The sequence below is a fragment of the Acuticoccus sediminis genome (assembly GCF_003258595.1).
Classification (GTDB): Bacteria; Pseudomonadota; Alphaproteobacteria; order Rhizobiales; family Amorphaceae; genus Acuticoccus; species Acuticoccus sediminis.
The window spans coordinates 448,087-503,919 of sequence record NZ_QHHQ01000005.1 but is presented as its reverse complement, the minus strand read 5'-3'; the positions used below and the strand labels follow the sequence as shown (position 1 = coordinate 503,919).

The window sequence follows — 55,833 nt, the reverse complement described above, 5'->3', positions numbered from 1 at the left end:
CGCGCGGAGGGGCCGGTCTATGATTGGGAGTTCGAGATCGACGGCTCCGAAGTCGTCAAGAAGCTGACCGGGCCCTTCATCCTCAACGATCCCGGCCTCGTTCTTCGGGCGGCGCGCGAAGGCCACGGGATCGGTTTTCTCCTTTTGCCCGAGGTGAAGGCGGATCTCGAGAGCGGGCGGCTGAAGCGCGCGCTGGCCGACTTCTGCCCGCCCTTCGATGGCTATCACGTGTGCTACATGGGCCGGCGGAATCTCAGCTCGGCCCTGCGGCTGCTGGTCGATCGGCTGCGCGCCCGCAAAGCATGATCTCCGTTCATGGAGGCAATGCAGGCTCCGCCTCTGATCACACGGTCCCACCTCGGCTACCTGTCCGGACACGCCTGCAAGGCATTCCGAAATTCAGTCGCCCCCGGTGCGCCGACGCGGGCGCAAAGCCGCGAGGGACTTCGTGACGTCCAAACCCGCTCCCGGAACGAACGATGGCGCGGCCGCAGCCTGGGGCGCGGTCTTTGCGCTGTCGCTTGGCGCCTTCGCCCTTGTCGCCTCCGAATTCATGCCGGTCAGCCTGCTCACTCCGATCGCGTCCGACCTTGCCATTACCGAAGGGCAGGCAGGACAGTCGCTTGCCATATCCGGCGCATTCGCCGTTGTGACCAGCCTCACCCTGACTTCGGTGACCAGACGGATCGATCGCAGGCACGTGCTGCTTGCCCTGATGGCACTGATGGTGGCGTCCGGGACCGCGGCGGCACTGGCTGTGAGCTTTCCAGTGTTTCTCGTCGGCCGCGCTCTGATCGGCGTGGCCATCGGCGGCTTCTGGTCGCTCTCGGCAGCGGTCGCCATGCGTCTCGTCCCCGACAGCAAGGTGCCGCGGGCCCTCGCCATCTTCAACGGCGGCAACGCTCTGGCGACGGTTATCGCGGCACCGATGGGCAGCCTGCTGGGCGGCCTCTTCGGCTGGCGTGCGGCGTTCCTGTGCCTGATCCCGGTCGCCGCCGCCGCCCTGGTCTGGCTCTGGTTCAGCCTGCCAGCCCTGACCCCGCAGGCCCGCCGAGCCCCGGGCAACATTTTCGCGCTGCTCAAGAGCCCCGCGGTTGCGCTCGGCATGGCGGCGACCGCGCTGTTCTTCATGGGTCAGTTCACCCTGTTCACCTACCTGCGGCCCTTTCTGGAAACCGTGACCAACGTCGGCGTCTCGACCCTGACGGTGATGCTGCTGATGCTCGGGTTCGCCGGGTTTGTCGGGACATCGCTCATCAACCGGCCGCTGGAGAGATCGCTCTATCCCACGCTCGTCGCCCTTCCGGTACTGCTGGCGCTGACCGGTCTCGGCCTCGTGCTTTTCGGCTCCAGCAGTATCGGCACCGGCTCCCTAATGATCGCGTGGGGGTTCATCGCGACCTCCGCCCCCGTCGGGTACTGGACATGGCTCGCCCGAACCCTGCCGAACGATGCGGAGGCGGGTGGCGGGCTCATGGTCGCCATCATCCAGCTTTCCATCACACTGGGCGCCACGCTCGGCGGACTGCTATTCGATGCCGGCGGCTACGTGCCGACCTTCCTGTCCAGCGCCATGCTGCTCCTCGCTTCGGGGGCGCTGGCAGTCCTGACGGCAATGCGTCTGCGCCGAGAGGCACACGGAGGAGGGTTCGGCGCATCACCGCAGCGCGCCACGTCCATCTGAGCAACTCGGCGCCGGGATCGACTGAACGGCGGCTCGGGTTCAGAATGCGTCACCCTTCTCCGCCGCGTGCGCGATCCGCTGGAGAAGCTCGTGCAGAGCGAGCGCGTCGGAGAAGGTGGGCGCCGTCGCCGTCCCATTGCGGATGTCATCTGCGAGTCGCTTGTAGATGCCGGCAACGTTGCGGGCACCCGCGAACTCCGGACGGCCCGAATAGAGCGAGGGATCCGGCATCCGGTCGACCATCTCGGTCTCGTCGCCGCGCGCGCCCTTGACGGTGAGCTGCATCATCTGCGCGTGCCCGAGTGGAGCCGTAACCTGGATGTCGCCCTCAGTGCCGTTGATCTCCCAGAGGAAGTTCGTGCCGCGGTTCTTGCCGCCTTTGTAGTGGAGCGAGAAAGCGGCACCGCTCGCCATCTGACCCTGCACCATCACCTGGTCGGCCGCGCTCTTGGGCTTTGTCTCACCGGTATCGGTCAAGGTTACGGTTTCGAAATTGGACAGTTTCACCGCCTTCAGGGGGCCGATATCGCCCAGCACGTCCTTCACCGCCGCCAGGGTGTGCGCCATCGGAATATCTTCCATCGTGGCACCGTTCGCTTTGTCGAAGAGGTAGGCGAGCGCCGAAGACGTCGTATCCGCCCAGTTGCCCCCTGTCCCGATGATCGAGGTCGCCAGCACATCGCCGACGAACCCGTCCGAGACGAGTTGCTTCAGGTACTCGACCTCGAGCGCGGCGCGTGCCTGCGTTCCCGCCACGGCGACGACACCCTTCTCCCTCGCGAGCGCCGTCAGCTTGCGAGCTTCCTCGAGGCCGTTCCCCAGCGGCCATTCGCAGTAGACGTGCTTCCCCGCGTCGAGCGCCAGTGAAATCAGCTCGAAGTGATACGGCACTTTCACGGTCACGGTGACGAGGTCGATGTCCTCCGAGGCGGCGAGGTCGGCGGGCGTCGCAAATGCGCGCGGTATTCCGAGCGCTTCGGCAGTTCGTGCCCCACTCTCCGGGCTGGAGTTGGCAACGCCCGCGACCTCGAAAGTGTCGCCAAGCGATTTCAGAGCCGGAATGTGGGCGTTGAATGCCCAATTGCTGTCGGGGTTGAGGCCGATGAAGCCGACCTTGATCGGATCCGCCATGGTCCGTGTCTCCTGTCGTGCCCGGGGCGAGGACGAGTGCCTCCATGATCCCGGACGGGTCCTGAATGTGCGACTTTCGTGACGTCGACCGTCCGTCACTGCAGGCTCCTCGTGCCTGATCTCGACAAGGTCGCGCCATGCATGGCTCGCGTAACCGAACCGCTCCCCCTTCAGCCGAAGGATGGAACGCGCTCAAAGCCACGTTTCAGATGAGAGATTTAGGCTTGCCGCTTCGAATGGCGTTGCGCTATTCGCGCTAAGACTTGCCTAATCGGATCAATGTTGCGGGCGGTGCCTGTCCCCGCCCATTCCGTGTGAGAACCCATGACCGACGACCTATCCGACCTCGCGGCGCGCGCGGTTGCGCTGGCTACGCCGGGAGCCAATGTGCCGCTGCTCGATGGCGTCGCGCTGTTCTCGGCAACTTCGACCGACAGTTCACTGGCGATGTTCTACGAACCCATGGCGTGCATCGTCCTGCAGGGCGAGATGGAGGTGACTATCGGCGCGGCAGTGCTCGACTACGCGCCCGGCACCTGTTTCGTGGGTTCCATCGACCTGCCGGTCACGGGGCGGATCACCCGCGCCAGCGTCACGCATCCCTATCTCGCGCTCAGCGTGACCTTGGGACGGGACGCGCTCGCAGATCTGATGGCCGAGTCACCCCGCGTCTCCGTGGAACGGGGCAAGTGCTACGCGTTCGGACCCGTGCCGTCCGGGGTGCTCGACGCATGCGGGCGGCTCCTGTCCCTGCAGGGTTCTCCCGACGATGTCGCCGTGATCGGCCCGATGATCCGGCGCGAAATGATGTACCGCCTGCTCCGCGGCCCCCAAGCGGCCGCCCTGCACCAGATCATTGCGTCCGATCCGAAGCTGGCGCAGGTGCGGCGCGCGTTGACGTGGATCCGCGAGCACATCGACGAGAGTGTCCCGATCCACGCCATGGCCACGTGCGCTGGGATGAGCGACGCGTCCTTTCATCGGCATTTTCGAGCCGCGACCGGGATGAGCCCGCTCCAATACCAGAAGTCCCTGCGTCTTCAGGCGGCGCGGCGGGCCATCCTCGCCGGCGCCGAAGTCGCGCACGCAGCCTTCGACGTAGGCTACCAGAGCGCGTCACAGTTCAGCCGGGAATATTCGCGCATGTTCGGCCTCGCGCCGTCGCGCGATGTAAAGCGCTTGTTGGACGCAGGTGGGACCGAACCGGCCGGAATGGCTCCGACATAACCCGAAAGGGTGTCGCCGCCTGAAGCCAATGCGCATCCGACTCGGGGAGACGGGGTTGCAGCGGGCCCGGTGGATGCCGTGCCCGCCATGCCCAAAGCCGTGTAGGGAGCCGGCAGCGACGACGCTGGCCCCTATTGGCTCACCACACGCCGCGCTCGAAGCACCGCGTATCCGTTCAGCACGAGGAACGCCATCGTCGCCAATGGCATGAGCGCGTGCGTGTGCTCCTGGTGGATGACGAGCGTCGTGACGGCCGCCGCCATCACCAGGATCCCGAGGGCCGTTCCGGCGAGGCGTGTCCGCGGAAAGACGACGAGCGCAGCCGTCGCGAGTTCCAGCGTCCCCGTCACGTAGTGGAAGCCATCCGGATAGCCCCAGTGCGAATACTCAGCCTGGATCGCGGATGTCGCGAAAATATTGGTGAGCCCGCCGAAGGCGAAGAACGCCGTCAGAAGCCATACCAACATCGCTCGCCATAGATGGGTCGTCATACTTGGAGTCCTTGTCTGCCGGCACGGTCTCCGCGGCTGTCTGGCCGGGACACCGCGCGTTGCACTCTGCCTTCAGGAAATCGGGGATGGCGTAGCCGCCGGTCCGGACGGGGCCGCTTCCGTCTCCGACGGTGACGCGTTCTTGAACGCGTCGGCCGCGGGGCCGGGGCGCTTCGTCCGGAAGAGCGCCAGAACGAAGACGAAGAAGACCGGCACGAAGAAGATCGCCAGCAACGTCGCCGAGATCATCCCGCCCAAAACCCCGGTGCCGATCGCGTTCTGACTGGCCGAGCTGGGCCCGTTGGCGATGGCGAGCGGCACCACGCCGAGAGTGAAGGCCAGCGAGGTCATGATGATCGGCCGGAACCGGATCCGCGCCGCCGCGACCGCCGACTCGAGCAGGCCCTTGCCCTCGGCATAATAGTCCTTGGCGAACTCGACGATCAGGATCGCGTTCTTGGCCGACAGGCCGATGATCGCGATCAGTCCGACCTTGAAGTAGACGTCGTTCGGGAGGTCCCGAACCATCACGGCGAGCACACACCCGATCACGCCGAGCGGCACCACCAGGATGACCGAAAACGGGATCGCCCAGCTCTCGTAAAGTGCGGCCAACAGCAGGAAAACGAACAGGATGCTGAGCGCCAGCAGGATCGGTGCCTGCGTGCCCGACTTGATCTCTTCAAGTGACTGGCCGGTCCACTCGTAGCCGAAGCCTTGCGGCAGCGCCTCGACGAGCCGCTCCATCTCCTCGATCGCCTCGCCCGAGGAGTGACCCGGCGCGGGCGAGCCGGCGAGCCGCACAGCCGGATACCCGTTGTAGCCGATGACCTGCGCTGGTCCCGTCTGCCAGTCGAGACTTGCGACGGCGGACAGCGGAACCATTCCGCCCCCGGAGTTGCGCACATTGAGCTTGAGGATGTCCTCAGCCTGCATCCGGCTGCCCTCTCGGGCCTGGACGACGACCCGCTGCATGCGCCCGCGGTTGGGAAAGTCGTTGATATAGGCCGACCCGAGATTGGCGGTGATGGTGTCGTTGATTTCCGCAAAGGTCACACCGAAGGCGTTGGCCTTCTTGCGGTCGATGCTCAGCATGAGCTGCGCGGCGAACGGCAAGCCCTCCGGGCGGATACCGACGATCTTGCCGCCGCCGCCGGCCGCACCCATCAGCTGGCCCGCCGCCCCCTGCAGCGCCGCTTGGCCCAGAAGACCGCGGTCCTGCAGGCGGAAGCTGAACCCCGCGGAGGTGCCCAGCCCCTCGATCGGTGGCGGCGACAGGGCGAAAGAGCGCGCATCCTTGAGGCTAAAGAGTTTCATGTTCGCGCGGCCGGCAATATCCTGCGCCGTATTTCCTTCGCCGCGCTCCTCCCAGTCCTTCAGCGTAACGAACATGATGCCGGCGTTTGGACCGTTGCCCGAGAAGCTGAAACCCTGGATGGCCACAGTGTGCGCGACACCCGGTTCGTCCGCAAAGAATCCCTCGATCTGCTCGATGGTCGACAGCGTGCGATTGCGACTCGCTTCAGGCGGCCCCAGGATGTCGACGATGATGTAGCCTTGGTCCTCCTCCGGCACGAAGGCGCTGGGAAGGTTGACGAAGAGGTAGCCGAGCCCCACAGCAAGCGCGAGGTAGACCGCCATCACTCGGCCCGCACGGCGGGCGAGCGCCCCCGCAACGCCGGCATATCCGTGCGATAGCCTGTCGAAACCGCGGTTGAACCAGGCGCCCGGACCGCGTCCGCCGTGGTGACCGTGCTTGATCGGCTTCAGGAAGGTGGCACACAGCGCCGGGGTCAGGGACAGCGCCAGGAAGGCGGAGAAGAGGATCGACACCACCATGGTGATCGAGAATTGGCGATAGATAACGCCCACCGAGCCCGGGAAGAAGGCCATCGGGATGAAGACACAGGCCAGCACCAGAGTAATACCGATGATGGCGCCGGAGATCTGGCCCATCGCCTTCACGGTCGCCGCGCGCGGCGGCAGACCCTCCTCGACCATGATCCGCTCGACATTCTCGACCACGACGATGGCGTCGTCGACGAGGATGCCGATAGCCAGCACCATCGCGAACATCGTCAGGATGTTGATGGAGAAGCCGGTGACGAACATCACCGCGCAAGTTCCCAGAAGCGCGATCGGGACGACGATGGTCGGGATCAGCGTGTAACGCACATTCTGCAAGAACACGAACATCACGACGAAGACGAGCACTACCGCCTCGGCGAGCGTGTGCAGCACCGTCTCGATGGAGGCGGCCACGAAGGGGCTGGTGTCGTAGGGGATCGAGTAGTCGATCCCCTCGGGGAAGTATTCAGCCAGTTCCTCCATCTTCTCGCGCACCGCGGCGGCGGTCGCCACAGCGTTGCCAGTGGGCGAGAGCTGGATGCCGATGCTGGCCGCCCACTGACCGTCGAGCCGGGTCGTGAGGTTGTAGTCCTCGCCGCCGACCTCGATGCGCGCCACGTCCTTGAGGAGGATGTTGGAGCCGTCCGGGTTGGCGCGCAGCACGATCTCGCCGAACTCGTCCGGATCGTTGAGCTGGCCCTCGACGAGCACTGTCGCGGTGAGGTCCTGCGCATCGGGCTGCGGGGCGGCGCCGATATGGCCGGCAGCGACCTGCGCATTCTGCGCGCGGATCGCCGTTTCGATGTCGCCAGCCGAGATGTTCAGCCCGACCATCCGGTCCGGATCGACCCAGATCCGCATCGCCCGCTGCGCCGCGAAGAGCTGGGCCTTGCCGACACCGGGAAGGCGTCGCAGCTCACCGAGCAGGTTGCGCGTGGCGTAGTCGCCCAAGGCGATCTGGTCGCGCGCGCCGTCGGTGGAGGTGAGCGTCAGGAACAGGAGATAGCCGGCGCTCGCCTCCTCCACAGTGACACCCTGCTGGATCACCGGCGCCGGCAGCCGCGCCTCGACCCGCGCGATCGCATTCTGGACGTCAACGGTCGCGAGTTTCGTGTCGGTGCCGGGCTCGAACGTCGTGGTGATCGTCACGGAGCCGGACGAGTCGGACGTCGATTCGAAATATTGCAGTCCGTCGACGGTGTTGAGCTCGTCTTCGATCAGGCGGGTGACGCCCTGGTAGATGTCCTGCGGCGAGGCCCCCGGATACACGGTGCCGATCGTCAGCTGCGGCGGCGCGACCTTGGGATATTGGGAGATCGGCAGCGACGGCAGCGCGATCACGCCTGCGATCGCGATAAAGATGGCAATAACCCACGCCATCGTGGGTCGCGCGATGAAGAAGCTAGCCATGGGTCAGCGGATCTCCGCCGTGTCGGTGCCCACCGCATCGGCTGCGGCCTCGGAGCCGGCCCCCGTGCCATCAGCCAATGCGACCGGCTGCCACGGCTGCGGCGAGACCTTGCCGCCGGGCTGAACCTTCATGGTGCCGTTGACGACGACGACATCTCCGCTCTGCAAGCCGCTCTCGACGACCCAGTCAGACCCTGTCGCCTCACCCAGACTCACGGCACGCAGCTCGGCGACCTCATCCTTGATGATGTAGACCTGCGCCGCTCCCTCCGCCGAGCGCACGACGGCGCGTTGCGGCACGACGATGGCCTCATTACGGACCGCCTGCACGATCCGAACGCGGATGTAGAGCCCCGGTAACAGATCGCGTTTGGGGTTCGGAAACTCCGCGCGCAACGTGACCTGCCCCGTAGTCGGGTCAACGCTGGCGCTTGAGAACAGCAACTTGCCGGGGTGAGGGTAGAGCGCGCCGTCATCCAGAACGAGCTGCACGCGTGCCTGTCCGGGTGCTGGGCTCTGCAACTTTCCCTGCTCAACGGCTCGCTTGAGGGCAAACAGCTCGGCCGAGGATTGCGTGAAGTCCGCGTAGACCGGATCGATTTGCTGGATCAGCGCCATGTTCTGCGGCCCGTTGGCCGTCACGAGGGCACCCTCCGTCACCAAGGCGCCGCCGATGATCCCCGTGATGGGAGCCATGACCTCGGTATAGCCTAGGTTGATCCTCGCCTCGTCGAGCTGAGCCTCGGCAGCGGCGACGTCCGCCTCGGCCTCGGCCATTGCGACGGAAGCTCTTTCGAATTGGGCGATGCTGTTGACCTTGCGGTCACGCAGCGACTCCTGACGCTTCAGCTCCAATGCCGCGTTCTTATGTGTTGCCTCAGCGCGCTGCAATGCGGCTTGGGCACTCGCAACACGGACTTCGAAAAGTGCCGGGTCGATGCGAAACAACGTCTCGCCCTTCTGAACGAGCGTGCCCTGCTCGAATATGCGCTCCTGCAATATGCCCGATACCCGAGCCCGGACCTCGGACACACGCGTCGCGGCGATCCGGCCGGGAAGTTCATTGACTACAGGGACGGACTGTCCCTGTAGCGTCACGACGTCCACGGCGGGCGGCGGTGCATTCCCCCACTGGGCCAAGGCCGAACCGGTGGCCGCCATGAAGATCGTGGACGCCAGCAGGCATGAGACAGGAACAGCTCGTGGACTCAAGGTCTTCATTGCGGGACCCGGATTGTTGGGAATGCGATGGCTGCCGAAGGCGGCAGCATGTGTCCCCACCCGGCCAGGGCGACCGTCGCGGGGTTCGGGATGCGGAAGTGGTCGTCAGCGCGCGACCAGAAGCGGGAACGGCGCGCTCTTGAAGAGGTCATGCGTCACGCCACCGAAGATCCGCTCGACCATTCGGCTGTGACTGTAGGCCCCCAGAACGATGAGATCGGCAGCGACCGCGGTGGCCGTATCAAGGATGACGCTATGCACGGGGACTGCCGCGGACTCGCACTGCATCACTGTCACCTTGACGCCGTGGCGGCTGAGATAAAGGGCTATATCGGCGCCTGGCTCCTCGCCACGGCGCGCGTTGTCGGGCCCATCGACGACGAGGATCCAAACCTCATCGACCTGCTTGAGCAGCGGCAATGATGCGGTGATTGCCCTTCGCGCTTCGCCGCTAGCGTTCCAGCCGACGAGAACACGTTCGGGCGGCCCATCGCCATGCGTCTCGAACCACTCGTCTGGCACGACGACGAACGGAACGCCCGCGGCGAACAGCTCGGTTTCCGGCCAGATCGCGGTCTGACGCTCGTGATAGAGCGGCCCGGTGACAACGATGTCGACGTGCAGAAGGTTGAGCTGGATGTGTCTAGCGGCCTCGAACTCTCGCACGACGCGAAACTCCTGGCTGCCACGCTCGCCCATATTCCGCGAGAAGGCCTGTCGTGCCGCCTCGATCGCGTCCAGTTGCCCAACCGTATCGACGGTGATGACATCGTGGATCGCGTCATCACCGCGCGCATACATGCTCGACGGCTTGGTTTCCCAAGTGGTCGGAACGACGCAGATCGCGATGATGTGGGCTTCGTGCTGCCGCGCTAGCCCGACGGCATATAGGATCGGATCGGCGCACGCCGGCGCCGGGTCGACAAACACAGCGATAGTGCGGAATGCCATCTTCTAACGCACCCTTCGACCATGCATGTTCACCGAATCGGTCAGGACTCGAGGGGGCCTCAATGGCGGCACGATAGTGGTCATGATTCCATTCCACCCCAACCCGCACTGGCGCCGGTGAGGGTGTTGGCGGTATCTCCGTCTAGGTGCCGATAGCTTCGGTTGTGCCAAAGGAGTGGTGCACGTTCGGTGGTCGTATTCGCATCCGCGACGGCCCCGACGAAGAGCACATGCGTGGTGGTCGTCATCGTTCCGATCAACTCGCAATCGAGGACGGTCACGGCCCCCTTCAGACGTGGGTGACCGGATCCCCACTGCTCCCAGCGCCCGAGCTCGAACCGCCTGTTCGACGAGAGGCCGCCGGCGAAGGCGTCGCCCAGACGTTCCTGATCGGAGGCGAGGACGGCGTAGGAGAATCCGTCAGCGCGAATGATGAACTCGGCGAGGCGGCTGGTCACGTCGATGGAAACCAGGATTGCCGGCGGTTGCACCGAAAGCGAGATCGCTGACGTCACGGTCCGGCCGACACGCTCCGCGTCGACTGCGGCCGTGACGATACCCACGGTGGAGGCCATCGACGACATAGCCGACCGGAACGCGGTGTCAGCGGCCGGCCGCCGGCTTGGCGGCTTCAATCTGATGGAATGATGCGAGTTGAGGCTGGCGGGAGCAGCTCGAGAGGCGCTGACGCTCATGGTTGATGACTCCGCACCCGCAGGCCGCAAGGCTATGGCCCAGCCCTATGCAAGGTGCTTTCGCATGGCACGAAGGGCTAGCCGAGGTTCGCTTCAGCAAACTCGTAGTTGGCAAGCTGATCGAGGAAGTTGGTGACGTAGTCGGGCCGCCGATTGCGGAAATCGAGGTAGTAGCTGTGCTCCCACACATCGAGGCCCAGGAGCGGTATCCCGTCCCCGGTGGCGATGGGGTTCGAGCCGTTCGGTGTCTTCGTCACCTTGAGGCGACCATCGCTGGCGAGGATGAGCCACGCCCAGCCCGATCCGAACTGGGTGGTCGCCGCCGTCTTGAAGTCATCCTTGAAGATAGCAACCGAACCGAAGTCCGCGATCATCTTGGTTTCAAGCCTGCCGGGGATCCGTCCTCCGCTCGGTGACAGCGCCTTCCAGAAGTGAAGGTGATTCCAGTGCTGTCCGGCGTTGTTGAAGACGCCGGCGAGCTCGGGCTGTGCGGCCGAATACAGTATGATCTCCTCAAGCGACTTGCCCTGAAGATCGGAATTCGTCTCCACGAACCCGTTGAGTGCCGTGACGTACGATTGATGGTGTTTGCCATGATGCAGCTCGAGCGTATCCTGGCCCATGCCGCGTTCGGCCAGATCGCACGGTGCGTACGGCAGCGTCGGTAGTTCGAATGCCATCTCGGATTCCCTGGTCAGCGGAGGCGGGCGGTTGTCCTGCGACGCCCGAGTCGCTATTTTCAAAGCGAACCCTTTGAAAACCGCACAGCGGAATATGTCAAGCAATAACTTGGAAAATTCTTCACGCACCCCCCGCAGCTCCTCCGAGCGCATCCTCATGGCGTTGAAAATGCACGGATCTTTGACGTCGTCTGCGCTGGGAAAAACGCTCGGCACGACGGGAGAAGCGGCACGTCAACAGCTGGTCCGGCTTGCGGACGAAGGCCTCGTCGAAGCCACGAGCGAGGCAAAGGGGGTCGGCCGCCCTCGCCAGCTCTGGGAACTGACCGCGAAGGCGCAGGCCCGGTTTCCCGATACGCATGCTGCGCTGACGGTGCAGCTTCTCGATCTCGTCCGCACGCATGTCGGCAATACCGCCCTCGATGCGATCATCAACGCGCGGGAGGCCGACACGCGGGCGATCTACGAGCGCGAGCTGTCCCGGAAGTCCGAGCTTCCGGACAAGCTTGAGGCACTGGCAAGGTTGCGTTCGGAAGAAGGCTACATGGCGCAGTGGAGCGAGGAGAGGGACGGATCGTTCCTGTTCATCGAAAACCATTGCCCGATCTGCGCTGCAGCATCGGCGTGCCAGGGTTTCTGCCGCGCGGAGCTGGATGTGTTTCGTGCGGTCCTCGGCCCCACGGTCTCCGTCGCACGAACCGAACACATCGTCGGAGGGGGGCGCCGTTGCACTTACGTCGTGCAGCGCAATCCGGAAGATTATGCTGGCAAGCGGCAAAATCCTGACGCCAAGGTTGTCAACGCCGATCCAAATCTGACCCCCTTTCAGGGGCCGCGCCGATCGTAATCTGACCCACCCTCGTGTTCAGGCTGCCTCCCTCTCGGAGGCCGTCGCCGGTATGAGGCTGATCCTGCCCCGTTCGAGTGGACACCGATGATAGGCCTTCAAGCCAAAGTCGGAGTGTTCCAAGATGAGCGAGAGACGACGTTGTTGTCGCGCAGGCACATCCGCCGGGGTCGGCTCGTCCCGCTTGCCACGACGAGATCACGTCAATTAACCTCACGGTCATACTTTTAGCATGGCGTCGGAGGCCGATTTTGAGAGCAATACTGCGTTTTATCGCTTGTCTCGTGATAACCCTCTTCGCGGCCACGCCGGCGATGGCCACCTTCACCTTTATCGAGATCTGCAACCCCCACCGTGAGCCGGTCTACGCCGCCATTTACGAATGGGGCGGTGCCTTCTCGGCCGACCGCGTGCTCGGCTGGGCAGTTCTTTCCCGCTCGGAGCCGTGCCTCACGGAAACCATCGGTGCATATGATCGGCGTGCCTTCGCCTTCGCGGTGCCGGATGGCGACGGACTTATGGTCCCGCTACGCTTCCGGTTTTCCCAGCGCGGCGGGGGCTTTCCAGGCATGCTCGATGCTCTCTGCGTTCCCGTGCAGAAGAGATTCCCGGCGCGGTTCGAACGCCGCGGCAACCCCTCTTCACCATGCGCTGACGGATATGTGCCGTTGGCCGTGTCGATCAACGTTCAGGGCGGCAACATGGACGAGCGCTTCACATGGGAAGTCTACCGCCCCTCACGACTGCCGCCCACTGATCCGGCCTATGCCCGAGAGTGGCGGAAGCGTTTTGCACCGCCCAAGCCCACGGTCGATGCGACGCCAACCGCTCCATCACGAAAGGCCTGGTCGAACATCCTGGAGCGGGACCTTCCATGCCATGCCCGGCCGGGCAACGACAGTTCGCCCCATGATCCCTCTGCGACTGTCGTTTCGAAGCAGAAGGCAGAGATCCAGCGCCTGTGGGAGCGGCATTGCCGCGGCAAGGGCAACGACTGCCAGAAATACGTGCAGTCACGCATCATGGAACCGCTCGCCGAGGCGTTCGTCACCGCCTGCGAGAGAAGCGACGCGCCGCCCAAGCCATGCGTTTGCGAATCTCGGCGCAAAGATCTTGCTCTTTATCGACGCAATCGTTCCGAGACAGCCAACTATCCAAAAGGACACCTGACGATGTTCGAGCGGATATTCGAGCGCACCGGTGACCTCGAGCGACACGTCGCCGCCGCCGCGCGAAGCATGCCCGTGGATGATCGCCCGCGCCTGCCGCCTGCCGCTGGCCTCAAGACGGCAATACCACCACGGAACGAAGCCGCCAGACCGGCGGTAGGGTTCACGACGCAGTAACGCAGTCTTGGATCGAGAAGCAGCCGCGAGTGCCCCCGCCGGTCAAACCTCTATCTTTGACACGGGGGCTGACCGCTTCCGCAGCCTCACCCCAGCGCCGCCCCCGTTCTCGGGGATGAACTCCACGCCTGCGTCTTCGAGGGCACGTTGTAGAGCCTGAAGCGTCGATTGCTTCGCATCGCTGCCTTTCTCGATACGGGTAACGGTGTTTGCAGTGACACCGGCAGCGGCGGCAAGGTCGCGCACCCCCCAACCAACCGCCGCCCTCGCCATCCTCATTTGCACCGGCGTCATTTGTACCCTGTCCCTATTCGGGTTGACAAAACGAACATTTATCCGCATCAATAGGGACACTGTACAAACAGCTCGCTACAGGAGCAATGAGACAATGCCGAACACCACAGTTCCGGCGGACGGGGAAGCCATGCCCGACGCCAAGACCATTGCAGCGAATAGGACCGTCGCCGAAGCCGAAAGGACGCCCACGCTCTCCAACCTGATCGACGACTGGGACTCGCTGGAGGCGCGCATCAGGTTCTACGCAGCAGGCGCGGAGTCCATTGCCGGGGATGGGGTCCGCCACTCGTGCGGAGACGCGATGCTTCGCGCCAGCGACGACCTGATCGAGTCGTCGACCAGTTCGAAGAGATGCTCAACGCTTTCGCCGATGCGCATCGGGCGGAGGTGGCGCGATGACCGCGGCGCCGAACAACACCGCCGATGCAGCAGTGTTTCGAGAAATCTACGACGCGTTCGCAGCGCTTGAGGATCGCATCGCCTTCTATTGCGGCGGAGCGGAGCACTTCGTTCTCGAGCTATCCGGCGGGACATGCGCCCCGCTCTTGCGTGCCAGCGACGATCTCGAAGACGGAGTTGCTGAGTTCAAGGCGTTGCTCGACTCCTACCCTCATCACCTCTCGACGAGTGCAGGGGCCGAGGCATGACGATCGAACTGAAAGACACATACGACATCGACGATGTCAGGTCCGGAATTACCACCAGCCTGGACGCCCTTGAGAGCATCCGGCAGCGCGTTCGCCTCATCAGGTTAGCGGTGACGAGCGACCTTTTGGGGGACTACGGATCAGACCCGATCGCCCAAGGTCTCGATGATCTTCACGTCGATATCGAGCACCATCTGGTCGACCTGCGAGGCGTCCAGATCATGGTCCGTCGTTTCGCTCAGGAACCGTGACGCCGGATTTCACGGATTGGAAAACATGAGGGCGGGTCCGAGATCGGAGCCCGCCCTTTATTCATGCAGAGGTGGGAGCAGAGGGTCTAGGTGGTGCTTGAACGAATGCGCGCGTAGGGCGCTGACGTCTCGTCATTCAGCGCCCCGAAGATCGCATGCGCGGTCTCTTTCGATCCACCGACAGTGAATGCACCCTTGGGAGTGAACTTGCCGGCGATGCCCTCCCATTGGCGCCCGCGCGCCCAGTCGACGGCTTCCAGCTTCGCGAGTTGAGCGTTGAGACCCCGGCGGCGTTGGTCCGGCCCGTCCGCTGCGAGGAGCGGGTGGCCCATCGCGCCGAGCGCTGACAGGACGGCCGGCGCGGATGCGACCGTGTCGTCTCGATTCTCAAGGGCGTCGCCAATGAGACCGGTCACGCCCCGCCACCACTCCACCGCGGCTTCGAGGACAGCGGCCTCCCGACCTGCCGGCAGCGGCACCGGCCTTGCGCCGTATTTCGTCCCGCCGATCCCATGCACGAAGGTAACGCATGCGCCCCGCAAGGCGGAGATCGTGGTCACCTCAGGATCTGACGCCCTCAACTGACGCCTGGTGCGACTGATGCGTCCTTCGAAGAAGGGAACGCGTGCCTCAAGGTCGCTGGTGAGGCGCGTAAGCGGGTCTCTCGCATCCATGCCGATGCTGACGGCCGCGTTGGGCCGCACGCCGAGCACGTTGAGATCGTGGAAGGCCTGCCGCGCCCATGCATTTCCCAGCCCCTTGCAAATGTAGACCGCGACGGCGCTGTCCTTTGTCTCAGGCATCCGGTTGGCAGCCTCATAGCGCGCGGCGAGCTGGGTCTCACCATCGATCGCCACCAGCTTCACCCCGTAAGGGATCAGCACCGTCCCGACGCTCATCTGAGGATCGAGGGCAGTCTCCAGCGGCGCCTCGCTGTAGAGGATGATCGTCGGGGTGATGCCGGGCTGGCCGTTGTGCAGGCTGATCACATAGTCGGCTTGCGCACCGACGTTCTTGGCTTTCGCGCCCTCGAAGAGCCGCTGCACCTTGAGGCGGATCTCTCGCAGGTCCTGCGCATCCTTCGATGCGGCGAGCTTGCGCTTGTCCTCCGTGTCACGCGGGTCCGGAGCGATCTGGAAGAGCTGCGGCGACTTCACCCGCGCGAGAAAGCGGTGCTCGTCGATCTGCACGCCAGCGAGGATGTGGCCCTCGGTCGGGTTGAGCCGTGCTGTTGAGTCAGCGAACATCGGCCACCTCATAAATTCGGGTGCCGCGCTGACACTGTGCTGACACAGCGGAAAGTGGGAACGAGGCCCACTCTCTTAACAGATTGAAAACATTGGTCGGAGCGGCGGGATTCGAACCCACGACCCCTTGACCCCCAGTCAAGTGCGCTACCAGGCTGCGCTACGCTCCGTCGTCGGATGGACCTATAGGGTTTGATCGGCCGGCGCAAGCGGTGCCGTACGCTTTGACGGAGCCCCGGTCCAAACCGCGCCCCCAGCCCCGACACAGCCCGATGCGCCATGCCGGACCGGACGTCCGACCGCCCGGGAGATGCACCATGCGCCGACTGATCGCGCTCGCGGCCATGAGCCTCGCCGGTGTCCTGACCGGGCCGCCGATCGCGGCGACGGTCGTCGAGATCGAGGTCCGGCTCGACCGCCCGGTCGGTCCCCACCGTATCGAGGCCGCGAGGCGGCAGGGGATCGCCGGCGCGCTCGCCACCATGCCGCCCGCCGACATCGCCGCGCTGCGCCCGCTCCGGCCGGGCGCCGCGGTCGCCGGCGAGAGCGCCGAGGACAGGGCGATGCGGTCCGTCGTCGTCGTGCAGGACGCGCCCGACCGCCTGCGGATCGAAGTCTCCTCGGGTCAGATGCTGGCGGCGCACGCCATCGCGAGGAGCGTGCGCGACCGCCTCGACGCCGGCGGCCCGTCGCGCTTCCGCCTCGCTCACCGCACGGAGGGGCAGTGGGGGCTCGGCATCGCCTACATGACCTTGGCGGGAAGTCTCGCGGCACTGCTGCTCCGGGCCATCGCCGCGATCCGCCAGCGCCTCGGGCGGCGCACGTCACGCTGACCCGGGGAACTGCGCCTCAGCCGCGCTCCATCCACTTGATGAGAAGGCCGACCGGGATCACCCAGAGGAGGCCCGCCACGACATAGTAGGCGAGTTGGGTGACGCCGTTGGTGCCAGGGAGCAGGCGCGCCGCCAGCACCATCGCCATCAGCACGTAGATAAACAGGAAGGTGACGGTCACCAGCGTACCGATCAGCTTCCTCACCCGGATGTTCACGTCGTCCCTCCCAGTCCCGTCGGCCCTCTTTCGATGGTCCCGGTCAATTTGTCCAATCCGGAGATGGTCGCGGCGTCGTCGCAGCGGCCATAAAGCCTTTGGCTTGGTCCCCCGTCGCGGCTAGATCAGAGCCCATGCAGGAAGAGCCCACGCAAGTGCCCGTGCGATCGCACGCTTCAATCGTCTGGTGGCTGCGCATCGTCGCCGCCTTCGTCATCGCGACGCTCGTGGTCGGCGGAGGGACGCGTCTCACCGACTCCGGGCTGTCGATCACGCTGTGGCAGCCCATCGTCGGCGTCATCCCGCCGCTCACCGACTCGGCCTGGAACGAGGCGTTCGCGCTCTACCAGAAGATCCCGGAATACGCGCTCGTCAACCACGGCATGACGCTCGCCGAGTTCAAGGAGATCTTCTTCTGGGAGTGGGCGCACCGGCTGGTCGCGCGCTCCATCGGCCTCGTCTTCGCGATCCCGCTCGCCTTCTTCTGGATCCGCGGGATGCTGCCGGGCTGGTTCAAGCCGTGGGCGATCGGCCTGCTGGCGCTGGGGGGACTGCAGGGCGCGGTCGGCTGGTGGATGGTCACGTCCGGCCTCACCGAGCGCGTCGACGTCAGCCAGTACCGTCTCGCGATCCACATGACGCTGGCGTGCGTGATCCTTTCCCTGGCGGTGTGGCTCTCGGTCCGCCTCGGCGGGAAGGCGCGGCGGACCGTGGTGCCGGGCGGCGTCGCGGCGGTCTCGAAGGTGCTGCCGTTCCTCGTCCTGGCGCAGATCTTCCTCGGCGCGCTGGTCGCCGGGCTCGACGCCGGGCTCGCCTCCGACGAGTGGCCGACGATGGCGGGCGCTCTCATCCCCGACGGGCTCGGCCTGATGCACCCCTGGTGGATCAACGCGTTCGAGAACCCTCTGACGGTGCAGTTCGACCACCGCGTCGCCGGCTACATCCTCTGGATCGTGACCCTCGGCCTCGCGCTGGCGGCGCGGCGCACGGGGGCGGCGGCGCGCACGACGGCGCTCGCGGCGATCGTCACCGTCCAGGCGGCGATCGGGATCACGGTGGTGCTGCTGCATGTGCCGGTGCATCTGGCGCTGACGCACCAGTTCGTCGCGGCGATCCTGCTCTGGGTGGCCGTCGACAACGCGGCCCGCGTGGCGGCCGCCGCGGCGCCGGCCCTGTCGGAGGAGCCGGTCCGGGCCTGAGGGGCGCCGGACGCGCGGCAGGCGATGGATGGCGGCCGCCCGGGAGCGGCCGCCGGAGGGCGTTACTTGCCGAGCGCCTGGTCGAGATCGGCGATGATGTCCTCGGCATTCTCGATGCCGACCGACACGCGCACCACGTCCGGGCCCGCACCGGCGGCGATCTTCGCCTCGGTGGAGAGCTGGCGGTGCGTCGTCGACGCCGGGTGGATCACCAGCGAGCGCGTGTCGCCGATGTTCGCCAGGTGCGAGAATAGCTCGAGGTTCGAGACCAGCGAGACGCCCGCGTCGTACCCGCCCGCGAGACCGAACGTGAACACCGCGCCGGCCCCGTTCGGGCAGTACTTCTTGGCGAGCTCGTGGTACTTGTCGCCCGGCAGGCCCGGGTAGCTGACCCACGACACCTTCGGGTGCGTCGACAGGAATTCGGCCACCTTCTGCGCGTTCTCGCAGTGCCGCTGCATGCGCAGCGCCAGCGTCTCGATGCCGGTCAGCACCAGGAACGCGTTCATCGGCGACAGCGCCGCGCCGAGGTCGCGAAGCCCCAGCACACGCGCCGCGATCGCGAAGGCGAAGTTGCCGAAGGTCTCTGCCAGCACCATCCCGTCATATTCCGGGCGCGGCTCGGACAGCATCGGGTAGCGCTTGTCGCCGACCCAGTTGAACGTGCCGCCGTCGACGATCACGCCGGCGATGGAGTTGCCGTGGCCACCGAGGAACTTCGTCGCCGAGTGGACGACGATGTCCGCGCCGTGCTCGAACGGGCGGATCAGGTACGGCGTCGCCATCGTCGAGTCGACGATGAGCGGCACGTTCGCGTCCTTCGCGACCTTGGCGATCGCGTCGAGGTCCATGATCACGCCGCCGGGGTTGGCGATGGACTCGCAGAAGATCGCCTTCGTCTTGTCGGTGATCTGCGCGGCGAAGGACGACGGATCGTCCGCGTCCGCCCACTTCACGTTCCAGCCGAAGTTCTTGAACGAGTGGGTGAACTGGTTGATCGAGCCGCCATAGAGCTTGTTGGAGGCGACGAGCTCGTCACCCGGCTGCATCAGCGTATGGAGGACGTTGACCTGTGCGGCATGGCCCGACGCCACCGCGAGCGCGGCGGTCCCGCCTTCCAGCGCCGCGACACGCGCCTCGAGGACGGCGTTCGTCGGGTTGGTGATGCGGGTGTAGATGTTGCCGAACGCCTGCAGCCCGAAGAGCGAGGCCGCGTGATCCACGTCGTCGAAGACGTAGGACGTGGTCTGGTAGATCGGCGTGGCGCGCGCGCCGGTCGTCGGATCGGGCTGCGCGCCGGCGTGGATGGAGAGTGTGTTGAAGCCGGGAGACTTCTCGGCCATGACGGTTCCTCCGTGGTTTCGCCCACTTCTGGGTCAACGCCACGGATGCGTCAAACAGTACTGTGAAGTTCCCGTCGCCGCGCGAGAGTTCCCCGGCCGGCGGCGACGCTAGCGTGAGAGCGCGGGCGGGTGCGCGCGGCCGGCGAAGGCGGCGTCAGTCGGGCGGCTGGACCTGGACGCCTTCGCCCGGACCGGGGGCCGACGCCCGCTCCTTGCGCGCGCGGACGGACTGGAGCGCGGCGCTCGCCGCCTTCATCGCCGCCTTGGCCTCGATTTTCCGTGCCAGCGGACGGGTGCGCCGCAGCACCGTCGACATCGGCCGCGCGGCCCGGGTCTCGACGAACGCGAAACCGCGGTCCACCGGGCCGGAATACGCCCTGAGGCGCCGCACGTAGACGCGCGCCGTCGCCGAGATCGTCACCAGCAGGACGATCCCGATGGCGAGGAGGGGGACGCCGGTCGGGAGAGGAGTCGGCGCGGTGATCGCGCCGATGACGAGACACGCGATCCCGACGACGATCAGAGCAGTCTTACGCAACCCATTCGGCAAACGCTTCATGTCAGCCTCGCCCCATATGCGGGCGTTCCGGGAGAAACCAACCACACCGGACTCTATAAGCGGCGAAACACTCCTCAGCGTTGCGGCTTCTGGAAGACCTGCACCTTGGAGAGGAACGCTGGCCAGCCGGCCATGAGCTCGAGCCCTGCATCAGCGAATAATGCAACGATGTCCTCAGTCAAGTAGGAGCGATAGTAAGGCTCGTGAAAGAGCTGCGGGAACAACTCCAGAAGCCCATCAAGCTCAGCGGTATCACCTGTCTGCAAACTATCGATGACAATGACGCGGCCGCCCGGTGCGACGACGCGCGCCATCTCCGCCGCCACCTGCCGGCGCACCTTCGGCGGCAGTTCATGAAAGAGGTAGATCGTCGAGACGATGTCGAAGCCGCCGGTCGCAAACGGCAGGCTCTCGGCCGCCGCGACCACCGCGCCGCTGCCGGAACGCGAGCCCACCTTGCTGCGGGCGAGGCCGACATAGGGCTCGGAGAGGTCGCTCGCGACGATCGGCAGGCGGGGGAAGGCCTGGCGCACGTCCCGCAGGAACGAGCCGGATCCCGACGCGACGTCCAGCATGGCGAGCGTGCGCTGGTCGCGCTCGCGCACCATTTCGGCGATCGGGACGAGACCCTGCCGCCGCATCGCCGCCGCGGCGCCGAGGAACAGCGTCTCGACCTGGGTGTCGTAGAGCCTGGCGGAGTCCTCCGTCATCCAGCCGTCGGTCTGGAAGTGGAAGTTCTGCATGTAGTAGCGCGGGCGCTTGCCGCCGCTGCGGTCGACCTCCTGGTGGGACCGCGTCGCCCGGCGGCGCACGATGTTGGGAATGTCCTTCAGGTACATCCCCCGCCGCTCGATGAGGCCGCGCAGGCCGTCCGGCTCGTCCACCGGCATCGGATAGAGGCCGGCCTCGACGTTGGCGAGGTCGCGAACGAGGAGCTTGCGCACGTGCTTCAGCAGTTCGGCGCGGTTCGGGATTCCGGCCGGCGCCTCGATCACCGGCTTGGGCGGGGGCGGAAGGTCGCGGCCCGCCTCCCGGCCGACCCGGACGCCGGCCGCGTTCTGCGACGCGTACCAGCCGACGCGCGCGGCCTGGGCCAGCCCGAAGCGGGCGCGCATGGCGAAGCGTTCCACCGGCGTCATCGCGTACCCTCCAGAGTGGCGACCACCTCGATATGGTCCGTGCCCACGAACTGGTCGACCGGAACCACCTGCGTGATTGTGTAGCCGCCCTCGACGAGGATCGCGAGGTCGCGCGCCAGCGTCCTCGGCTCGCACGAGACGGCGACGATGCGCGGCACACTCGAGCGGGCGAGGGAGGTCGCGACCGCTTCGGCCCCGGCGCGCGGCGGGTCGAACACCACCGCGTCGACGTTGAGCTCCTTCGGCGACAGCGGATGCTGCATCAGGTTGCGGCGGATCGCGGTGAGGCCGCGCCGCCCGCTGGTGTGCGCCATCCCCGCCTCCAGCGCGTCGAGGGCGGGGCCGTCGATCTCCACTGCCGTGACCTTCGCGGTGCGGGTGAGGGGGACGGCGAACGTGCCGAGGCCGCAGAAGAGGTCCGCGACCGTCGCCGCGTCGCCCACCGCGGCGGTGACGAGGTCCACCATCAGCGTCTCGCTGGCGCGGCTCGCCTGCAGGAAGGCCGCTGGCGGGAACGGGACGGAGACGCCGTCGAAGACGACCGCCGGCACCTCGCGCATGATGGCGATCTCGCCGTCGACCGTGACCCGCAGGATGCCGGGTGCATCCACCATCAGCGGCCGGCGGCGGGGAGCCTTGCCGCGCCGCTTGCCGCCCTTCGGCGGCTTCGGTGCCTCGCGGGTGACGGCGAGGTCGATGCCGTTGCTGCAGAGCGTCGCGGTGAGGCGCGCCTTGCCGGCCTCGGCGGCCGCCTTGCCGATCGCCCGGATCTCCGGGAGCGCCGCCGCGAGCGCCGGGTCGAGCGCCGGACAGGCGGCGACGTCCACCACCTCGTGCGAGCGGGCCGCCTGATAGCCGACGCGGACTCCCGCCTTGTCGGCGACGGCGGTAAAGGTCGCGCGGCGGCGGCTCGCGAAGGGGAGGCGGCGAAGCGGCTCGACCGGGACAGTGATGCCGCGGGCGGCGAGCACCGCCACGACCGCCGCGCGCTTTGCCTCGGCATAGTCGTCCGCCGGCCGGTCCAGCGCGCTGCACCCGCCGCAGCGGCCGAAGAGCGGACAGGACCCGACCGCCGCCGGCACGGCGCCGCCGGGCGCGGTATCGACGGCCTCAGGCACGGCGCTCACAGCCGCTCCGCCGCGAGCAGCCACTCGCGGTTGCCGTCTCCGCCCTCGATCGGCGAGGGGATCGCATCCGAGACCGAATAGCCGCAGGCGGCGATCGCGGCGCTGACGTCGGCGACCGCCCGGAGCGCCGCCGGCTCGTCCTTGACGATGCCGCCCTTGCCGATGTGCGCCGGCCCCACTTCGAACTGCGGCTTCACCAGCGCCACGAGGCGCGCGCCGGGCGCGGCGAGCCCGAGTGCCGGCGGCAGCGCCAGCCGCAGCGAGATGAAGCTGACGTCGGACACGATGAGGTCCGGCGCATAGGCAAGGTCCGCGCCGCTCAGATGCCGCGCGTTGACACCTTCCATCACGGTCACCCGCGGGTCGCCCCGCAGCGATGCGGCGAGCTGGCCGTGGCCGACGTCGAGCGCCACCACATGCGCCGCGCCGCGTGACAGAAGCACCTCGGTGAAGCCCCCCGTCGAGGCCCCGACGTCGAGCGCGCGCGCGCCCGCCGGGTCGATCCCGAACGCGTCGAGCGCCGCGATCAGCTTGTGCGCGGCCCGGCTGACCCACGACTCGCCGACGGTCTCCAGCAGCGTCCCGCCGCCGACCCGGTGCGCCGCACGCGTGACGACCTGCCCGTCCACCCGGACCGCCCCGCGAAGGATCGCCTCCCGCGCCTGGCTCCGCGTCCGGCTGAGCCCGCGCTCCACCAGCGCCTGATCGAGCCGCATCACCTCGCGCCCCATGTCGGCGGGACGGAGAAGTGGCGGGATCGGGGGAATGCGGAGCGAACGGACATGCCGGACGTTCTAGCGCGTTCGCCGTCCGGCTGGAACGGTTCCAGGGCCGGCGATCCCCTTCCTCTCGGCGGGTGGGCGGCCCGGGGGGAGGCGCCGAAGGGGCTCTGGCCTCACCAGAAAACAGGGCGGGGCGCCTGTCCCCCGGAGCCGGCCATCGCTTCAGAAGCCCTGAGCCATGGAGGGAGGCCGCGCAAGGCACACTTCGTTCTTCGGCCTTGCGCGGCCTCCCGCCATGGCTCCGACCGGGCTTCAGCGACGGCCGGCTCCGGGAAACAGGCGCAGGGCCGTGCCCGTGGCGCCGCCAGCGGGACCGCCTCGCGGGGAAGGAAGGGAAGGGAAGTGGAGAGGAGACGAGAGAGGACGGTTTGTATGGGGTGGGTGGCTTCTTGGGCTGAGGGGCGTGGGGGCGTGGGGGCGTCAGCCGCAGATGAGCTGGCCGAACTCGGCCAGCACGGCGAAGATCGTGGCGCCCATCGTCGCCCACATCGTCACCCCCAGCGCGAGCAGGAAGATCGCCGCCGTGATGGAAATCGCCGCCGTGGTGCTCACCCGCTCACCCCATCGTCGCGGCCGGCGCTCAGCCGCCGACCAGACCCCTCAACTGCTCGACCGCCTTGTCCGTCGCCTGCGCGGTCTGCGCCTCGTTCTGCCGCACCGCGAACGACGTGAACGGGATGAACCCCGCATACTTGCCCTCGGCGTCGAACAGCAGCGTGTCGGCCGTGTGGCTCATCGTGTAGTCGCCCTCGCCGAGCGGCACCTTGTTGTAGACGATGCCGTACTCCTCGGCCATCTTCGCGAGCGCGTCGAGGTCCGGCGGCACGAGGCCGACGATCCGCTCGTCGAAGGCGCCGATGTACTGGCCGAGAACCTCCGGCGTGTCGCGCTCCGGGTCGACCGTCACGAAGACGACGTTGAGGTCGTCCGCCTTGTCACCCAGCGCGTCGAGCCACTGCTGCGCCTCCAGCATCGCCGTCGGGCAGACGTCCGGGCAATGGGTGAAGCCGAAGAACATCGCCCGCGGCTTGCCCTCGAGGTCCTCCTCGGTGACCGTCTCGCCCCTGGTGTTGATCGCCGTGAAGGGGCCGCCCGCCTGCTCGTACTTCGCGCGCTGCTGCGCCGCGCCGAGCGGGGTGTTGGACACCATCGGCGTGTCCGTCAGCAGGCGCCCGACTGTCACGCCGGCAACCACCGCGCCGACGGCGAGAACGAGGCCCCAAAGGACGATACGGACCGCTTTCATGATAACCCTTTACGTCGCTCCGGGCTCGATATCGCGTTTCGCGTCCTCGGATGGAAGAGGCTCTTCCGTCGCAAGGGCGGGTTCCAGGACGTCGCTCGCCTCCGGCGGCGCCTCGATGGTGTCGCCGCTGTGGACGTCGTCGTCCTCGATGCCGGCCTCCATCCAGCTGAAGCCGGTGGGAAGCTCCAGCGACGGGTCGTCCTCGGCGATCGGCTCCGGCGTGATCGCGCCGCCGACGACGGCGGTCGAGGCGTAGTCGAAGTCCGAGCGCATCTCCTCCTTCGGGCGGCTGCGCATGGTGATGCGGGCCGACACGAAGATCGCGAGCGACACGGCGCTGACCGCGATGGTGAGGAAGAGGCCGCCCGGGCCGATGATCGCCATCATCGTCGAGGCGATGAGCGGGCCCACGATGGAGCCGACGCCGAACACCACGAGGAGCGCGGCGGACGTCGCGACGATGTCCTCCGACGGGGTCCAGTCGTACGCGTGCGCCGCGGCGACCGAGTAGACCGGCAGCATCGTCAGGCCGACGACGAAGCCGAAGCACAGGATCATCACGTCCGGCAGGAAGTCGGCGAAGGCGAGCAGGAAGGCGATGGTCGCCGTCGCGCTCGCCGCCCCCAGCAGCACGAGGCGCCGGTCGACGAAGTCGGAGATGCGGCCGAGCGGATACTGGCCGATCGCCCCGCCCATCACCGAGGCGGACACGAAGATCGCCGCCTCGTCGGTGCGGAAGCCGGAATCGATGGCGAAGATCGAGCCGAGGCCGTTGAACGAGCCCGCCATCACGCCCGACAGGAACGAGCCGACGAACGCCGCCGGCGCGGTCGACCACAGCATGCCGGGATTGAACTTCACCACCGGGATCGGCGCCGGCTGGCTCGCCTTGGTGAGCGCCACCGGGACCGCCGCGATCGACAGCATGATCGAGCACAGCGCGAACAGCGTGAACGAGGAGATCGGCTGCACCGCGACACCGAGCTGGCCGATGCTGATCGTCGCGTAGGTGATGACGATGTACGTGCTCATCACCGTGCCGCGGGTGGCGTTCGTCGCCTTCTCGTTCAGCCAGCTCTCGATGACGACGAGGAGGCCGGAGATGCAGAAGCCGGTCCCGAAGCGGAACAGCATCCACGAGATCTCGTCGGTCACCAGCGGGAACGAGAGCGCGGCCGCGGAGACGAGCGAGACCATCGCCGCGAAGGCGCGGATGTGGCCGGCTCGCAGGATAAGGTACGGCGCGAAGACGCAGCCGGCGACGAAGCCCGCATAGTAGGTCGAGCTGAGGAGGCCGATGGCGACGCGCGAGAAGCCCTCGAAGTCCGCGCGCAGCGGGATCAGCGTCGCCTGCAGTCCGTAGCCCAGGTAGAGGAGCGCCGTGCCGAGGAGGAGGGCGGCGACCGGCGCAAGTGCGCTGCGCACGCTGACCGGCTCCTGGGTCTCGCTGATGGTCCCACTCGACATACTCGCCGCCCATGTCACTCGCGTCGGGGTAAGACCGCGGATATCGCGCAGTCGAACGCCGTGTCGAGGGGGAAAATGCCCGCGCCGCGTGACCCGGGCATGTCGGATCGTGGTCGATCGGGCCCGAAGGAAATCAACGGGCCCTCAGGAGGGTCAGAACGGGATGTCGTCGTCGACCGGGGCCGGCGCCGAAGCGGGCGCCGACGGGCGCTCGCTTTTGTCCAGCGGCTCGGTCCCCGAGGGCTCGCCGCTCGCCTTCAGGCGCACCTTCTCGACGCGCATTTCGGCATTCTTGAGGAGGGCGTCGCAGCGGGTCTTCAGAGCCTCGCCGCGCTCGTAGTAGGCGATCGACTCCTCGAGCGGGACGTTGCCCTTCTCCAGCTTGTCGACAATCGCCTCGAGTTCGCCCATCGCGGCCTCGAAGGTCATCGTCGCGACGTCGGGGCGGTTGGCTTCGCTCATGAGAACTCTCCTTACGCGGACATCAGCTCGGAGACGTGGCCGGCGACGCAGCGCCCGAGCGCGGCCAGGTCATAGCCGCCTTCGAGCGAAGATACGATGCGTCCGCCGCAACACCGATCTGCAAGGTCCATCATTCGCCGCGTGATCCACACGAAATCCTCGTCGGTGAGGCGGATGCCGCCGAGGGGGTCGTCCTGGTGCGCGTCGAAGCCGGCCGACAGGATGAGGAGCTCCGGTTCGAAGGCGTTCAGCGCCGGCATCACCGCGCCGTCGAACAGCGTGCGGTAGAGCGAGCTCGCCGTCCCCGGCGGCAGCGGCACGTTGAGGATGTTGCCGATGCCCCGCTCGTTGGCCTCGCCGGTGCCCGGATAGAGCGGGATCTGATGCGTCGACGCGTAGAAGACGCTGGGGTCGTCCCAGAAGATGTCCTGCGTGCCGTTGCCGTGGTGGACGTCGAAGTCGACGATGGCGACGCGGCCGATTCCATGCGCCTTCTGGGCGTGGCGGGCGGCGATGGCGACGTGGTTGAGGAAGCAGAAGCCCATCGCGCGGGACTTCTCCGCGTGGTGGCCGGGCGGGCGGCCGAGGATGAACGCGTTCTTCGCCTCGCCTGCCATCACCGCGTCGGTCGCGGCGATCGCCGCGCCGCTCGCGGTGCGCGCGGCCTTCATGGTGTTGGGGCCCATGGCGGTGTCGGCGTCGACGGCGACGAGACCCTCCGCCGGTACCAGCGCGTCGAGCCTGGCGATATAGGCCTCCGGGTGGACGGCGGTGATCGCCGCATCGCTGGCGGGGGCGGCGGTGCGGCGCGGCAGCGGCTCGAACTTCGGGTGGGCGAGCGCCCGCTCGACCGCGGCGAACCGCTCGGCGCACTCGGGGTGCCCCGGTGGCGTCTTGTGCCGGCCGAAGATGGGGTCGGAATAGAGAAGGGTCATCTTGAGCCGTCGCCTTATCGTTCTTGAGTTGGTTGGGTCGGGTCCGGATGGGGCGGGCAGGCCGCCGCGTCGTTGTCGTGGAGGCCCCGGGCGTCGTCGCCGGGGCGCGGCGCGGCGGCGCGCCGCAGCCGGTCGCGGATCGCAAGGCCGATGCCCTCGGCCGGGATCGGCGAGACGGCGATCGTGGCGGCGCCCGTCGCGTCGAGGTGACGCAGTCCGTCGTAGAGCCGTCGCGCGGCTTCATCGAGGTCGCAGGTCTCGGAGAGGCGCACGGTGAACGCCTCGCCGGCGGCCGACGGCTCGGGGCCCAGCGCGAGCCACGCTTCGCCCTCGCGCACCTCCGCCGCCGGGACGTCGAGGCGTACGCGGGCGCGCGGCGCGTAGTGGGACGAGAGGAGGCCCGGCGACCGCAGCGGGCCGGAGGCGGCCGCCTCCCCGCCGAGAGCGACGGGGCCGAGCCGCGCCTCGAGCTCGGCGAGGGCGATCCCGCCGGGGCGCAGGAGCCGCGGCGGGCCGGTGAGGTCGACGACGGCCGACTCGAGGCCGACGCGGCAGGGGCCGGCGTCGACGATCAGGTCGATCCGGTCGGCCAGCTCCTCGGCGACGGCGTCGGCGCTCGTCGGGGAGATGCGGCCCGAGCGGTTGGCGCTGGGCGCGACGATCGGGCCGACCGCCTCCGCCACCGCGCGGAAGAAAGGCGAGGCGGGGATGCGGACCGCGACGGTGCTGCCGCCGGCGAGCGCCGCGGCGGCGATCGCGGACGGGTCGGTGAGGGCGAGGACCGCCGTCAGCGGGCCGGGCCAGAGGTCCGCGACGGCCGCAGCGGGCGCCGTGTCGGCGAAGCGCGCGGCCTGCTCGAGCGACGCGACGTGGACGATCAGCGGGTTGGTCGACGGGCGGCCTTTTGCGGCGTAGAGACGCGCCACGGCCGCATCCGATGCGGCCCGTGCGGCAAGGCCGTACACCGTTTCCGTCGGCAGCGCCGCGAGGTCGTCGGCGGCAAGCACCGCAATGGCGCGGGCGAGCGCAGGCCCTTGAGGCTCCGCCGAAATTCTTTCGGCCCTGGAGCCGGTGCCACGTGCCGTTTCAGCGCTTATTGTCATAGTCGGGTTATACGGGGGGAAAGCACATGACGTATACCGCTGCAGTCGATGAGATGGTGTTCGCGCTCGAGAAAGTCGCGGGCCTCGCCGAAGCGCGCGAAGCGGGCGCCGTCGAGCTCGGCGAGGATGACGTCCTGGCGATCCTGACCGAGGCGGGCCGCTTCGCCGAGGAGGAGCTGGCGCCGCTGAACGAGGTGGGCGACCGCGAGCACTCGCGTCGCGACGGGGCCACGGTGACGACGCCGAAGGGCTGGGACAAGGCCTATCGCGCGTGGGTCGAAGGGGGCTGGGGCTCGCTGACCGGCGAGGAGGAGTACGGCGGCCAGGGCCTGCCGATGTCGCTCCAGATCGTCCTCACCGACATTGTCAACCAGGCCAACGCGGGCTTCTCCCTCAACCCGCTGCTGACCGTCGGCGCCGTCGAGGCGCTGCAGGCCCACGCCTCGGACGCGCTGAAGGCGACCTACCTCCCCAGGATGATCGCCGGCGAGTGGACCGGCACCATGAACCTCACCGAGCCGCAGGCCGGCTCCGACCTCGGCACACTCAAGGCGAAGGCCGTGCCGGAGGGCGACCACTACCGCGTCTTCGGGCAGAAGATCTTCATTTCCTACGGCGAGCACGACCTCACCGACAACATCATCCACCTCGTCCTCGCCCGCCTGCCGGACGCGGCGGAGGGGACCCGCGGCATCTCGCTCTTCCTGGTGCCGAAGTTCCTGGTGAACGATGACGGCTCGCTGGGCGAGCGCAACGACGTCGAGTGCGTCGGCGTCGAGGACAAGCTCGGCATCCACGCCTCGCCGACCTGCACCATGGCCTACGGCACGAAGGGCGAGGGGGCGATCGGCTACCTCGTCGGCGAACCGGGTCGCGGCCTCAACGCGATGTTCACGATGATGAACCAGGCGCGCGTGTCGGTCGGCATGCAGGGCGCGGCGGTGGCCGAGCGGGCGACGCAGCGGGCCGTCGCCTTCGCCATGGAGCGCCGGCAGGGCGCGGCGGCGACCTGGGCCGAGGGCGGCCCGGCCCCCATCGCCTACCACCCGGACGTGAAGCGCATGCTGCTGACGATGCGCGGCATGACACGAGCGGCGCGGGCGATCTGCTATGCCTGCGCCGTCGCCATCGACCGGGGTCGTCCGGGCCGGCCGGACGCCGACTTCTGGAAGGCGCGGGCCGATCTCTTGACGCCGATCGCCAAGGCGTTCGCCTCCGACATCGGCGTCGAGGTGTCCTCGCTGGGCATCCAGGTGCATGGCGGGATGGGCTACGTGGAGGAGACGGGCGCCGCCCAGCACTTCCGCGACGCGCGCATCTTCACGATCTACGAGGGGACCAACGGCATCCAGGCCATCGACCTGGTCCGCCGCAAGATCACCATGGCCGACGGCGAGGTGCTCGCCGCCTACCTGAAGGAGCTGCACGGCATCGCGGAGGCGGCGCGCGGCGCGAACGACCTCGCCCTCGGCGGCGCCGCCAGGCGGCTGGAGACGGCGATCGACGCGGTCGCCGAGGCCGCGACGGCGCTTCGCGCCTCGCTCGGCGCGGGCGAGCTCGACAAGGCGCTCGCCGGAGCGACGCCGTTCCTGCGCGCCATGGGCCTGACCGCGGGCGGCGCGTACCTCATGAAAGCGGCGCTCCATGCGGAAAATGGTGCCGCGGCGGGGCGGGCCGGTCTTGCGCGCTTCTTCTGCGAGGCTTACGTGGCGTCGGTTCCGTCGCTGGCGGAGAACGCCGTCGCGGGCTCGGACGACATCCTTGCCGCGACGCCGGACATCCTGGCGGCGTGACCTGCCGGACGCGGCGGGGGCGCATCGGCGCCGTCCGCCGCTTCCGTTCCCGGTCGGCGGCAGGCGGCGCAGTGCGGCGCGCGTGTGGTCGGCAGGCGGCGGGACGGCAGCGGGAGCATGAGCGCGGCGCCGCCCATAAGGGTCGCTGATGGGCGGGCGCGGCGATCAGGATCCCGAGATCATGACCGGGGGGAGGCGAAGGCGGCGATGGCGGGGTGAAAGCCGCGCGATCTTCGGGGGAGCTAGTCAGCTCCATGCCAGCCGGCTTGACAACCCTCCACAGATTGGGGGCTTTGCGGGTTCAAGACGCATTTGTAGTCTTGAAAACATCATGGACAAAAACCTATCTTTCCCGCATGGCCGCTCGATTCGAAGGCCTATTTAGGCGACGTTCTAGGAAAGGAACCCGCGCACACATGGCATTGACGTCAAATGGGGCGATCTCGTCTCATAGTGAGGACGCCGGCGATATCGCCGTGCCCCTCGCCGTCGTCCTCGAGAGCCTTGAAGATTCCAAGGCCGAGGACATCGTCGCCATCGATGTGACCGGCAAGACACCGATCGCCGACCACATGGTGGTCGCATCGGGCCGATCCCACCGACACGTCGGCGCTGTTGCCGACCGTCTCCTTCGCGATCTGAAGGACAACGGTGCCAAGGCCGTGAAGGTGGAAGGCCTCAATAGCTGCGATTGGGTCCTGATCGATACCGGTGATGTCGTTATCCACGTGTTTCGTCCCGAGGTGAGAAGCTTCTACAACCTCGAGAAGATGTGGCAGATGGACTCGGCGGCGCAGGTGGAGCTCGTCGTCTGAATCTACTGATCCTTGCCGTCGGCAAGGCCGGGCAGAGCCCCGAAGCCGAGCTGTGCGGCCGATACATGGAGCGTGCCGAGCGCATCGGCCGTTCGTTGGGGCTGTCCTCCGTCACGGTCCGGGAATTTTCGGAAGCCGTGGGCCCCACGAAGGCGGCGCTCGAGGCCGAGAAGATCATCGGGGCCCGCAAGCCGGGACCGCTGGTGGTGCTGGACGAGACCGGCACCCCGTGGTCCAGTGCGGACCTCGCGCACCGCATCCAGGGCTGGCTGGACTCCGGTCACGCAAACGTGACCTTCGCCATCGGCGGCGCCGACGGGCACGGTAAGGCCGTGCTTAACGCCGCCGACCATATCGTCTCGCTCGGACCGATGACGCTGCCGCACCTGCTGGCGCGCGCGATCCTGCTGGAACAACTCTATCGGGCGGTGACGATCCGCCTCGGGCATCCCTATCACCGCGCATGATCCGATCGCTCGTCTTCGCCGCCCTCCTGATCGCCGGACTCGGACCGGCGGTCGCCCAGGACGGCGAGGGGGGCGTGTCGCGTGAGCGCCAGCAGCTGATGCAGCGCCTGGAACGCCTGCGCGAGAGCACCGCCGCCGCCGAGGCGCGGGCCAGCGAGCTGGGTGACGAGCTGATCGACCTCGCGAGCGACGAGGCGCGCCTGCGCGAGCAGGCGGAGGACGCGGCCGACAAGGTCGCCGCCCTCGAGTCGCGCATCGCCGAGCGGGAGGAGGCGCTGGAGCGCCTGACCGACGACCAGGCCGGGATCCGCAAGGACCTCGCCGACAAGCGCGGCGAGCTCGCGGCCGTCCTGATGGCGCTGCAGCGGATCGGCCGGCGCCCGCCGCCGGCCCTCTTCGGCGACACCGGCGACCCGACGAGGACCGTGCGCGGCGCGATCCTCCTGAACGCCGTGCTCCCGGAGCTCGACAGCAACGCCCGGACGCTGACCGACACCCTGGCGCGCGCGGCGCGCCTCGAGGCGGACGAGCGGGCGAGCTGGGCGGCGCTGCGCGAGGACCTTTCGCAGCTCAACGCCGAGCGGCGGCAGATGGACGAGGCGAGTGCCGAGCTGCAGCGGCGCCGCGCCCTCTCGCTCTACGAGAAGGAGCGCGCGTCGGCGGACCTTGCCCGCCTCGCGGAGGAGGAGCGGACCGTCTCGGGCCTGATCGACCGACTGACGCGCAGCGGCGTGGTGGACGCCGCGCCGGCGTCGCTGAACTTCGAGACGCGCAAGGGGTCGCTCGCCGAGCCGGTGGCGGGGAGGGTCGTCTCAACGTTCGGCGAGGCGACGGGTTCCGGAGACGTGTCGAGTGGCCGCACCATCGCGGCCTTGCCGGAGGCGACCGTCTTTGCCCCTATGGCCGCCACCGTGCTGTTTTCGGCACCATTTAGTGACTACGGCCAAGTCTTGATCCTGGACGCTGGCGATGGTTACCATATGGTCCTGGCCGGGTTAGAATCGACGTCGGTCGTGATCGGTGACAGGGTCGAGCCGGGTGCTCCGTTGGGACGGATGGGACAGTCCGCCCGTCGCTCTGCCGCCGTCTCCACCAGCGTCAAAGGGTCCGACCTTCTTGGCTCAAGGCCAGCCCTTTACATTGAGCTCCGAAAGGATCGCGTCGCGATCGACAGTCATGGCTGGTGGCGCGAGGCCACGGCCGATGCAGGAAGGACAAGTGGATGATCCGTCGAATCGGTTTGTTGATGACGGGTGCGGCGCTGGGCGCGGCGGGTGCCGTCGCGCTCGCAGATCCTGGGGCGATCCTGGCGCGTGCGAATGCGGCCTCAGCTGACACATACCGCCAGCTCAACCTGTTCGGCGACGTGTTCGAGCGTGTTCGCGCCCAGTACGTCGAGGCGCCGGACGAGAAGCAGCTCATCGCTGCCGCCATCAACGGCATGCTGACCTCCCTCGACCCGCACTCCAGCTACATGCCGCCGGACGACTTCGCCGACATGCAGGTCCAGACCTCCGGCGAGTTCGGCGGCCTCGGCATCGAGGTCACGATGGAGGGCGACTACATCAAGGTCGTCTCGCCCATCGACGACACGCCGGCGTTCAAGGCCGGCGTCCAGGCCGGCGACCTGATCACCCACCTCGACGGCGAGGAGGTCATGGGCCTCTCGCTCGCCGAAGCGGTGGACAAGATGCGCGGCCCCGTCGACACCGAGATCACCATCACCGTGCGCCGTGAAGGCGTCACCGACCCGATCGACATCGCGATCACCCGCGCCAAGATCCAGATCCAGTCGGTCAAGTGGGAGATCATGGAGGGCGACATCGGCTACGTGCGCATCTCCTCCTTCAACGAGCGCACCACCAGCGGCGTTCGCGAAGGCGTGAAGGCACTGACCGAGGAAGCCGGCGACAAGGGCCTCAAGGGCTTCGTCCTCGACCTGCGCAACAACCCGGGCGGCCTCCTCAACGAGGCTGTGGACGTTTCCGACTCCTTCCTCAACGAAGGCGAGATCGTCTCCACCCGCGGCCGCGAAGAGGACAAGGCCCAGCGCTACACCGCCGAGCTCGGCGACCTGATCGACGGCAAGCCGCTGATCGTGCTGATCAACGGCGGCTCGGCCTCGGCATCCGAGATCGTCGCCGGCGCGCTGCAGGACCAGAAGCGGGCGACCATCGTCGGCACCCAGTCCTTCGGCAAGGGCTCGGTGCAGACCATCGTCCCGCTCGGCGCCAACGGTGCCATCCGCCTGACGACGGCGCGCTACTACACCCCGTCCGGCCGCTCCATCCAGGCGCGCGGCATCGACCCGGACATCGAGGTGATCCAGCCGCTGCCGGACGAGCTGAAGGGCAAGGTCGAGGCGCGCGGCGAATCCTCCCTGCGTGGCCACCTCAATGTCGAGGACGGCCAGGGCGAGGAGCGCTCCGGCTCGCTGACCTACGTGCCGACCGATCGCGCTGACGACGTCCAGCTCAAGTACGGCATCAGTCTGCTGCATGGCGACGAGATGTCCGACGCCTTCCCGCCGAACCCGCAGGACGGCGTGCCGAACTGATCGGCCTAGGCCGGACACACGAAAGGCGGGCCTCGGCCCGCCTTTTTTTATGCGCCGCGCATCGGAGCCGGTCGCGCCGCGCCGGGGCCCGGGCCTCGCGGCCGGGCGGCGGCGCGGCGTCCCGGGCGGGTTACTCCGCCGGGTGGTTGGGGTCGGTCCAGCGCACCGGCTCGGGCGACTCCACCGGATCGATGTCGAGGTTCACGACCACCGGCTCCTGGTCCGAGCGCACGAGGACGCATTCCAGCGTCTCGTCGGTCATCGCGTTGATCTCCTGATGCGGGACGTAGGGCGGCACGAAGATGAAGTCGCCCGGCTCGGCCTCGGCCACATATTGCAGCTTGTCGCCCCAGCGCATGCGCGCCCGCCCGCGAACCACGTAGATCACCGACTCCAAGTGGCCGTGGTGATGCGCGCCGGTCTTGGCGTCCGGATGGATCGAAACCGTTCCGGCCCACAGCTTCTGCGCGCCCGCCTTCGCGAAGTTGATCGCGGCGGCGCGGTCCATGCCCGGCGTCGTGGCCGTGTTGGGATCCAGCTCGTTGGCCTTGACGATCCGCACGCCGTTGAGGCGCCAATCGGTCTCGCTCATCTTCTTGTCCATTTTGTTCAGTCAAGTGCTCCGCAGCACAGTTTCGCGGCGGGTCGTCGCCAACTTCGCATTTACAAGACGCGGCGTCGAACCCTCCGCGCCACCTTGAGACAAAAATGCTTGAACATGCGGCCGAGCCCGCAAAGGGATGACACCCTATGAACCATAAGCTTCCGCAGATGACACAGCCGTTTCTGCAGTACACGGGCAACGAAACGGACATTATTTTCAACAAGGGCATCGAGCTGCCCGGTTTCGCCGCCTATCCGCTGATGGAGACGGCAGACGGCGCTGCGCTCCTCGCCTCGTACTACGACGCCCTCGTCGAGACGGCGCGCGAGGTGGGCGCGGGGGTGATCCTCGACACCTTCACCTGGACCGCGAACGCCGACCGCAGCGCGCCCATCGGCTACGCCGGCGAGCGGCTCGACACCGTCAACCGCAAGGCGGTCGAATTCGCCGCCGCGGCGCAGGCCCGCGCGGGCGCCGTGCCGACGATCGTGTCCGGCATGGTCGGCCCGCGCGCCGACGGGTACGCGCCCGAGATGGTGATGTCGGCGGAGCGCGCCGAGGCCTATCACTGCCGGCAGATCGCCATCTTCGCCGGCGGCGGCGTCGAGATGGTGAACGCGTTCACCATCGGCTACGCGGAGGAGGCGATCGGCATCGTCTGGGCGGCCGGCAAGCTGGGACTGCCGGTGGCGATCTCCTTCACCGTGGAGACCGACGGGCGCCTGCCGACCGGCGGGACGCTGAGAGAGGCGGTCGAGGCGGTGGATGCCGCGACCGATTCCGCCGCCGCCTACTTCCTGGTGAACTGCGCCCACCCCGACCATGCCGCGAAGAGCTGGGGCGAGGGGGCCTGGATGGAGCGCGTGAAGGGGTTCGTCGCCAATGCCTCGCGCTGCAGCCACGCCGAGCTCGACAACGCCACCGAGCTCGACGACGGCGACCCGCGCGAGCTGGGCGGGCAGATGGCCGAGCTCGCCCGCCGCTTCCCGCACTTCACCGTCTTCGGCGGCTGCTGCGGCACGGACCTTCGCCATATCGCGGCGATCGCGCGGCAGCTCCCGGTCGCGGCCTGAGCGCCGCCGGACATGAAGGAGCCGGCCTCAACCGAGGCCGGCTCCGTCCGCCCGGGGCGCCCGACACGCCCGCTCAGACGGCAAGGTATTCTTCGCGCAGCGCCTTGTCGGCGAGGACGTCCTTCGCCGTGCCGGTATAGACGATCTCGCCCATGTCCATGATGATCGCGCGGTCGGCGAGATGGAGCGCGGCGATGGCGTTCTGCTCGACCATGATGGTGGTGATGCCGGCTTCCTTGATCTCCGCGACGATCCTCTCGATCTCCTGCACGATCACCGGGGCGAGACCCTCGTAGGGCTCGTCGAGAAGCAGGAGCTTCAGCTCGCGGCAGAGGGCGCGGGCGACCGCCAGCATCTGCTGCTCGCCGCCCGACATCGTCACCGCCTCCTGGCGCCGCCGCTCGGCGAGGCGGGGGAAGCGTTCGTAGACCCGTTCGATCTCCCAGCCCTTCGGCTCGGCGATCTGCGCGAGCTTCAGGTTCTCCTCCACCGTGAGGCCGGGGATGATGCGCCGGTCCTCGGGGACGAGCTGGAGGCCGAGCTTCGCCGCGCCGACGGAGTTGGTCTTGTGCAGCGGATGCCCGCCGAGCCAGATCTCGCCCTTCCTCATCTGCGGGGAGTCGGTGCGGGCGATGGTGCGCAGGGTCGACGTCTTGCCCGCGCCGTTGCGGCCGAGGAGGGCGACGACCTCGCCCTCCTTCATCTCGAACGAGATGCCCTGCACGATGTAGCTCTCGCCGTAGTAGGCGTGGACGTCGCGGCAGGCGAAGAACGGCTCGGCGCTCGGCGCCGGGGCGGTCCGGGCGAGGGTGTCGACGGCGGCCATCAGTGCGCTCCTCCGAGATAGGCTTCCTGGACCTTGGGGTCGCGGCGGACCTCCTCGGGCGTGCCCTGGGCGATGATGCGCCCGCCCGCGAGCACGGTGACCATGTCGGCGAGCGAGAAGACGACGTGCATGTCGTGCTCGATGATCACCTTGGTCATGCCGCCGGCCTTGATCTTCTTCAGGAGGTCGATGGTGCGGTTGGTGTCGAGGCGGCTCATGCCGGCGGTCGGCTCGTCGAGCAGCAGGAGCTTGGGCCGCTGCACCAGGCACATTGCGAGCTCCAGCCGCCGCTTGTCGCCGCGCGACATGGCGCTGGCGTCCGCGTGCCGCTTGTCGGCGAGGCCGACGTCCTCGAGGATCTCCTCGGCGGCGAGGCGGATGTCGGTGTCGCTGTCGAGCGCGGTGAGGACGTTGAGGCGCAGCGGCCCGTCGCGCTTGGCGTAGGCCGGCACCATGACGTTCTGCAGCAGCGTCAGGTCGTTGAAGATCTCCGGCGTCTGGAACACCCGGGCGATGCCGAGCTGGTTGATCTCGTACGGCTTCTTGCCGGTGATTACCGTGCCGTCGAACACCACCGCGCCTTCGTCGGGGATGATGCGGCCGACGACCACGTTGAGCAGCGTCGACTTGCCGGCCCCGTTCGGGCCGATGATCGCGTGCGTCTTGCCCTCGGTGATCGTCAGGTCGATGTCCGACAGCGCGCGCAGCCCGGCGAAGTTCTTCTGAACGTCCGCGACGTGGAGCACCTTGTTCTCGATCATGTCAGCGCTCCTTGGACCGGAAGAGGCGGCCGATGCGCCGGAAGCCCTCCACCAGGCCGCCCGGCAGGAAGATCACCACGATCATGAAGAGGACGCCGAGGGTGAGGTGCCAGCCCTCGCCGACGAACGGGGAGACGATGGTGACGACCACGTGCTCGACGCTCGGCGGTAGGAAGGAGAAGGCGTCCGCCAGGGTCGCGTCGCCGAGCGAGGAGAAGATGTTCTCGAAGTACTTGATGATCACCGCGCCGACGAACGGGCCGAGGAGGGTGCCGGCGCCGCCGAGGATCGTCATCAGCACCACTTCGCCCGAGGCGGTCCACTGCATGCGCTCCGCCCCCGCGAGCGGGTCGACGATGGCGAGGAGGCCGCCGGCGAGGCCGGCGTACATCCCGGAGATGATGAAGGCGACCAGCGTGTAGGGGCGCGTGTTGACGCCGACATAGGACATGCGCGTCTGGTTCGACTTGATGCCGCGCAGCATCATGCCGAAGGGCGAGCGGGTGATCCGCAGCGCGACGTAGAAGGCGATCATCAGGCAGACGGCGCAGGCCCAGAACCCGGTCATCCCGGTGATCGCGATGCCGAAGATCTCCGCCCGCGGGACCGCGACGGTGGTGCTGCCGAACATCGCGTCGATGATGCGCGGGTCGTCCCTCAGGACACGCAGGCCCGTCTCGCCGTTGGTGATCGGGGTGAGTACCGAGTAGGCGAGGTTGTAGCACATCTGCGCGAACGCCAGCGTCAGGATCGAGAAGTAGATGCCCGACCGCCGCAGCGACACGTAGCCGATGACGACGGCGAAGACGCCGGCCATCAGGGTGGAGCAGATGATCGCCGGGATGATGTTCAGCGACAGGAGCTTGAACGACCACACGGCAGTGTAGGAGCCGACGCCGAGGAACGCGGCATGGCCGAAGGAGAGGTACCCCGTGAGCCCGAACAGGATGTTGAAGCCGATCGCGAAGATCCCGTAGATCGCAAATCGCTGCATCAGGTCCGGATAGGCCGCGCCGAAGGGCTGGAGCCAGATCGGCATCGTGAAGACGACGATGCCGAAGATGACCGTCATCAGGATGTCGCGTCTCGGCGGCCAGAGCGGCGCCATCTCGGGTCCGAGCGGCGGCAGCTGGGTCGGGACATCGCCGCTGGTGCGGTAGAATGCCGACTCCGAATTGGGCTTGGCGACGACCGGCTCGGCGAAGGGGGACTGGGTCTCGTGTGCCTGATCCATGTTACGCCTCCATCACGCCCTTGCGGCCCAGCAGACCCCGTGGACGGGTCAGGAGGACGATCACGGCGACGAGGTAGATGACGACTTGGTCGATGCCCGGCAGGAGCGACTTCACCTCGTTGAGGGACGCGAACGACTGCAGCATGCCAAGGAGGAAGCCGGCGGCGACGGCGCCCGGCAGCGAGCCCATGCCGCCGACCACGACGACGACGAAGGACAGCACCAGGAACTCCATGCCGATGTTGTAGTTCGGCGGCTGGATCCCGGTGTAGAGCGCCCCGGCGAGGCCCGCGACCACCGCCGCGAGGCCGAACACCACCGTGAAGCGGCGCTGGATGTCGATGCCGAGGAGCTGCACCGTCTCGCGGTCGGCCATGCCGGCGCGCACCACCATCCCGTAGGTCGTCAAGTTGAGGAAGGCGAAGACGCCGCCGATGATGACGAACGAGGAGACGAGGTAAATGAGGCGCCACCAGGGATAGCTGAGGTTCGCGTCGATCCCCAGCCAGGCGCCGATGTCGGCCGAGCCGCGCACGATCTCCGGCGGCTGCACCGGGATCGGGTTGGCGCCGAACCAGGCCTTGACGATCTCCGCCAGTACGATGGCGAGGCCGAAGGTCACGAGGATCTGCTCGGCGTGCGGGCGCTTGTAGAAAAAGCGGATCAGCCCGCGCTCCATCAGGATGCCGACGAGGAGCATGATCGGGATCGCGGCGAGGAGCGAGATCGGGATCACCCAGTCGATGATCGCCGCCCCCGTGTCGCCGAACCAGGACACCAGGTAGGGCTGCTCGATGTAGGCCTCGAAGAAGGTGATGGAGGGGTCACGGACCCGCTCGGAGATGGTCAGGACCTGCTGGATGCCGACGACGCAGAAGGCCCCGAGCATGAAGAGGGCGCCGTGGGCGAAGTTGACGACGCCCAGGGTCCCGAAGGTCAGTGTCAGGCCGAGGGCGATCAGCGCATAGGCGCCGCCCTTGTCGAGCCCGTTGAGGATCTGGAGCAGTATGGCGTCCATCGAGCGTTCCCACCATCGTGACTGCGTGAAGCACCGTCCCGGCGGCCGGCAGGACCGCGGGTTGGCCTGGGTCTCGGTGCTGTCGAGGCCGGGGCGGCGCCTGCCGTCCGGCGGAGGGACGAGCGGCGCGGGGCCACTCTTCCCGTCGGGTCGTCCGGCCGTCCGCGCCGATCGGCATGTCGCCGGTCCGGCGCCGCAGGGGCAGCGGCGGGGGCGGCGGCGGTGCCTCGCCGGGCGCGCCCGTCAGGCCGGCGGCCGCGGCGGCCGCCCGCCGGAGGAGGGCGCCTGTGGCGCCCGTCCGTTCCGGGCGGGGCGGCCGGGAGCCGGCGCGCTCCGCGCCGCGTCGTTCCGGATGGCGCGGGTGCCCGGCCGCACGGCGGGCCGGGCCGTCGCCCGGTTACGCCGCGCAGCCCGCGACGTCGTATGGGCCGAGCTCGCCGCCGAAGATCGACGGATCGTAGGTGACCTCCGAGCGCGGGACGATCTTGTAGACCTTGAGGAGGTCGAACTGGGACGTCGGCTTCTCGTTGCCCTGCACGACCAGCACGTCCTTGAAGCACTGGTGGTCGGTGTCGCGGTAGAGGGTCGGGCCGTTGCCCATGCCGTCGAACTCGAACCCTTCCAGGGCCTTGATGACCTCCGGCGGGGCGAAGGTGCCGGCGGTCTCCACCGCGTTGGCGTAGAGGAGGGTCTGCACGTAGCAGGTGTGGGCCGCCTGGGACGGCGGACGGCCGTACACCTGGCCGAACGACTTGGCGAACGCCTTGGTGCCGTCGTTATCGAGCTGCCAGGACCAGTTGGAGGTGCCGAAGATGCCCTTCACGTTCTCGCCCGCGCCCTCGGCCATCAGCTCCGAGTAGAGCGGCACGACGATCTCGAACTGCTTGCCGTTGACCTGCTTGTCGCGCATGCCGAACTGCACCGCCTGCGTCAGCGAGTTCACCATGTCGCCGCCGTAGTGGTTCAGGATGAGGACGTCGGCGCCGGAGTTCAGGACCGGGGTGAGGTACTGCGAGAAGTCGCCCGCGCCGAGCGGCGTGCGGACCGTCTGTACGGTCTCCCATCCCTGCGCCTCGGTCGCGTTCTTGATCGACTCTTCCTGCGTCCAGCCCCAGGTGTAGTCGGCGGTCAGGTGGTAGGCGCGGCGCTCCTTGCCGTAGGCCTCGGCCAGCACCGAACCCAGCGCGACGCCGGACTGGTAGGCGTTGAAGAAGTGGCGGAAGCCGTAGCGGCGCTTGTCCTTGCCGGTGGTGTCGTTGGAGTGGGTGAGGCCGGCCATGAAGAGGACGCCCATCTCCTGGCAGAGCGACTGCACGGCCACCGCGACGCCCGACGAGGAGCCTCCCGAGACCATGATGACGCCGTCCTTCTCGATCATGCGGCGGGCGGTGGCGCGGGCGGCGTCGGACTTGGTCTGGGTGTCGCCGGTGACGAACTCGACCTTCCGGCCGAGAATGCCGTTCCCCTTGAGGTTGGACGGCTTGAAGGTGCTGAGCATGCCGCCGTCGCCCTCGCCGTTGAGGTGCTTCACGGCAAGCTCGAACGCGCGCAGCTCGTCCTTGCCCTCGTCGGCGTAGGGGCCGGTCTGGGGGACGTTGAAGCCGAGCGTGACGGTGGAGCCGGCGGGGTTGTTGCAGAAGTCGGCGGCCCAGGCGCCGCGCGTGAAGAACGCGGGTGTCGCCAGTGCGGCGCCGGCCAGGGCCGTTCCGTGAAGGAAGCGACGGCGGGACGGCCGGATCAGCTTTGTCATTCAATTTCCTCCCTCGGGTGGGGCTGTGCCGCCCCATTCCACGTCGTCCTGTATCGCCACAATCCGTTCTCGCTACAACCTGAGCGGTCGCCGTTGTCAAAACTCTGTAAAGTTGCGGCGAAATGCTGCATTGCAATGTAAATTCGTGACCCCAACGCGCCGAAGACTGCAGTGCAACTCCACCGTTAAGGTTGCAAACCCGCTGTAAATCTGCACTGTAAACATTCAACGCGTTGACAAAGCGCGGTGGGGGCGGGGCCAGGCCGACGGCATTTCAGCCGGCGATTGCCCGCCCGCCGACAAATAACGATTGGCCGTCCGCCAAGACCGTCCGTGCAAGGACGGCGGGCCCGGCACTAGGGAGTTCAGCGCGCATGGCAACGGTGCAGCGCGTACCAATTGGCGACCGCATCAGGTCGCAACGGCGAACGCGCGGTGTGACGCAGCGCGACCTCGCATCCTCCATCGGCGTCTCACCCGCCTACCTCTCCCTCATCGAGAGCGACAAGCGGCAGATCGGCGGCCGGCTGCTGAAGCGCATCGCCGAGCGCCTCGGCGTGCCGACGGACGCCTTCACCGCCGTCAGCGACGACCGCCTCGCCTCCGACCTGCACGAGATCGCCCAGCGGATCGACGCGGCGCCCCCCGGCATGGCCGCGCCCCTCGTCGCCTTCTCGCCGGAGTGGGCGAGGGTGGTGCTGGAACTCCATACCCGCGCCATCACCGCCGAGGCGCGCGCCTTCCGCCTCGCCGACCGCTTCGCGCGCGACCCGCAGTGGACCTCCTTCGCGCACGACATCCTGTCACGCATCACCTCGATCCGCTCAGCGGCCGAGATCCTCTCCGACGACGCGCTCCTCGACGAGGCCCAGCGCGAGCGCTTCACCGGGACCGTCGTCGCCGAGAGCGCCCGCCTGACGGACGTCGCGCGCGACATGATCGCCGCGCTGCAGTCGGGCACCACCGCGGACGCCGCCGGCGCGGACGTGCGCGAGGTCGACGCTTTCCTGCACGACAACAACAACTATTTCGGCACCATCGAGACGCTGCTCGAGGCGCACCCGCTGCCCGGCCTCGCGGGCCTTCCGAGCGAACGCTTTGCGGCAGCCCGGCGGGCGGTGGAGGAGCGCTTCCCGACCGTCGTCGACGACGTCATCGGCGATCACGAGTTCCGCACCGAAGGGGCCGAACGGCGCGCCCGCGGCGCGATCTGGCGCTACGCCGCCGGCGCGGCGATGATGCCCTACCGCCCGTTCCGGGAGGCCGCGCTCGAGGCGCGCTACGACCTCGACGACCTCTCCGCCCGCTTCGGCGCGAGCTTCGAGCAGGTGGCCCACCGCCTCGCCACGCTGCGCCGGCCGGGGGAGGAGGGGGTGCCCTTCGCGTTCCTGCGGGTCGACCCCGCCGGCACCGTCTCGAAGCGCCTCTCCACGACCGAGCTTCGCCTGCCCCTCTTCGGCGCCTGCCCGCTCTGGGTGGTCTACGAGACCTTCGCCCAGCCCGGCCGCACGCTGTCGCAGATGGTGGACCTAGGCGGCGAGCGGTTCCTGCTGATCGCCCGCGCGGTGGAGAAGACGCCGCGCCGTCAGGCCCAGCCGCCGACGCGCTTCGCCATCATGCTGGGGGTCGCCGCCGAGCACGCCGGGGCCGTTGTCTACGGCGATGCCTTCGCCTCGCACCGCGACAGCGTGATCACCTTTGCCGGATACGAGTGCCTGTCGTGCAAGCGGCCTGCCTGCCAGCAGCGCGCCCACGGCGCGGAAGGGGCCTGAGATGCGCGTTCTCGTGGTGGAAGACGAGCCCCATATCGCCGAGGCGGTGACCTTCCTGCTGGAGCGGGAGGGCCATCAGGTCACCGTCGTTGCGAGCGGCGCCGACGCCGGCGCGGCGGTCGGCGGCTGCGATCTCCTCGTGCTCGACATCATGCTGCCCGGCCGCTCCGGGTTCGACATCGCGCGCGACGTGCTCGCGCTCGCCCAGCGGCCCAAGATCTGCGTCCTCACCGCCAAGGGGCAGAAGGAGGACCGGGAGCGCATGCTGAAGATGGGCGTCGACGCGTTCGTCTCGAAGCCGTTCTCCAACAGCGAGCTGATGGAGACGGTCCGCGGCCTCGCCGCCCCGTGATCCCCGCGCCGCCCCCGACCGACCGGCAGGACGACGCGCCGCCCGACCGCGTGCCGGGTGCGTCCGGCGCCGAGGTCGCGCCGGCCGCCGCGAACGACCTCGCTGCCTCGGAGGGCGCCGCGCGGCCGCCGGTCGGCGATCTCCCGCCGGCGGGCCAGGACGGGCAGTCCCCCGAGGCCTGGTCCGCACCGCCGCCGCCACGGCGGGGCGGGCGGGCCGACGCTCGCGTCATCGTCGCGCTCGCCGGCCCGGTCCTCTTCACGCCCACCGCGCTTATCGCCATCGACCGCCCGCTGCGCATCCTCGAGGTGCCGGCGATCCTGATCTACGTCTTCGCCGTCTGGCTCATCGGCATCGGCCTGACCTACATCTTCGCCCGGCGGACGCGATGACGCTCAGCGCACCCCTCGTCGTCAGCGTCGGCGGGGTCTACCTCGCGCTCCTATTCCTCGTCGCCTTCATCACCGACCGCCTCGCCGTCGAGGGGCGGGCGAAGTTCCTCGCCTCGCCGATCGTCTACACCCTGTCACTGGCGGTCTACTGCACCTCCTGGACCTTCTTCGGCGCGGTCGGCACCGCGTCGCGCTCGGGGATCGAGTTCGTCACCATCTACATCGGCCCGACGCTCGCGCTGATGGCGGGGTGGCTGTTCCTGCCCAAGATGGTGCGCATCGCCAAGGCGCAGCGCATCACGTCCATCGCCGACTTCATGTCCGCCCGCTACGGCAAGAGCCGCGCCGTCGCGGTGCTCGTGACGGTGATCGCGCTCGCCTCGATCACGCCCTACATCGCGCTCCAGCTCATCGCCATCCGCCGCTCCTTCGTCGTCCTCTCCGGCGGGCAGGCCGACGGGGCGGGCACCGCCTTCTGGGTCGCCGCCACGATGGTGTTCTTCGTCATCGTCTTCGGCACGCGCCGGGTGAACGCCGACGAGAGCCAGCCGGGCATCGTCGCCGCGATCGCGTTCGAGTCCATCGTCAAGCTGGCGGCGCTCCTCGCGGTGGCGATCCTCGCGATGCTGGTCCTGATGGAGCCGCCCGCCGCCGGATCGCTGTTCGGCAACGGCGAGACGGCGCTCGACGCGATCAGCGCGTTCGACCCGGGCGACGGCGCGCGGTGGACCACGCTCCTGCTGCTCTCCGCCGCCGCCATCATATGCCTGCCGCGGCAGTTCCAGGTGGCGGTGGTCGAGAACCGGTCCGAGGACCACATCACCGTCGCCTCCTGGCTCTTTCCCCTATACCTGTTCCTTCTCACGCTCGCGGCGGTGCCGATCGCGGCGGCCGGGCTCATCGCGCTCCCCGCCGGCGCCGAGCCGGACCTCTACGTCCTCACCCTGCCGCTCGCCCGGGACTCGATGTTCCTCGCCCTCGGGGCATTCGTCGGCGGGCTGTCGGCGGCGACCTCGATGGTCATCGTCGCCTCGCTGGCGCTGGCGGTGATGATCTCCAACCACCTCGTCGCCCCGCTCCTCGTCGGGCGCGTCAACCGGCCCGGCGGCATCGGCGCGGCGGTCCTCGTCACCCGCCGGATCGCCATCGCCGGCGTCATCGGCCTCGGCACCCTCTACGCGGAGGCGCACGGCTCCGGCGGGGGCCTCGCCTCCATCGGCCTCATCGCCTTCGCGGGTGTCGGCCAGTTTGCACCGGCTCTCATCGTCGGCCTCTTCTGGCGCCGGGCGAACCGCTACGGCGCGACCGCCGGCCTCGCGACCGGGGCCGCCCTCTGGGTCGCGCTCCTCCTGCTGCCGAGCTTCGGCGTCGGCACCGAGCTGGTGGACTTCGCCCGGTCGGTCCTGCTGCCGCCGGACCACCTCTTCGGGCCCGACGCGGTCGACCCCCTCGTCTTCGGCGCGTCCATCTCCATCGGCCTCAACGTGATGGTCTACCTCGTCGTGTCGCTCGCCACCGCCGGCGGCGTGGTCGACGAGCTGCAGGCGACGGTCTTCGTCGACGCGCTGCGCCGCGGCGGGGCCGAGCCGACGCTGCGCCGCTCGGCCAGCCGGCGCGAGCTGATGCGCCTCGCCCGTCGCATCCTCGGCCCGCAGCGCGCCGACGAGGTCTTCGCGGCGATGCGCACCACCACCGACGAAGCGGCCGACAGCACGCTGATCGCACAGGTCGAGCGGGAACTCGCCTTCGCCGTCGGCACCTCGTCGGCGCATACGCTGGTGACGCAGATCGCGATCGGCGAGCCGCTCGCCGTGGACGCCGCCATCACGCTGCTGCGCGAGACGCAGGAGGCGATCGAGGCGGCCCGCCAGCTCGACATCCGGTCGCTGGAGCTCGAGCGCACGACCGCCGAGCTCGCCGGCACCAACGCCTCCCTGAAGGCCCTGCTCGCGGAGAAGGACGACTTCCTGAGCCGCGTCAGCCACGAGATGCGCACCCCGGTGACGGCGGTCCGCTCCTTCGCCGAGCTCCTGCGCGAGGGATCGCTGGACCCGGACCGGGCGGCGCGGTTCGTCGACATCATCCTGGAGGAGAGCCGCCGCCTGACGCGCCTCCTCGACGATATCCTCGACCTGTCGCGCCTCGAGGCGGGCGTCGCGCCGATCCAGATGGAGCGCATCGACGCGGCCGCCGCCATCGCCGAGGCGGCCGCCGTGATGGACGGCTTCGCCCAGCGCCAGGGCGTCGCCATCCGCGTCGACGCGACCGGGCCGGTCTACGTGAGGGCCGACGCGGACCGGCTGAAGCAGGTGCTCGTCAACCTCCTGTCCAACGCCATCAAGTTCTGCGGCGACGGGCCGGTGGTGATCAGCGCCGCGACCGAGTACGGGACGGCCGTCCTGCGCGTGCGCGACCGCGGCCCCGGCATCGCGTCGGAGATCCAGCCGCGCCTCTTCGGCAAGTTCGTCAGCGGGACGGCGCCGCATGGCCTCGCCGGGGCGGGCCTCGGCCTCGCCATCTCCCGCCAGATCATGCGCGGCCTCGGCGGCTCCCTCGCGCTCGAGATGACCGGGCCGACCGGCACGGTGTTCGCCGCGCGCCTGCCGCTCGCCGGCGAGCCGCGGGCCCGCCTCGCAAGCTGACGGCGGGTCGGGCGGTACGTCCGACCGGAGCGAGCGACCGAGGCACGCCGGGTCCGCGCCGTGGCGTGGGCGGGCCCGCGACGCCTATGCGTACGGGTTGTCGCCCTTGCGCAGGAGGAGGCGGATGGGGACGCCCGGCATGTCGAACGTCTCGCGCAGACTGTTGATGAGGTAGCGCTTGTAGGAATCCGGCAGCGCGTCGGGACGCGAGCAGAAGGCGATGAACGTCGGCGGACGGGACTTCGCCTGCGTCATGTAGCGGATCTTGATGCGGCGGCCGGAGACCGCCGGCGGCGCGTGCCGCTGCGTCGCCATCTCGAGCCAGCGGTTGAGCTTGCCGGTGGAGATGCGGGTCGACCACCGCTCCACCGCGTCGCCCACCGTCGCCATCAGCTTGTCGACACCGCGACCCGACAGCGCGGACACCGGAACGACACGGATGCCCGCCGCCTGCGGGATCAGCCGGTTCACCGCCTCACGCGCTGCGCGGATCGATTCGTCGGGGGTCGGGACGAGGTCCCACTTGTTGAAGGCGATCACCAGCGCGCGGCCCTCGCGTGCCACGAGGTCGAGGATCGTGAGGTCCTGCTTCTCGAACGGCATCGTCGCATCGAGCACGACGATCGCGGCCTCCGCGTACTTCATGGCGCGGATGGTGTCGCCCGTGGAGGCCTTCTCCAGCGCCTCGGTGACGCGTGCGCGGCGGCGCAGGCCCGCGGTGTCCACCAGGCGGAAATGCTGCTCGCCGCGGCTGAAGTCCACGGTGATGGAATCGCGCGTGAGCCCGGCCTCGGGGCCGGTCAGCATCCGCTCCTCCCCGATGATCTGGTTGAGCAGGGTCGACTTGCCGACGTTCGGGCGGCCGAGGATCGCGACGCTGATCGGCTTGCTGGCGTCCTCGTCCTCCTCGGGCAGCGGCTCGCCCACGGACTCGAACGCCTCCATCAGCGCGTCGCGCAGGTCGCTGAGGCCGTCGCCGTGCTCGGCCGAGAACGCGATCGGGTCGCCGAGGCCGAGGCTGTAGGCCTCCAGGCTGGCGACCTCGCCGTTGCGCCCCTCGGCCTTGTTGGCGACGAGCACCACCGGCTTGCCGCGGCGGCGCACCTCGTCGGCAAGCTGCTCGTCGAGCGGCGTCACGCCGGCGCGCGCGTCCACCACGAAGAGGTAGACGTCGGCCTCGTCCAGCGCGCGGCCCATCTGCGCCCACATGCGGTGTTCGAGGGTGCCCTCGTCGGCGCCCTCGAAGCCTGCGGTGTCGACCACCGTGAACGTGAGGTCCTGAAGACGCGCCTCGGCCTCGCGCCGATCGCGCGTGACACCGGGCGTATCGTCGACGATGGCAAGACGTTTGCCGACGAGGCGGTTGAACAGCGTCGACTTTCCGACGTTCGCGCGCCCGGCGATGGCGACCTTCATCTAAAACGCACTCCTAGGTTGTGCCTGTCCAGCGCGGCGCAAGTCCCGGGACGTAGCATATCGTTCGCGGTATATCCGACTACGGAGAAATTCATGCAGTACGGACGCCAGCCCGGCATCGTCAATGACCTGGGCTTCGGCTGGATGCTGGGAGGCTTCGCAGTCCTCGCGGCCGCGGCCCCTCTGGGCCTCGTCCTCCTCGGCTCTCCCAGCCTTCCGGGCACCGAAACCGGCGCCACGGCGGCCATCGCTGCAGCGCAGTCGACGCTCCTCTACACTGCCGCGGCCTTCGCCGTCATCCTTGCCGTCGTCGGCGCAGGTGTCGTCATTCTGCATGGCCGGGCGACCGCGGCCCTCGGCCACGCCATCGGCGCCGTCGCCGCGGGGGAGGCGGTCAGGATCCCCGAGGCGAACGCGCGGGACGGCCTGGGGCGCGCCTGGTCCGCGCTCGCGGCCGTCGCGCGGCAGGTGACCGAGGGCGCCCGCTTCAAGGCGGTGCTCGACAGTCTTCCCGTGCCGGTGATGATCGCAGATCCCCACGACGACTTCCGTATCCACTACATGAACAAGGAGACCTATGTGGAGCTGCGGCCGCTGGAAAACCACCTGCCGTTCCCGCTGGACCGGATCAAGGGCCAGTCCATCGACGTGTTCCACGCCGGCCCCGCCCGCATCCGCGCCGCCCTCAGCGATCCGAAGCGGATGCCCTGGCGCTCCCGGATCGTCCTCGGCGGCAAGGAGAACCTCGACCTCGACATCCACGCACTGACCGACAGCAACGGCGCCTACGTCGCGACGGTCCTGACCTGGAAGGTGATCACCAACCAGGTGCGCTCGACGGACACGTTCGAGATGAACGTCAAGTCGGCGCTGGAGCAGATCCAGTCCTCGTTCGTCGACATGCGCCAGCAGGTCGGCGGCATCGCTGCCGCGACCGCGTCGACGCGCACGATGCTGTCGACCGGCGCCAGCGCGGTCAGCGAAGCGACCGCCAACGTGCAGATGGTGGCGAGCGCCGCCGAGGAGCTGACCGCCACCATCGCCGAGATCAACGACCGCATTGCCTTCTCGACCAAGCGGGCCGCCAACGCCGCGAACGAGACCAAGAGCGTCGCCAGACGCGCCGACGACCTCCTCGCGGCGAGCGAGCGCATTGGCGAGGTGATGGGCGCCATCTCCGGCATCGCCTACAAGACGAACCTCCTCGCCCTCAACGCCACCATCGAGGCGGCGAGCGCGGGACCGGCCGGCAAGGGGTTCGCCGTCGTCGCTCACGAGGTGAAGATGCTGGCCGACCAGACCGCCAAGGCGACCGATCAGGTGTCCGAGGAGACCGAGGCGGTCCGCAAGCTCATCAAGGAGGTCGTCACCGGCGTCGGCGAGGTGACCACCGTGATCGACGACATCCGCGAGGCGTTCGACCAGGTGGCCGCCGCCGTGCAGGAGCAGCAGACGGCGACGCAGTCGATCTCCGCCAGCGCGCACGACGCGGCGACCGGCGTCAGCCACGCGGCGAGCACGCTGAGCGAGGTGGAGGCGCTCGCCGCCTCGAACCTCGACGCCACGCAGGTGCTGAACGGGCGCGCCGAGGAGATCGCGCTCGCCAACGACAACCTGTCGCGCAACTCGGATGATCTGCTGAAGATGATGCGGGCGGTCTGACCGGGGGCCGAAGAGCGCTCGCAATCGATTGGAGGCTCGGCTCGGCGGCAGGCCCGCAGCGTTGGCGGCGGGACCGTGGGCCGCAATTCGCGGCGGAGAGCCTGCCGGGGCCGGCAGGCTCTGCCTCGCGTCAGCGCAGGGCGGTGATCTCGCCCGCGTCGGAGACGAAGATCATCTGGCCGCCCGCGACGATGGGGGCCGTGTAGGCCTTGGTGCCGATCTTGCGGTCGGACGTGATCTGCCCGGACTTCGGATCCACGGTCACCATCCGCCCGTCGTTGGAGATCGCCCAGAGCGAGTTGCCCGCGAGGACGGGACCGGCGTAGGCGGCGTCCTTCTTCTTGTCGCGGGGGAGGGCGCGCGCCCACAGCGTCTCGCCGGAGGACTTGTCGAGCGCGACCATGCGCCCGCCGATGTCGACGAGGAAGACCGACCCGCCGGAGACGACCGGCGTGTGCGCCGAGCCGACGTTCGCGCTCCAGACCTCGTCGCCGCTGTTGAGGCCGACGGCGATCGTCTTGCCCGCGACGCCGGTCGCGTAGACCGTTCCGCCGTCGATGACGGGGCTGCCGGAGACGTCGTTGATGCCGGCAACGGCGAGCGAACGGCTCGGACGGGTCACGAAGTTCTGCCACACCGGCTCGCCCGAGTTGATGGAGAACGCCATCACCTCGCCCGACGAGTAGGGGATCACCACCTTGTCGCCCGACACCGCCGGCGAGGACGCCGCGAGGAGGCCGGACTGCTCGGGGATTCCGTTGTACTCGAACGCCTTCTCGCCGCTGTCCTGGTTGACCGCGAAGACCTGGTTCTTCTGCGACACGACGAAGACCTTGCCGCCGCCGGCGGTCGGTGCGCCGCGAAGCGGGGTCTCGAGGTCGGAGGTCCAGATGACGCTGCCGTCCGAGGCGTTGAGCGCGACCACCTGGCCGTAGCCGGTCGCCGCGTAGACGCGTCCGCCTTCGGTGGTCACGCCGCCGCCCGCCGCCATGTCGCGCTCGCCCTCGGGACGCAGCGAGGTGCTCCACACGCGCCCGCCGCCCGAGGCGGAGAGGGCCGTGACGGTGCCGTCGGGCGCGTAGACGTAGACGCGGTCGCCGGAGACGATCGGCCGTGCCGTGAGGCGCATGGTGCCGCGGGTGGCGGACTTTCGCACGCTGTTGATGGAGGCGCGCCACGCCCGCGCTCCGCCGCCGTCATAGGCGACGTGGCCGGGGTCGTTCTGGGCGTTGCCGCCGGGCTGCGGCCAGTCGGAGTTCGCCCGGGCCGGGCCGAAGGAGGCGGGCTTGGCCGCTCCGTCGACGACCTCGGGTCCGGCGGTGGAAAAGACGGTGGTGCGGTCGCCGAGAAGGTGCTCGTCCTTGGCGCCGAACGGGTTCATTCCGTCCATGGCGCCGCACCCGCCGACGGCCGCGGCCAAGACGAGAGCGATCCAACGCATCAGTTCGTGTCCTCCGTCGCTGCGTCGGCCGGCGTTTCGGCGTCGGACGCTGTGTCGGCCGGCGCATCGGCCTCCGTCGCGTTCCCGGCCGGAGCGTCGGCTTCGGGGGCGGCCTCAGACGGTGCTGCGGCCTCCGGTACAGTGTCGGTCGGGGCGGGCTCCGCCGGCGACGTCGCGGCGGGGGCGCCGACCGTGTCGCTCGCGGTGCCCGTCGGCATCGGGAATGAGACGCCGCCGTCCGTCCCGCTCGTGGACGTGTCGGCGCCGCTGTCCGCCGCTCCGCCCGCGCTCGGCATCGGGAACGCGGTGGCACCGGTCGCGGACGACGCGTCGTCGCTGGCGGGGGACGTGGCGGCCTCGCTCGCCGCGGCGTCGCCGGAGGCCTCCTGCGCGGCCGCCTCGGCGTCGGACGCCACAGTCGCGGCCTCCTGCGCGGTGATGCGCTCGACGAGGCTCAGCATCGTCTGCGCACGCTGGCGCATGTCCTGGCTCACCGTCGCGCTCTCGGCGATCTGGGTGTACCAGCGCTTCGCCTCGTCGAGGTCGTTCTCGGCGTAGGCGGCGAGGCCCATCAGCTCGCTCGCCGAGCGGTTGAACGGGCTCGACGTGTCCTCGGCGAGGGACTTCACGGCGTCCGTCGCGGCGGGATAGTCGCCGGCGTTGATCAGCACCTGCGCCAGACGCACGCGCGCAAGGTCGCGGTAGAGGGCCGGCACCTTGCTGTCGTCGGCGAGGTCGCGCAGCGTCGCGGCGGAGGCGGTCTCGTCACCGTTGGCGGCCTCGGTCGTCGCGGCGCGGAAGCGGGCGAGGATCGAGAAGCCTTCCGGCGCGTCCTTCGCAAAATCCTCCAGCGACTGCGTGCCGGCTCCGGGACCCTCGGCGTCGAGGTCCGTCAGGATCGTGGCGTACTGCTCGCCTGCACTGCGTTCCGTCTTGACGCGCCACCATTCATAGCCGCGCCAACCAGCGGTCACGACGACGATGAGGACGGCGACGAGGATCACGTAGATCCCGTAGCGGTTCCAGACCCTGGCGAGCCGCTCGCGTCGCAGGTCCTCTTCGAGTTCGTCGAAAATATCGGTCATTGTCGTCCCGGGCGGGGTTCACTCACACTGCCGACGCCATAGCCAGCGGCGACACCCCTATCAGCCACAAATGCAGCTTCCAAACAAACAATCCGTAAACGACTAGACCGATCACAACCGCGGTGACGTCCGCCTGCCAGCGCGGGGTGAAGACCGGCGGCGTATAGAGGCCCGCCCGCTCCCGCTTCTTCAAGGAGATACGGTCGAGCACGGCCCAGGCGAGGAACGCGCCGAAAAGGATCACCGAGGGGAGGTCGCCGTTGACGAGAAGGTGGGCGACCGCCCACGTCTTCACCGCCACCAGCATCGGATGCTTCAGCGTTTTCCTGATGTGGCCGGGGAGATATGCGGCCGGCAGCACGATGAAGGCCAGCAGCATCAGGAGCAGCGCGAGGTGCGACATTCCGGCGGGCGGGACGTAGAGAATCGGCGGCCCCTCGGCCCACCAGGCGCTGTAGCCCCGCGCCAGGAGAATGAGGCCGATCAGCGAGACGATCGAATAGCTGATCTTGTAGGCGGTCTCGCCCAGCGCCTGCCGCAGCGGCGCCCCCGCGGACGGGACGATCTTCAGGGAATGCGCGCCCAGGAAGAGCACCAGACCCACCAGCATCAAAACCATGTCGTTCTCGCCTCGCTCGCGCCTGTTGAGATGTTGTTTGCGATCAATGTGGTTTGAATATCCGATACGTAACCCGATCGCACAGGGGCCGTCCCCCGCGTGCGCGCCCGGCGCTCATGGGAGACCCGTAAGATGATTCGCCCGGTCGTGGCCCTCGCGCTCATGCTGATGACCATTGCCCCCGCCGCGTCCGCCACCGCCAAGGAGCTGGTGGCACAGGTCGATCTGTCCGAACAAAAGCTCACGGTGATCTATAAAGGCCAGGCGCTGGCCGAGTGGAAGGTGTCAACGGGCCGCGCCGGCTACCGGACGCCGACGGGGATCTTCCGCCCGATGCGCATGCACCGCGAGTACTATTCGCGCCAGTACGACGACGCGCCGATGCCGAACGCCATCTTCTACGACCGCGGATACGCGATCCACGGGTCCTACGAGACCGGCAGCCTCGGCCGCCCCGCCTCGCACGGCTGCGTGCGGCTGAGCCCTTCGGATGCCGAGAAGTTCTTCGACCTCGTCGTCACGGTCGGCCCGGAAAACACCGCGATCCTGGTGCGCCAGTAGTGCGCCGTGCGCCGTCCGCCCGGGCCGGACGCCCGTGGCGGTGCCGCGGGCGTCGGCGCTATCGGCAGCCGGTGCTGGACGGACGGCGGGCTGCCGCTATCTGGGCGCAGGACCGCCATGATGAAGCCTGGGCCATCGCGGAGTTTTGAACGATTGTGGTTTGGGATCCGGGCCGGCGGCCGCCCATGATGGCCGCGCCGGTGCGGGACCGCCCGCGCGCCGCGGCCGGCGCGGCAGCGGACGACGGCCGGGGCCGACCCCTGAGGCTCGCCGAACCACGTTGAACGGAGTTGTCATCGTGATCCGCAGCGTTTCCCGACCTCCCGCCACCCCCCGGCATGCGCTGCGATGGGGCCTCGGTGCCCTGCTGACCCTCACCCTGCTCGTCGCCGGGCCCGAGCGGCTCGGCATCGGCACGGCGCCCGCGGCGGCCTTCTGCGTGGTCATTCCGGGCGGGGGCTGCGTCACTGGGCCGCTGATCCGCCGGCGGTTCGAGCGCCGCCGCCGCGTCTGGACCAACCGCTACCGGGGCAAGCGGGTCCGCGCGAGCCGTGACGGCGGCTCCTCGCCGCGCCTGAAGTCGGCCGGCGGCGCGAGCCTCACGCACATCGACCCCGAGATCCAGACCGCGCTCAACAGCATCGGTTTTCCCGTCGGCCGCGCGGACGGGCTGATGGGCCGCAAGACCCGCGACGGGATCCGCGGCTTCCAGACCGCCATCGACCAGGAGGCGACCGGCACGCTGACAGAGGCGCAGCGCCTCCTCCTGCTGCGCGCCCACGCGACGGTGGTCGCCGAGGGGCTCGACATCGCACCGGGCGACAACGCCGCCTTCCTGCAGCGCGTCATCGCGGCGACGGCCGCTCCGGCGGGCGTCGCGGTGGCCGCCGTCACGGCGGACGGCGTCACGACGGACGCCGACGGCACGGTGCCCGACGACACGTCGATCCCGGCGCCGGACGGCGACGCCGGCATGTCCCCCGCCGCGCCGAACCCGTTCGACACGGCCTCCCAGCCGGGCGGCATGTGCGACGGCATCGACCCGAACGCCGATAGCGCGCAGGTCGCGGCGATGGACGCCGACACGGCGATGCTGACCGCCTATTGCGGCGTGCGCTCCTACCTGATCGACATCGTCGACCCCACCACGCTCGGCGCCGACGAGGGGCGCGGCGACCTCGACACCTGCGCCGACTGGGCCAACCGCACCGGCCTCGGCGAGGACGACCTCGATACGCTCGCCCCCGAGGACGTCTCCGACACCTTCGCCGACCGTGTCCCGATGTCGCAGTCCGAGCGGGAGGCGACGCTCGACATCGCCAAGACCTGCATCGGCCTGGCGCTCCGCCACGACGACCCGATCACCGCGCGCTTCTACGCGCTCTACGCGGTGGCGATGGAGGACGACGGGTTCGGCGAGCTGGTGGCCGCCCATCACGGCCTCGGCCGTGGCGAGATCGACAGCCCCGACGCCGCCGCCGACTGGTACGACTGGACCGCCGGCGCACTGAACGACGGGGCGACGACCGTCACCGGCGACGACGCCCGCATCCGCGCCCGCCTGATGCGCGTCCTCGCCGCGAAGGCCGACGGCCTTGCGAGGGCCGCCGCCGAAGCCGGCCCCGCGGCGCCCCCGCCGCCCGACACGGCCGAGGCGGACCCCGCCGCCGGATCCACGGAGGCCGGCGCCGCTCCCATGGACGCCGTTCCGCCGTCCGGCGACGATGCACCTGCGGAGCCGCCGCCCGCGCTCTGGTCGCTCGCCGACGAGGCCGCCGCGGACCTGCCGGAGCTAGCCCGCCTGCTGCGTCTCTCCGAGGAGGAGCTCGACACGCTGTGCGAGGAGCCGGCGCAGGACGCGCTGGCGCTGCGGGTCTGCCGGATCGAGGCCTACGCCCGCCGCGACGTCGACCGGATGCGGGCGCTCGACGAGGCGCTGTCGGAGATCGGCGACCCGATCGGCACGAAGGCGATGTCCATCTGGGCCTGGCAGGACGCCCCGCAGCCGACCTCCCGGAGCCTCGCCGAGGCCGGGGACGTCAAACCCTGACCGGCCCGTCGCGGCGGCGCCCGCCAGCGCGCCGGACGAAGGTGCCCGTCGAGGCGCCGCCCAGCGCGGCGGACGCGCCATCGGCGACGGCGTAACGCCTGCACGTTGCGGAGCGTCCTCGATAGGTGGTGCCGGCGCGCCGGTCCGGTTCGCTAGATCGGCACCCGGACCCGGACGCGCAGGCCACCGAGCGGGCTGTCCCCCAGCGTGATCTCGCCGCCCTGCCGGCGGGCGATGTCACGCGCGATGGTGAGGCCGAGGCCCGTCCCCGAGCGGTTCTGGTTGCGCGCATCGTCGAGCCGGTAGAACGGCTGGAAGACGACCGCGCGCTTGTCCTCCGGGATGCCCGGCCCGTCGTCGTCGATCTCGATGATCAGCCAGTGCCCTTCCTGGCGGGCGAGGAGCTTGATCTTCTTCGCGTGTATCGACGCGTTGACGAGGAGGTTGGCGAGCATCCTGAGCGAGGCCGTCGGCCGCACCGTCGCGGTGAGGGTCGCCGGCACTTCCGCCTCCACCTGCAGCCCGCGCGCCGCGTCCTCCACCAGGTCGGCGATGGAG

General features: G+C 68.7%; 53 protein-coding genes, 1 tRNA gene and 1 pseudogene (2 of these 55 cut by a window edge). 22 read left to right on the top strand and 33 right to left on the bottom strand.

Translation table 11 applies throughout. From position 1 onward, the window contains the following. On the top strand, positions 1–306 hold the end of the coding sequence (locus DLJ53_RS23985) for a LysR family transcriptional regulator (protein WP_111349880.1). 591 nt of this gene lie to the left of the window's left edge; the window shows 306 of its 897 coding nt (coding positions 592–897); its start codon lies beyond the left edge, outside the window; the stop codon is at positions 304–306. A 142-nt stretch (positions 307–448) separates the two neighbouring features. Beyond that, positions 449–1,684, top strand: a complete 1,236-nt coding sequence (locus DLJ53_RS23980) for an MFS transporter (protein WP_202913319.1) — start codon at positions 449–451, stop codon at positions 1,682–1,684. 39 nt (positions 1,685–1,723) lie between these two features. Here DLJ53_RS23980 and DLJ53_RS23975 read toward each other — a convergent pair whose 3' ends face one another. Further along, positions 1,724–2,815, bottom strand: coding sequence for a Gfo/Idh/MocA family protein (locus tag DLJ53_RS23975; RefSeq protein WP_111349876.1), 1,092 nt, complete (start codon positions 2,813–2,815; stop codon positions 1,724–1,726). Positions 2,816–3,139: 324 nt separating this feature from the next. On the opposite strand from DLJ53_RS23975, the gene DLJ53_RS23970 reads away from it, so the two are divergent. Continuing rightward, positions 3,140–4,042 carry an AraC family transcriptional regulator gene (locus DLJ53_RS23970; RefSeq protein ID WP_111349874.1) on the top strand — a complete coding sequence of 301 codons (903 nt, stop codon included), beginning with the start codon at positions 3,140–3,142 and terminating at the stop codon, positions 4,040–4,042. A 131-nt stretch (positions 4,043–4,173) separates the two neighbouring features. Here the strand turns inward: DLJ53_RS23970 and DLJ53_RS23965 are convergent, their stop codons facing one another. The 6 genes from DLJ53_RS23965 to DLJ53_RS23940 all read right to left on the bottom strand — a co-directional run bounded on the left by DLJ53_RS23965 (position 4,174) and on the right by DLJ53_RS23940 (position 11,338). Next, entirely contained in the window at positions 4,174–4,533 is a 360-nt protein-coding gene (locus tag DLJ53_RS23965; RefSeq protein WP_111349872.1) for a DoxX family protein, read from the bottom strand. 72 nt (positions 4,534–4,605) lie between these two features. Further along, the gene (locus tag DLJ53_RS23960) at positions 4,606–7,791 is read right to left on the bottom strand and encodes a multidrug efflux RND transporter permease subunit (protein ID WP_111349870.1); all 3,186 of its coding nucleotides are present in this window, start codon (positions 7,789–7,791) and stop codon (positions 4,606–4,608) included. 3 nt (positions 7,792–7,794) lie between these two features. Continuing rightward, positions 7,795–9,012, bottom strand: a complete 1,218-nt coding sequence (locus DLJ53_RS23955; RefSeq protein WP_111349868.1) for an efflux RND transporter periplasmic adaptor subunit — start codon at positions 9,010–9,012, stop codon at positions 7,795–7,797. Positions 9,013–9,117: 105 nt separating this feature from the next. Next, the gene (locus tag DLJ53_RS23950; protein ID WP_111349866.1) at positions 9,118–9,963 is read right to left on the bottom strand and encodes a universal stress protein; all 846 of its coding nucleotides are present in this window, start codon (positions 9,961–9,963) and stop codon (positions 9,118–9,120) included. Positions 9,964–10,043: 80 nt separating this feature from the next. Beyond that, on the bottom strand, positions 10,044–10,658 hold the full coding sequence (locus DLJ53_RS23945) for a flavin reductase family protein (protein ID WP_111349864.1): 615 nt from the start codon (positions 10,656–10,658) through the stop codon (positions 10,044–10,046). A gap of 77 nt (positions 10,659–10,735) precedes the next feature. After that, a complete protein-coding gene (locus DLJ53_RS23940; RefSeq protein ID WP_111349862.1) occupies positions 10,736–11,338 on the bottom strand; it encodes a superoxide dismutase in 603 nt (200 codons plus the stop codon). A gap of 157 nt (positions 11,339–11,495) precedes the next feature. Here DLJ53_RS23940 and DLJ53_RS23935 point away from each other — a divergent pair, with 157 nt between their 5' ends. Together DLJ53_RS23935 and DLJ53_RS34845 are read left to right on the top strand one after the other, a co-directional pair. Next, positions 11,496–12,185 (top strand): helix-turn-helix domain-containing protein, encoded by a 690-nt coding sequence (locus DLJ53_RS23935; protein WP_202913318.1) that lies wholly within the window; start codon positions 11,496–11,498, stop codon positions 12,183–12,185. Positions 12,186–12,499: 314 nt separating this feature from the next. After that, entirely contained in the window at positions 12,500–13,531 is a 1,032-nt protein-coding gene (locus DLJ53_RS34845) for a hypothetical protein (protein ID WP_146620074.1), read from the top strand. Positions 13,532–13,573: 42 nt separating this feature from the next. Here DLJ53_RS34845 and DLJ53_RS23930 read toward each other — a convergent pair whose 3' ends face one another. Beyond that, positions 13,574–13,804 carry a helix-turn-helix domain-containing protein gene (locus tag DLJ53_RS23930; RefSeq protein ID WP_111349977.1) on the bottom strand — a complete coding sequence of 77 codons (231 nt, stop codon included), beginning with the start codon at positions 13,802–13,804 and terminating at the stop codon, positions 13,574–13,576. Between the two features lie 419 nt (positions 13,805–14,223). Between DLJ53_RS23930 and DLJ53_RS23925 the strand changes: the two genes are divergently transcribed. Together DLJ53_RS23925 and DLJ53_RS23920 are read left to right on the top strand one after the other, a co-directional pair. Further along, entirely contained in the window at positions 14,224–14,475 is a 252-nt protein-coding gene (locus DLJ53_RS23925) for a hypothetical protein (RefSeq protein ID WP_111349860.1), read from the top strand. Then, a complete protein-coding gene (locus DLJ53_RS23920) occupies positions 14,472–14,726 on the top strand; it encodes a hypothetical protein (protein WP_111349858.1) in 255 nt (84 codons plus the stop codon). Before DLJ53_RS23925 ends, DLJ53_RS23920 begins: the two co-directional genes overlap by 4 nt. Before the next feature lie 86 nt (positions 14,727–14,812). Here the strand turns inward: DLJ53_RS23920 and DLJ53_RS23915 are convergent, their stop codons facing one another. Continuing rightward, positions 14,813–15,973 (bottom strand): DNA sulfur modification protein DndB, encoded by a 1,161-nt coding sequence (locus tag DLJ53_RS23915; protein WP_162409501.1) that lies wholly within the window; start codon positions 15,971–15,973, stop codon positions 14,813–14,815. A 93-nt stretch (positions 15,974–16,066) separates the two neighbouring features. After that, a tRNA-Pro gene (locus tag DLJ53_RS23910) sits at positions 16,067–16,143 on the bottom strand. Positions 16,144–16,290: 147 nt separating this feature from the next. Here DLJ53_RS23910 and DLJ53_RS23905 point away from each other — a divergent pair. After that, positions 16,291–16,806 carry a hypothetical protein gene (locus DLJ53_RS23905; protein ID WP_111349854.1) on the top strand — a complete coding sequence of 172 codons (516 nt, stop codon included), beginning with the start codon at positions 16,291–16,293 and terminating at the stop codon, positions 16,804–16,806. A gap of 16 nt (positions 16,807–16,822) precedes the next feature. Here DLJ53_RS23905 and DLJ53_RS23900 read toward each other — a convergent pair whose 3' ends face one another. Next, a complete protein-coding gene (locus DLJ53_RS23900) occupies positions 16,823–17,023 on the bottom strand; it encodes a DUF2842 domain-containing protein (protein WP_202913316.1) in 201 nt (66 codons plus the stop codon). A 155-nt stretch (positions 17,024–17,178) separates the two neighbouring features. Between DLJ53_RS23900 and DLJ53_RS23895 the strand changes: the two genes are divergently transcribed. Further along, positions 17,179–18,222, top strand: a complete 1,044-nt coding sequence (locus DLJ53_RS23895) for a COX15/CtaA family protein (protein WP_244935147.1) — start codon at positions 17,179–17,181, stop codon at positions 18,220–18,222. Between the two features lie 62 nt (positions 18,223–18,284). Here DLJ53_RS23895 and DLJ53_RS23890 read toward each other — a convergent pair whose 3' ends face one another. The 11 genes and pseudogenes from DLJ53_RS23890 to DLJ53_RS23845 all read right to left on the bottom strand — a co-directional run bounded on the left by DLJ53_RS23890 (position 18,285) and on the right by DLJ53_RS23845 (position 28,385). After that, positions 18,285–19,565 carry an O-acetylhomoserine aminocarboxypropyltransferase gene (locus tag DLJ53_RS23890; protein ID WP_111349850.1) on the bottom strand — a complete coding sequence of 427 codons (1,281 nt, stop codon included), beginning with the start codon at positions 19,563–19,565 and terminating at the stop codon, positions 18,285–18,287. 154 nt (positions 19,566–19,719) lie between these two features. Beyond that, positions 19,720–20,103: a hypothetical protein gene (locus tag DLJ53_RS23885; RefSeq protein ID WP_111349848.1), complete on the bottom strand. Its 384-nt coding sequence runs from the start codon at positions 20,101–20,103 to the stop codon at positions 19,720–19,722. 95 nt (positions 20,104–20,198) lie between these two features. Further along, a complete protein-coding gene (locus DLJ53_RS23880; RefSeq protein ID WP_111349846.1) occupies positions 20,199–21,263 on the bottom strand; it encodes a class I SAM-dependent methyltransferase in 1,065 nt (354 codons plus the stop codon). After that, complete coding sequence (locus DLJ53_RS23875) at positions 21,260–22,390, bottom strand: class I SAM-dependent RNA methyltransferase (RefSeq protein WP_111349844.1); 1,131 nt, start codon at positions 22,388–22,390, stop codon at positions 21,260–21,262. Before DLJ53_RS23875 ends, DLJ53_RS23880 begins: the two co-directional genes overlap by 4 nt. Further along, positions 22,387–23,106 carry a TlyA family RNA methyltransferase gene (locus DLJ53_RS23870; RefSeq protein WP_111349973.1) on the bottom strand — a complete coding sequence of 240 codons (720 nt, stop codon included), beginning with the start codon at positions 23,104–23,106 and terminating at the stop codon, positions 22,387–22,389. The genes DLJ53_RS23875 and DLJ53_RS23870 overlap by 4 nt, the downstream gene beginning before the upstream one ends. 486 nt (positions 23,107–23,592) lie before the next feature. Further along, the gene (locus DLJ53_RS36430) at positions 23,593–23,724 is read right to left on the bottom strand and encodes a hypothetical protein (RefSeq protein ID WP_280525521.1); all 132 of its coding nucleotides are present in this window, start codon (positions 23,722–23,724) and stop codon (positions 23,593–23,595) included. A gap of 28 nt (positions 23,725–23,752) precedes the next feature. After that, entirely contained in the window at positions 23,753–24,418 is a 666-nt protein-coding gene (locus DLJ53_RS23865) for an SCO family protein (RefSeq protein WP_111349842.1), read from the bottom strand. A gap of 9 nt (positions 24,419–24,427) precedes the next feature. After that, a complete protein-coding gene (locus tag DLJ53_RS23860; RefSeq protein WP_111349840.1) occupies positions 24,428–25,885 on the bottom strand; it encodes an MFS transporter in 1,458 nt (485 codons plus the stop codon). A 219-nt stretch (positions 25,886–26,104) separates the two neighbouring features. Beyond that, a pseudogene (locus tag DLJ53_RS23855) lies at positions 26,105–26,347 on the bottom strand (exodeoxyribonuclease VII small subunit); the annotation flags it as partial. An 11-nt stretch (positions 26,348–26,358) separates the two neighbouring features. Beyond that, entirely contained in the window at positions 26,359–27,282 is a 924-nt protein-coding gene (locus DLJ53_RS23850; protein WP_111349836.1) for a histone deacetylase family protein, read from the bottom strand. Positions 27,283–27,296: 14 nt separating this feature from the next. Then, the gene (locus tag DLJ53_RS23845; RefSeq protein WP_111349834.1) at positions 27,297–28,385 is read right to left on the bottom strand and encodes an L-threonylcarbamoyladenylate synthase; all 1,089 of its coding nucleotides are present in this window, start codon (positions 28,383–28,385) and stop codon (positions 27,297–27,299) included. Between the two features lie 26 nt (positions 28,386–28,411). On the opposite strand from DLJ53_RS23845, the gene DLJ53_RS23840 reads away from it, so the two are divergent. From DLJ53_RS23840 to DLJ53_RS23820, 5 genes are all read left to right on the top strand, one after another. Beyond that, positions 28,412–30,178 carry an acyl-CoA dehydrogenase family protein gene (locus DLJ53_RS23840; RefSeq protein WP_111349832.1) on the top strand — a complete coding sequence of 589 codons (1,767 nt, stop codon included), beginning with the start codon at positions 28,412–28,414 and terminating at the stop codon, positions 30,176–30,178. 356 nt (positions 30,179–30,534) lie between these two features. Beyond that, positions 30,535–30,993 carry a ribosome silencing factor gene (rsfS, locus tag DLJ53_RS23835; protein WP_162409509.1) on the top strand — a complete coding sequence of 153 codons (459 nt, stop codon included), beginning with the start codon at positions 30,535–30,537 and terminating at the stop codon, positions 30,991–30,993. Beyond that, on the top strand, positions 30,951–31,460 hold the full coding sequence (locus DLJ53_RS23830) for a 23S rRNA (pseudouridine(1915)-N(3))-methyltransferase RlmH (RefSeq protein WP_111349828.1): 510 nt from the start codon (positions 30,951–30,953) through the stop codon (positions 31,458–31,460). The genes rsfS and DLJ53_RS23830 overlap by 43 nt, the downstream gene beginning before the upstream one ends. Beyond that, positions 31,457–32,686, top strand: a complete 1,230-nt coding sequence (locus tag DLJ53_RS23825; protein WP_111349826.1) for a murein hydrolase activator EnvC family protein — start codon at positions 31,457–31,459, stop codon at positions 32,684–32,686. The genes DLJ53_RS23830 and DLJ53_RS23825 overlap by 4 nt, the downstream gene beginning before the upstream one ends. Beyond that, complete coding sequence (locus DLJ53_RS23820) at positions 32,683–34,017, top strand: S41 family peptidase (RefSeq protein ID WP_111349824.1); 1,335 nt, start codon at positions 32,683–32,685, stop codon at positions 34,015–34,017. The genes DLJ53_RS23825 and DLJ53_RS23820 overlap by 4 nt, the downstream gene beginning before the upstream one ends. Before the next feature lie 130 nt (positions 34,018–34,147). Here DLJ53_RS23820 and DLJ53_RS23815 read toward each other — a convergent pair whose 3' ends face one another. Then, positions 34,148–34,609, bottom strand: coding sequence for a cupin domain-containing protein (locus tag DLJ53_RS23815; RefSeq protein ID WP_111349971.1), 462 nt, complete (start codon positions 34,607–34,609; stop codon positions 34,148–34,150). A gap of 158 nt (positions 34,610–34,767) precedes the next feature. Here DLJ53_RS23815 and DLJ53_RS23810 point away from each other — a divergent pair, with 158 nt between their 5' ends. After that, positions 34,768–35,694 carry a homocysteine S-methyltransferase family protein gene (locus DLJ53_RS23810; protein ID WP_111349822.1) on the top strand — a complete coding sequence of 309 codons (927 nt, stop codon included), beginning with the start codon at positions 34,768–34,770 and terminating at the stop codon, positions 35,692–35,694. 73 nt (positions 35,695–35,767) lie between these two features. Here DLJ53_RS23810 and DLJ53_RS23805 read toward each other — a convergent pair whose 3' ends face one another. The 5 genes from DLJ53_RS23805 to DLJ53_RS23785 form a co-directional block, all read right to left on the bottom strand. Beyond that, positions 35,768–36,520, bottom strand: coding sequence for an ABC transporter ATP-binding protein (locus DLJ53_RS23805; RefSeq protein WP_111349820.1), 753 nt, complete (start codon positions 36,518–36,520; stop codon positions 35,768–35,770). After that, the gene (locus tag DLJ53_RS23800) at positions 36,520–37,281 is read right to left on the bottom strand and encodes an ABC transporter ATP-binding protein (protein ID WP_111349818.1); all 762 of its coding nucleotides are present in this window, start codon (positions 37,279–37,281) and stop codon (positions 36,520–36,522) included. Before DLJ53_RS23800 ends, DLJ53_RS23805 begins: the two co-directional genes overlap by 1 nt. Before the next feature lies 1 nt (position 37,282). Further along, a complete protein-coding gene (locus DLJ53_RS23795; RefSeq protein ID WP_425320974.1) occupies positions 37,283–38,353 on the bottom strand; it encodes a branched-chain amino acid ABC transporter permease in 1,071 nt (356 codons plus the stop codon). Positions 38,354–38,516: 163 nt separating this feature from the next. Further along, the gene (locus DLJ53_RS23790) at positions 38,517–39,533 is read right to left on the bottom strand and encodes a branched-chain amino acid ABC transporter permease (protein ID WP_111349816.1); all 1,017 of its coding nucleotides are present in this window, start codon (positions 39,531–39,533) and stop codon (positions 38,517–38,519) included. A 397-nt stretch (positions 39,534–39,930) separates the two neighbouring features. After that, complete coding sequence (locus tag DLJ53_RS23785; protein WP_111349814.1) at positions 39,931–41,283, bottom strand: substrate-binding protein; 1,353 nt, start codon at positions 41,281–41,283, stop codon at positions 39,931–39,933. Between the two features lie 374 nt (positions 41,284–41,657). Here DLJ53_RS23785 and DLJ53_RS23780 point away from each other — a divergent pair, with 374 nt between their 5' ends. Genes DLJ53_RS23780 through DLJ53_RS23765 form a run of 4 tightly spaced genes read left to right on the top strand, consistent with a single transcriptional unit; the run spans position 41,658 to position 46,441 of the window. Continuing rightward, positions 41,658–43,055 carry a helix-turn-helix domain-containing protein gene (locus DLJ53_RS23780; protein WP_111349812.1) on the top strand — a complete coding sequence of 466 codons (1,398 nt, stop codon included), beginning with the start codon at positions 41,658–41,660 and terminating at the stop codon, positions 43,053–43,055. 1 nt (position 43,056) lies between these two features. Further along, the gene (locus tag DLJ53_RS23775; protein WP_111349810.1) at positions 43,057–43,407 is read left to right on the top strand and encodes a response regulator transcription factor; all 351 of its coding nucleotides are present in this window, start codon (positions 43,057–43,059) and stop codon (positions 43,405–43,407) included. Then, positions 43,404–43,799 (top strand): hypothetical protein, encoded by a 396-nt coding sequence (locus DLJ53_RS23770; RefSeq protein WP_111349808.1) that lies wholly within the window; start codon positions 43,404–43,406, stop codon positions 43,797–43,799. The genes DLJ53_RS23775 and DLJ53_RS23770 overlap by 4 nt, the downstream gene beginning before the upstream one ends. Then, complete coding sequence (locus tag DLJ53_RS23765) at positions 43,796–46,441, top strand: ATP-binding protein (RefSeq protein ID WP_111349807.1); 2,646 nt, start codon at positions 43,796–43,798, stop codon at positions 46,439–46,441. The genes DLJ53_RS23770 and DLJ53_RS23765 overlap by 4 nt, the downstream gene beginning before the upstream one ends. Before the next feature lie 84 nt (positions 46,442–46,525). On the opposite strand, the gene der is transcribed toward DLJ53_RS23765, so the two are convergent. Beyond that, a complete protein-coding gene (gene der, locus DLJ53_RS23760; protein WP_111349805.1) occupies positions 46,526–47,857 on the bottom strand; it encodes a ribosome biogenesis GTPase Der in 1,332 nt (443 codons plus the stop codon). 93 nt (positions 47,858–47,950) lie between these two features. Here der and DLJ53_RS23755 point away from each other — a divergent pair, with 93 nt between their 5' ends. After that, entirely contained in the window at positions 47,951–49,519 is a 1,569-nt protein-coding gene (locus DLJ53_RS23755; protein ID WP_111349803.1) for a methyl-accepting chemotaxis protein, read from the top strand. Between the two features lie 130 nt (positions 49,520–49,649). Here DLJ53_RS23755 and DLJ53_RS23750 read toward each other — a convergent pair whose 3' ends face one another. From DLJ53_RS23750 to DLJ53_RS23740, 3 genes are read right to left on the bottom strand one after another with little or no spacing between them, the layout of a single operon-like run. Beyond that, positions 49,650–50,960, bottom strand: a complete 1,311-nt coding sequence (locus DLJ53_RS23750; protein ID WP_111349801.1) for an outer membrane protein assembly factor BamB family protein — start codon at positions 50,958–50,960, stop codon at positions 49,650–49,652. Further along, positions 50,960–52,045, bottom strand: a complete 1,086-nt coding sequence (locus tag DLJ53_RS23745; RefSeq protein WP_111349799.1) for a tetratricopeptide repeat protein — start codon at positions 52,043–52,045, stop codon at positions 50,960–50,962. Before DLJ53_RS23745 ends, DLJ53_RS23750 begins: the two co-directional genes overlap by 1 nt. 22 nt (positions 52,046–52,067) lie before the next feature. Further along, complete coding sequence (locus tag DLJ53_RS23740) at positions 52,068–52,664, bottom strand: NnrU family protein (RefSeq protein ID WP_111349797.1); 597 nt, start codon at positions 52,662–52,664, stop codon at positions 52,068–52,070. Between the two features lie 132 nt (positions 52,665–52,796). Here DLJ53_RS23740 and DLJ53_RS23735 point away from each other — a divergent pair, with 132 nt between their 5' ends. Both DLJ53_RS23735 and DLJ53_RS23730 read left to right on the top strand, forming a co-directional pair. Continuing rightward, positions 52,797–53,225: a L,D-transpeptidase gene (locus tag DLJ53_RS23735; protein WP_111349795.1), complete on the top strand. Its 429-nt coding sequence runs from the start codon at positions 52,797–52,799 to the stop codon at positions 53,223–53,225. 298 nt (positions 53,226–53,523) lie between these two features. After that, entirely contained in the window at positions 53,524–55,275 is a 1,752-nt protein-coding gene (locus DLJ53_RS23730) for a peptidoglycan-binding domain-containing protein (RefSeq protein ID WP_146620073.1), read from the top strand. Between the two features lie 152 nt (positions 55,276–55,427). Here DLJ53_RS23730 and DLJ53_RS23725 read toward each other — a convergent pair whose 3' ends face one another. Continuing rightward, positions 55,428–55,833: the 3' portion of an ATP-binding protein gene (locus DLJ53_RS23725; RefSeq protein WP_111349791.1), read on the bottom strand. Its footprint extends 965 nt past the window's final position; the window shows 406 of its 1,371 coding nt (coding positions 966–1,371); its start codon lies off the right edge, out of view — the gene reads right to left on this strand; the stop codon is at positions 55,428–55,430.

Excerpts from the sequence above, each read along its gene's own strand:
- DLJ53_RS23975 (WP_111349876.1), bottom strand. The coding sequence starts at position 2,815 with ATGGCGGATCCGATCAAGGTCGGCTTCATCGGCCTCAACCCCGACAGC.
- DLJ53_RS23970 (WP_111349874.1), top strand. The coding sequence starts at position 3,140 with ATGACCGACGACCTATCCGACCTCGCGGCGCGCGCGGTTGCGCTGGCT.
- DLJ53_RS23965 (WP_111349872.1), bottom strand. The coding sequence starts at position 4,533 with ATGACGACCCATCTATGGCGAGCGATGTTGGTATGGCTTCTGACGGCG.
- DLJ53_RS23960 (WP_111349870.1), bottom strand. The coding sequence starts at position 7,791 with ATGGCTAGCTTCTTCATCGCGCGACCCACGATGGCGTGGGTTATTGCC.
- DLJ53_RS23955 (WP_111349868.1), bottom strand. The coding sequence starts at position 9,012 with ATGAAGACCTTGAGTCCACGAGCTGTTCCTGTCTCATGCCTGCTGGCG.
- DLJ53_RS23950 (WP_111349866.1), bottom strand. The coding sequence starts at position 9,963 with ATGGCATTCCGCACTATCGCTGTGTTTGTCGACCCGGCGCCGGCGTGC.
- DLJ53_RS23945 (WP_111349864.1), bottom strand. The coding sequence starts at position 10,658 with ATGAGCGTCAGCGCCTCTCGAGCTGCTCCCGCCAGCCTCAACTCGCAT.
- DLJ53_RS23940 (WP_111349862.1), bottom strand. The coding sequence starts at position 11,338 with ATGGCATTCGAACTACCGACGCTGCCGTACGCACCGTGCGATCTGGCC.
- DLJ53_RS23935 (WP_202913318.1), top strand. The coding sequence starts at position 11,496 with ATGGCGTTGAAAATGCACGGATCTTTGACGTCGTCTGCGCTGGGAAAA.
- DLJ53_RS34845 (WP_146620074.1), top strand. The coding sequence starts at position 12,500 with ATGGCCACCTTCACCTTTATCGAGATCTGCAACCCCCACCGTGAGCCG.
- DLJ53_RS23930 (WP_111349977.1), bottom strand. The coding sequence starts at position 13,804 with ATGGCGAGGGCGGCGGTTGGTTGGGGGGTGCGCGACCTTGCCGCCGCT.
- DLJ53_RS23925 (WP_111349860.1), top strand. The coding sequence starts at position 14,224 with ATGACCGCGGCGCCGAACAACACCGCCGATGCAGCAGTGTTTCGAGAA.
- DLJ53_RS23920 (WP_111349858.1), top strand. The coding sequence starts at position 14,472 with ATGACGATCGAACTGAAAGACACATACGACATCGACGATGTCAGGTCC.
- DLJ53_RS23915 (WP_162409501.1), bottom strand. The coding sequence starts at position 15,973 with ATGTTCGCTGACTCAACAGCACGGCTCAACCCGACCGAGGGCCACATC.
- DLJ53_RS23905 (WP_111349854.1), top strand. The coding sequence starts at position 16,291 with ATGCGCCGACTGATCGCGCTCGCGGCCATGAGCCTCGCCGGTGTCCTG.
- DLJ53_RS23890 (WP_111349850.1), bottom strand. The coding sequence starts at position 19,565 with ATGGCCGAGAAGTCTCCCGGCTTCAACACACTCTCCATCCACGCCGGC.
- DLJ53_RS23880 (WP_111349846.1), bottom strand. The coding sequence starts at position 21,263 with ATGACGCCGGTGGAACGCTTCGCCATGCGCGCCCGCTTCGGGCTGGCC.
- DLJ53_RS23870 (WP_111349973.1), bottom strand. The coding sequence starts at position 23,106 with ATGCGGCTCGATCAGGCGCTGGTGGAGCGCGGGCTCAGCCGGACGCGG.
- DLJ53_RS23865 (WP_111349842.1), bottom strand. The coding sequence starts at position 24,418 with ATGAAAGCGGTCCGTATCGTCCTTTGGGGCCTCGTTCTCGCCGTCGGC.
- DLJ53_RS23860 (WP_111349840.1), bottom strand. The coding sequence starts at position 25,885 with ATGTCGAGTGGGACCATCAGCGAGACCCAGGAGCCGGTCAGCGTGCGC.
- DLJ53_RS23850 (WP_111349836.1), bottom strand. The coding sequence starts at position 27,282 with ATGACCCTTCTCTATTCCGACCCCATCTTCGGCCGGCACAAGACGCCA.
- DLJ53_RS23845 (WP_111349834.1), bottom strand. The coding sequence starts at position 28,385 with ATGACAATAAGCGCTGAAACGGCACGTGGCACCGGCTCCAGGGCCGAA.
- DLJ53_RS23840 (WP_111349832.1), top strand. The coding sequence starts at position 28,412 with ATGACGTATACCGCTGCAGTCGATGAGATGGTGTTCGCGCTCGAGAAA.
- rsfS (WP_162409509.1), top strand. The coding sequence starts at position 30,535 with ATGGCCGCTCGATTCGAAGGCCTATTTAGGCGACGTTCTAGGAAAGGA.
- DLJ53_RS23825 (WP_111349826.1), top strand. The coding sequence starts at position 31,457 with ATGATCCGATCGCTCGTCTTCGCCGCCCTCCTGATCGCCGGACTCGGA.
- DLJ53_RS23820 (WP_111349824.1), top strand. The coding sequence starts at position 32,683 with ATGATCCGTCGAATCGGTTTGTTGATGACGGGTGCGGCGCTGGGCGCG.
- DLJ53_RS23815 (WP_111349971.1), bottom strand. The coding sequence starts at position 34,609 with ATGAGCGAGACCGATTGGCGCCTCAACGGCGTGCGGATCGTCAAGGCC.
- DLJ53_RS23810 (WP_111349822.1), top strand. The coding sequence starts at position 34,768 with ATGAACCATAAGCTTCCGCAGATGACACAGCCGTTTCTGCAGTACACG.
- DLJ53_RS23805 (WP_111349820.1), bottom strand. The coding sequence starts at position 36,520 with ATGGCCGCCGTCGACACCCTCGCCCGGACCGCCCCGGCGCCGAGCGCC.
- DLJ53_RS23800 (WP_111349818.1), bottom strand. The coding sequence starts at position 37,281 with ATGATCGAGAACAAGGTGCTCCACGTCGCGGACGTTCAGAAGAACTTC.
- DLJ53_RS23795 (WP_425320974.1), bottom strand. The coding sequence starts at position 38,353 with ATGACGGTCATCTTCGGCATCGTCGTCTTCACGATGCCGATCTGGCTC.
- DLJ53_RS23790 (WP_111349816.1), bottom strand. The coding sequence starts at position 39,533 with ATGGACGCCATACTGCTCCAGATCCTCAACGGGCTCGACAAGGGCGGC.
- DLJ53_RS23785 (WP_111349814.1), bottom strand. The coding sequence starts at position 41,283 with ATGACAAAGCTGATCCGGCCGTCCCGCCGTCGCTTCCTTCACGGAACG.
- DLJ53_RS23780 (WP_111349812.1), top strand. The coding sequence starts at position 41,658 with ATGGCAACGGTGCAGCGCGTACCAATTGGCGACCGCATCAGGTCGCAA.
- DLJ53_RS23775 (WP_111349810.1), top strand. The coding sequence starts at position 43,057 with ATGCGCGTTCTCGTGGTGGAAGACGAGCCCCATATCGCCGAGGCGGTG.
- DLJ53_RS23765 (WP_111349807.1), top strand. The coding sequence starts at position 43,796 with ATGACGCTCAGCGCACCCCTCGTCGTCAGCGTCGGCGGGGTCTACCTC.
- der (WP_111349805.1), bottom strand. The coding sequence starts at position 47,857 with ATGAAGGTCGCCATCGCCGGGCGCGCGAACGTCGGAAAGTCGACGCTG.
- DLJ53_RS23755 (WP_111349803.1), top strand. The coding sequence starts at position 47,951 with ATGCAGTACGGACGCCAGCCCGGCATCGTCAATGACCTGGGCTTCGGC.
- DLJ53_RS23750 (WP_111349801.1), bottom strand. The coding sequence starts at position 50,960 with ATGCGTTGGATCGCTCTCGTCTTGGCCGCGGCCGTCGGCGGGTGCGGC.
- DLJ53_RS23745 (WP_111349799.1), bottom strand. The coding sequence starts at position 52,045 with ATGACCGATATTTTCGACGAACTCGAAGAGGACCTGCGACGCGAGCGG.
- DLJ53_RS23740 (WP_111349797.1), bottom strand. The coding sequence starts at position 52,664 with ATGGTTTTGATGCTGGTGGGTCTGGTGCTCTTCCTGGGCGCGCATTCC.
- DLJ53_RS23735 (WP_111349795.1), top strand. The coding sequence starts at position 52,797 with ATGATTCGCCCGGTCGTGGCCCTCGCGCTCATGCTGATGACCATTGCC.